Raw genomic sequence first — 57,671 nt, 5'->3', positions numbered from 1 at the left:
CGATACATCAAACGAATTAACCAAAGAACGCCCACTGAAAACGGCTACCATTACTTTCTTGAATAAGAACACGCAGGAATCACTGGTGGAAAACGGTGATTTCTCTACAACTGATTTATCATTCTTTACTTTCACTGGTATTGAGACAGCTATTAACCAAGGCGCACTAGATATTCTTATTAACCAGCCTTTTGGTTCCACTGTAAAAGGCACAATTACCACTGGTTTAATGGACGTTGCCAGCAGAAGTGCGAATGATATAATTAAATTATCGTTTGACGGTAGGTTGCAGGCTATAGATTACGATGGAACCAATGTAACAAGACCAATAACCAACGTAACGTTTGAGTTGAGGGTGTTTAAAAACGGGGTTGAGTTCTGGTACACTACTCTAATGATGCAATTGGGTACATGGGTTAATTATACCTATGATATACCCTATACTGAGGGTGGTGACTATCATGTTACTTTGACAAATAGAACGGCATCCCCTACCCCTTTCTACTCTATTGAATTCAGGATGGATAATCTATCTTTTATACCTGTTTTCGGCTCTTCTGGTGGCGTTGGTGACGCTGGTGACGTAATTACCTATGATGAACAATTCAGTGCAACCAACACCCCTTCAACGGCAATTGATTTAGATGAATCTTTAGAGGTTATGGTTGGTGACGGATTGCAGAAAAATGACATCTCAAACCTGTACGTTGGGAATGAATTAACGGCACGTTGGAACACCTTTAACAGGACAGAGAATCTACGTCTTCAGCAGTTAGTACCAGTGAATCTATTGAGACTGAAGCAGGGGTATAGGAACAGGTTGAGACTTACGGTAATTGCCAATAATTTCTTGGTTTTTGATTATAATACTCAGATTTTATTTGATGGTAAGAGGTATAAAATAACAGATTATTCTGTCACCTATTCTACAATCCATTTTACATACTCTTTAACTCTATTAGAGTTATTTACTGAAGATGTATTTTGGGATTTGACAGGGTACAACCTTACGTCTGTAAACGGTGAAAAAGCAGCATCTGAGATTGCAGTTACTGAGACTGACCCAACGGTGGGCGGTCACATTAAGAACATCACTATTGAAGATATCAATAAATGGAATGACAGGATTAAAACTGATTATGAATTGCCAGAGGCATCTGATACGGTGTTGGGTGGTGTTAAAGTCGGGGAAAATCTAAGTATTACAGATGGGGTTTTGAGTGTTGACCCTGAATTGGTCAGTGCTGTGAATACTGCTACAGACGTATCATATAATAACCAAATTGTAATTGGCGAAATAGTTACAACAGTGAATAATACGGCTATCCTTGCCTCTAATTTAGAGATTGACATGGGTAATGTTATTACTGAAGTAACTGTGTTAGGTAACCAAATTTCAGGTATTGACAACCGTGTAAATGAGTTGAATGTTTATATTGACAGTGTAGCCAGTAATTCAGATGTAATTAGTACTGAATTATCAGAAGTAGTTAACACAGTAGACGGTATATCCAACAGTATATCAGATACCGTTACAACTGTCAATAATTTAAATTACACTGTTGATTCTCTAGTAAGCAATGTTGATATTATTTCTACTGATATAACAGAAATAGTTAATACAGTAGATGGTATTGGAAATGACCTATCTGACATTAATACTAATGTAAACAATTTGGCTTTTACTGTTGATGTTATAGCCCAAGATGTTGCAGATTTAAAAGCTAATGGCGGTGGTGGTACTGGTGGTAGTGACTATGTATTGCCGAAAGCTACCAACCTGACATTGGGCGGTGTTGTGGTGGGTAATAACCTAACAATTGATTCTAATGGTATTGTTAATGTTCCCTTGGCAACTGCCAATACTAACGGATTAATGCAGGATAATGATAAATTTAAACTAGACCGTTTCCAGTTTCCTAACGAAGTATTCTCAGATTTAAAGATTGACGGTAAATCACTGGATTTTCTTGCAAACGGAATTAAAAGAGTAGAACCAGACCCCGTGGCAATCGGGAGAGGGTACAACATCATTACTGGAAATGATTCGGTTTGGTCTATCTCATGGGCGCATTTATCTAATGATATTGGCAGTTTGCAAACAGGTTTAAATAGCTTGGTTAATACTGTTGATGGTATAGCGAATGATGTAGCGGATTTAAAGGCTAATAGTGGTACTGGTGGTGGTGGAACTGTCTCTAATAAGTATTCATTTGCTGACATAGGAACTAACTTTATTTCACAGCTATACGCACAGGGTACAAGTATTTCAATCCTGTCAATTAACGGGCAAAGTATTGCATCAGGCTCCCTTAGCACTACTAACACCTTTGCGGCTGGTGCCAATGCTGAAGTGGTATTGGGTAAATATGTGAAGGTGACAGCGAACAATAATGGGATATTTGGTGTGGCACTAAATCCCGCCAACGTTTACACGTACCGTCAGAATTTTAAAGGCTTGTTCCGTTTTGCTCTGACACAGGCATTGTCTAACAGTTTCGTCAATATTGGGTTCTCAAATAACCAAAATATTTTGAACACAGGTTATACCACTGGTGACATACTTTTCAGGTGCCAACACCCCAACAGTACAGGATGGACGTTTCTTGCTGGTGACGAGACAGGAACAAAAGAGACAGCAGTACTAGACCAAAACGGTGTGCCTATGGTTGTTAACCACAGTTTGGCCTACACTGCCTACATCTGGTACAATGCAGATGAATCTACGGTGACAGGTGAATTGCAGTGCTTTGACATGTTCGGAAACGTGACGAAATCACAGCCAATTACCCACAGCATAAAGACTTGGAACAATTCAATGGCATATTCTGATGCATTGGCTAAATATATGACACAGTACCCATTGATGAAATTAAGGGCCACTGACGGTACATTGCCAAGCATCTCAGTAAAGCAGATAATAACAAGTATTGATTTACCTAATTGATAATATCGTTAATTAACTAAAGTATTGTATGAAATCTTTAATAGATTGGGTAAAACCTTCATTGTCTGGTGAGGACAATAAATTAAGTATAAGGAGACTATTGGCACTGGTTATAGGGTTAGTCTATAACTATTGCCTAGTCCACTATGTAGTTAATAATAATGGCGAAATGTATGTATTTTTCGCTATCCTGACGTGCGCTGTTGTATTCATGATGCTGTTGAATATCATTTACCCTTCCCATATTATCAAGGCAATCAAGGAATTTAAAAATAAGAACAAAGAAACAGATGAAAGTGTATAAATGGAAATTGAATTGATTTTAAAGATAATAGGTTATGCATTCGCCCTAGTGGGAATATATGTAACATTAAATAACAAGATTTCTAAATTAGAGTTACTTGCACAAACAGACAAAGAAGACATTGAGCGTTTAAATACAATTGTAAGTTCACAGGTTAAGACAATATCAGTGCTAGAACCACAGGTAAACACCAATACCCAAAATATAGCCAAAATTGATAATTTAATTCAAAACGAATTGAAGGAAATAAAGGATATGTTGATTCAACTTAGAATAGAAAATGCAATAGCAAAAGCAAAGGAGAAAACAAATGATTAAATACCTAACACTTTTCCTTGCAATCCTCTTCTTTACATCATGTAAATCAGTAAAAACAAATACAGACACTATAGAGAAGACTGAAACCACTATTCAATACAAGCCATTTGAGGTATCAACACCACCTTCCAGCCTTAAAGACACCGTAACTATCAGTAAAATTACAAGTGCTCCCAAAGGCTCTGTAATAGCCCAAAAAACCAAGGGCAAATTATCTTACAAGCTTGTAAAGAAGTCAGAAAATGAAGTTGAATTGGATGTTGTGCATGCTGGTGTTGATACTGTTGTTTATGTTCCAGAAGTAACTACTATTGTCAATAAAGAATCTGTAAAGACTATAAGCGAGAAACCATCAAAATTTAAATCATTGGTTGATAGTACCTCTTATTTCATTACAGGGGTTGTGATTCTGTTATTCGGTCTTTTCTTCTGGTTTAGAAGATAATAATTGCCACGTTAATCTAATAGATGATTAATGAAACAATTAAAAATGAATATCAGATAACATACTCTGGCAAATGGCTGTCAATAAATCAAGCTTACAACTCCAACAGGTTTTCTAGAGGTAAGGTTAAAAACGATTTTAAAGCTATCTACAAGCCTTTATTATTAGAACTAGGGATTACCTCACAAATACAAAAATATTGCCTTGAGGTAAGGTATTGGAGCAAATTAGATAGTCTTAATGTTTCGGCAGGATTAAAGATTTTTGAAGATTCGGCAGTTGAATTAGGATTAATAATCAATGATGACAAAAGGTTTGGCAAAGGTATTACCATCATTCCAGACAGCACTTTAAAGCACAACACTTATATAGTAAAAATAATAGAATTGAATTAAGTAAAGATTACATTGAAAGTAAATATAACTAGAACTAAATACCAACACCGTCAGACATTAGGAGAGCTTGTAGTACTGAATGATAAAGGCCAAAAGGTGTTCAACTGCAAAACCTTGGAGCTACCAGACTTGAACAACAAACGAAAGGTTTCCTGCATTCCTAAAGGCACCTACACAGTAGTAAAAAGGAAGTCCCCCAAATATGGAAGCCACTTCCATATAACGAACGTGCCCAACAGAGACATGATATTAATTCACCTAGGCAACTACTTTACAGACATCTTAGGCTGCGTTCTGGTGGGCAAGGCTCTTACAGATTTGAACAAAGACGGTTACCATGATGTGACTAGCAGCAAAGATACAATGAAGAGCCTGTTGGGTCTACTCCCTGATGAATTTGAATTGAAAGTTGAATAAAAAAAAGGGTATGGCAAATAACCACACCCTTCCCTTAGTATATTTGAAAAATTTTAATCTAAAACTGCACCAGTTTTCATTTCACCAAAATTCAGACTGTTGAAAATAAACCCGAGTTCCTTTTCATCCTCCTTTAAATCTGGATGGACATAAACATTATTCCTACCTGATTTTATAAAAACATGATGGGACTTCCAGAAGTATTCTAGTAAACCCTGAACATTATCACTCAAATCGGACTTCAAGTTGATAAAATGAATTTCCTTACCCCCAATAATTTCTGTTATTTTCCAATAATCGAATACTTTGTACCACATACATTATTTAATTAATAGTTTCTAAATTTATTTAAGTTCGCTTAGCAGTGTCTTAACTTATTCAAGCCAATCTCTTTATCTCAGGTATTTCCCCTAGAATATAACTTTGATATATATTATTCATCTGTTATTGCTTGTATGGAAACTGAACTCCATAAAAATTAGTTCAAAAGCACAAAAAAAATTTAGATTCAAAAATGGTCAGCCAGAGAGGACTTGCCAATAAGACACCATGAATATATTATTGGGGCTGTTGCCTGTGAATTTAAAATTAAAATAAATTATTTTTCAATTTTTAAAGCAACAGTTAAAGTATATGGTTTTTTCTCCAAATCTATAAAAGAAATTAATTTATTGGCAGTATTAACCCATTTTAAATTTCCATCTTTTTTCCAAGAAGCATTAAATGTTTTAATAAAGTCAACAACTTCTTCATCCGTTATTTCTAAAGTGGCACTTACGCAAATAGAATTTCCTTTATGAAGCACAATACTTAGTTCATTTGTCGTTAAACTTTTCATTGAATAAGTATACAGTTCAAAATATTCACTTGCAGTTCTATTTACAGTTTCTAGTTTCAACCCTTTTTTAGCCAAATCCTCTTTAACAGCATCACCACTACTCCCCACGTAATGGTAAGGAAATTGGCCGTATGAAAGAATGGGAACAAAAAGTAACAAGCATATAATTAGCAAATTTTTCATTATTGTTTTTTTTAATTTTATTGAATAGTTAGTTGATAAGCTAAATATAGGCAAGTTTCAATAATTTCCAAAAAGGCTTTAAGTGTTACATTTTTGTATAGATAAATTAGCCTGACAACTTCTAGCTATACAAATCTTAAAATTAAAATTTAGTTTGCGGTTTTCTGTATCTTTAAAAAACGGAAAACAGATGAATAGATTTAGTAGAATCCTGCAAGGGGTAAAATTGAAGCTCCTACCCTTTACTCCACCAATAGCGATTTTATCCCTTGGTTTGCTTTGTATCTTCCATTATGTATTGCCAAATCTTGATTTTGAGGCTGGCACAACCACTTCAATCACTATCCTTGTATCTACCCTAGGTTTTCTGTTTGCAGTGTTTCAAGTGGTGTTAAACATCATTATTCAAGGTATTAGGAACAAAGCATCATTAAGGCATACTGAGTACAAAGAGATGTTAAATCTTCTGAACACCATTTCAGATGAAATCAATAAAGGCTTGAATGATGACGAACTCATGACCAAATCCAAGATTTTTGATTTCGGGGATGTATTGAAGATGAAGCAGAATCTATTTAGGAACTTTATAGTAAATAATAACACCTACCTGTTTAAAGGGATTCAGGAAAATAAGGTAGTTAAGGATATGAATAACAGGTTTAGTGAAATTCTTATCCATATTGCAATGTACCACAGTAAAGTCAAGGCAATTGAAAACAGCCATAAGCACAAGGATTCACCAAACAGTGCCCAAATGGAGATTTTTAAAGAATATCTAGACTTTCACAATAGGGGCAGGGAATTGTTTGTCATCTATAATGATTTGAAGCACCCAATGCTCAGAGAGATGCAACGATACTTATTGTAGAAATTTTTTCTATAAATTTTTGTGTATAACATTTTATGGTATTTTGCCAGTTCGTGTATAACAAATGTTACACATTCTTTACTAAAACCCTCTCCATTTGATTTAAACGCATGTTTTACATTCAATCTGGTTTTCCGTGGTGGATTACCACAACCCAGCCAAAGGCTTAATCAAGTAGAGTGAAAATGAAAAGGAATTTGGTTGTAATGCTTGCTTTCATTTCTTCTCTGACCATTTATTCATGCGATAGCAAAGAAGAAAGTAGGGCGAAGTCTGTAGAAAAATCAACTTTAAATTCTAGCAAGTTGGAGGATGGAGAAAGTAAGGAAAGTGCAGTAACCGAAGGACCTATAAAGGCCAGCAAACAGGCTAATAGAGAAACAGACACCAAATACAGAGGGATGAAGTGGGTAACTGAGAATACTATTTCTCCTATAGACCCAAAATGCTTTGACTCCCTGGAATTCTTAAAGGAAGGGCAAATTTATGTCTATGACTGTGAAATGGACTGGCACTTTCTAGGTGATTACTATGTAAAGAATGACACTATTAAAATTGAGATAGTTGAGGCGCAATTTGAGGTGGAGAATACTGATGGTTATCAGCCTTCGTCCATTTGGTCTTTAAAAGAGAAAGATAAAAAACTAGCTGTAGTTTCCATTAGGTTAATGAGAAACTCAAAATGGGAAGAGATTGCCACAGAAGAGCTAAAGAAAAAACTCAATTTTAAGCAGGTAAAATAACTTTGGCTTTACTTTGCGAACAGAATTTTACGTTTTCAGGCTCTAAACCTGAAACAACGCCCAAACTGAATATCTATGTGGACCTGTACCACCTGCGGCCAGCAGTTTCTCAGAAACAATCAAAGCCATTCCTGCCTTGACAAAACCGAGGCCGATTTTCTGCGGGGCAAATCTGAGGTGACGGTGGGCTTGTACCAGCATTTTCTGGCGCAGTACCGCACCATTGGCGATTTCAAGATTCATCCGTCCAAGAGCATGATTTCGCTGGCCAAAAACACGCGCTTCTGCTCGGTGCACCAGTTAGGCCGAAATTTTCTGGATGTTTGTATTCCCTTGCCCAAAGTCTTTCCTGACACGCTTTGTTTTCACAAAATTGGCCACATTGACAAACAGGTGAACCATTACGTGCGGTTTTATGACAAAGAAGACCTGAACGAGGAAGTACTGCACTACATGAAAATGGCCTATGACCTGGACGCTGCCAAAGCCGAAAAGCAATCCACCCAACCTTCATAATCTTAACGGCAAAGGACGATAATTTCCGTTTTTGGCTTCGTTTCCAAAAATGAGCCCGAAATCGGAAAAACCGTCGTTAACAGTTGCAGGTAAAATCACGGGGCGTGAACCGGTTAGACGCCACCTCGCCCACCTTTACCAGTTGGTCAAACGGAATCTCCTGGCCAGAAGCCAGTTCCAAGAAGAAGCCGCCTTCCCGCGCTTCCACGTTTTTGATCAAGGTGGTGACGGTCAGAAATTCATGGATGTCACTCTGGTACTGCACTTTCACAAACTTTCGCTTCTCTACTGCTTCCTGCACGGCGGCCATTAACTGCGTGTCCATACTTTCTGATTTTTGTTTTCGGTTAGTAGCTATACGCCAATCTGTGGCAGTTGTCCATTTATAAACCTTGGTGTGAATTTAGCTTCTTCTCTAAACAAATTAGTATACTTTCCGTTTTCGGGCTCAATTCTGGAAATAAGCCCGAAAACGGAGCCCGAAGGATAATGCGTATCTTTGCCGGAGTTGGCTGTTCGCTTGCCTGGTGCTTGAGAACCTGCCCGAAAATCGCGCGCCATGAATAGATTTCTGAATAGAAAAACGTCTTCGGAACTGCTGCTAAGCCTCCAGCAAAATGGCGTGCCTACTGACTATGATTTTGAGCGGCACAGGCTGCTGGTGCAAGACGCCAGCGGCCAGGAACTGGCGCAGTTCCGGTTGCCCATCACGGTGCCGGTGCCACCTATAGCAACTGCAGAAAAGGTGCGGTACGTGATTCTGTTGGTGCAGAGCGGCAGTTGCGCGGTAGGCTATTTTGAAGACGGCAAAAACCTGGACCACAAAGTGATACGGGCGTACATGGTGCGTAAAAAGCAAGGCAAGAGCCAGATCAAACACCTCAAAACCAAGGGCAAGTCCAGGGCCGGGTCACGGGTGCGGCTGGAGGAAACCCTGGAATTCTTTGAGGCCATCAACACGCGGTTACAGGTGTATTTCAAACAGCACCAAGTAGACCGCGTGGCCATCAGTTGCTCCAAAATTCTGGTGCCGTACTTGTTTGGGTCACAGGTGGCCACGCCCTTTGACCAGCATGACCCGCGTCTGCTTAAAATACCCATGCACGTACACACGCCCATCTATGAAATTCTGCTGGAGGTGAACCGGTTCCTGCTCAAAGGTGAACTCATCTATGAACCGCAGCACCATGCCTTTCTGGCTTCACTCCTTCCCTTCTTACAAACTGAAAACTCTCATGACTCAGAAGGGCATATCTCCAGCTTACCCAATTAATAATATTTTTTATAAATATCGTTTCAACAACTTATGTCAACTTGATTTTTCAGAGGAATTTGTTGTATTTGGCTCTTGAACCTAGTTAAACTCTCTCTACCATGCGTTGCTTCCATTAAGTTGCCTTTATAGGTGTTCGCCATACTTTCCCCCTGATTTTTTTTACCCTTAGGCATTCCTTCCTTACACGTATCTGGCATTAACCCATGGAGCAACTACTTGTCCCTCCGGCAGAGGAGGCACTTAAAGAGGCAGTAGAATTTGAGCGTTTTTCAAGGCTTTCGCCTGATCTCCATTGCGTTTTCAATGGGCATGGCACCTTGCTCCACATCAACCACACCTGCACGGCCGTTTTAGGGTTCGCGCCCCAGGAACTGGTGGGCAAATCTTACGCAGAATTCCTTTTCCTGCCCGAAGTATCAGCAATTACCCAACCCTGGAAAAACCGCGCCAGGGCCGGTCAGCAGCAGACCACTACCCACACTTTCCGGAGAAAAGATGGCCGCGCCGTTACGCTTGCCTGCACCACCCAGTGGGTGAGTGACGAAGGCGTTTGGTACGCGGTGGCCCGGGTGGCCGCCCCTGCCGTAGCGCTGGCGGAGCTTCCCCCTACGCCCCGTAAAAGCGCAGACGACGGGCACCGCTACAAGTCCTTGTTTGACCACCACCCAGACGCCGCTTTCTCCCTGGACATTGACGGCTATATTAAAGCGGTGAACGCGGCCGGCTGCGCTTTGCTGCAGTTGCAGGAAGCGCAGGTGGTGCAGCAACACTTCACCATGTTTATCCATGAAAAGCAGTTGGACCAGTGCCTTAATATGTTCTGGAGCAGTATTTCAGGCAAGGCGGCGCACGTGGAAACCATTTTCATCAGCCTCAAAGAACTTAAGGTAGACATCAGCCTCACGGTGATTCCCATTCACCAGAATGACCAGATTGTGGGCGTGTATGCCTTAGTCCGGAACATAAGCCAGGCCAAGCGGGCCGAACGGGAATTGCAAAAACTCTCAGCGGTGGCTAGCAAGATCAAGAACCCCATTCTGGTCACTGACCGGCGCGGGCGCATTGAATGGGTGAACGCCGCGTTTACCACAGACACCGGGTACCGCCTGGACGAAATCAAAGGCCTGAAACCTACCCAGGTGCTCACTGGCCCAGACACGCGCATGGACGCCTACCGGGACATGGCCGAAAAGGTGACCAAAAACAAAGGGTTGGTGCGGGAGGAATTTCTAAAATACAACAAAGACGGCTCTGTTGCCTGGCTGCACCTGGAACTTACCCCTATTCTAGATGAAAAAGGGAACCTGAACCGGGTGGTCACCATTGCCACTGACATCACCGATATTAAAAAATCACAGCAGGAACGCATCAGGCTCACTGATGTGCTGTTGCGCCAGAACAAAGACCTGCAGCAGTTTGGGTACATTGTGTCACACAACCTAAGAGCCCCGGTAGCCAACATTATGGGTTTGGTTGATCTGTTGGCGGTGCACCGGCAAGAACCCGCCTTTGTAGACAAGATCATAGACAACCTGAAAGGCGCCTCGCACCACCTGGACAGCGTGATACGGGACCTCAACCACATCCTCACCCTGCGTTCAGACCTGGTGGAAACCAAGGAGAAAATCAATCTGCAGGAACTCACCAATGACATTCTCAACAGCGTACGGCAGCAACTGGAAGGCTCCAAAGCCTTGGTAGAACTGGACTTTGTGCCGGAGAGCTACCTGACCTCGGTGCGAAGCTACATCACCAGCATTCTGCAGAATTTGATCACCAACGCCATTAAGTACCGGTCGCCGGAGCGGCAACTGAAACTGTCTTTGCGCACGTATTACCAGAAGAAAGGCGGCCTTTGCCTGGAGGTGCAGGACAACGGCCTGGGCATTAACCTGCACAAAGAGAAAAACAACGTGTTCAAACTCTACAAACGCTTCCACTTCCACACTGAGGGCAAAGGCCTTGGGCTACATTTAGTAAAAACCCAGATTGAGGCATTGGGCGGCAAAATCTCAGTCAATAGCACCGTGGGCGAAGGCACCACTTTCACCGTGCATTTCAAAAAGTGACTACATCGGTAATAAACCTTTCCAGATTGGTTTTAGCAGTAAAATGCAACTTAGGTCCATCATTCCCGTTTTAGATAGCTGTTCCTTAACCTAATTCTACAACACAGCTATGAAAAACTTGAAATACCTGGCAGCCTTGGCGGTAGCCGCCCTGCTGCAGACCACTACCGTTCAGGCAGAAACCACCACTACGCAAGACACCACCCAGACCACCACCAACAAACAGCGCGCTAAAACCGGTACCAAGCAAGTGGGCCATGGCGCGAAGTCTGTAGGCAAAGGCACTAAGAACCTGGCCGTAAGCGGCGCCAAAGCCACCGGCAAAGGCGTTAAGAAAGTAGGCAAAGGCGCTAAGAAAGCCGGTAAAGCCGTGAAGAACACCACCAAGAAAGGCGTGAATAAAGTAGACGAGAAAATTGACTAAGTTATTTTGAGCATAAAAAAAGCCACACCTATAAGTGTGGCTTTTTTTATGCTCGGCTGTTTTGGTGCTCATTTCCAGAAACGAGCCCGAAAACGCAGTTACACCGCCACTTCTAACTTATAGCCGCGCCCGTGCACCGTGGTGATTTTCACGGTGCTGTCGGCTTGCAGGTATTTGCGGAGGCGGGAGATGAACACGTCCAGGCTGCGGCCCACAAAATAGCCATCGTCTTGCCAAAGGCGCTGCAGAATCTCCTCGCGCTTCAAGAGCTGGTGGGCGTTCTGCGCGAAGAGCCGCATCAGTTCGGCTTCGCGGTGGGTGAGTGTGTACGTCTGGCCCGCCACGTGCAATTGCAGGTTGTTGAATTCCAGCCAAGAAGTCCCGAAGGCATGCATGTCTGCCATTTTTGCATTCTCTGCCGCCGTAGTTTCTGGCTGTGGCTGGGTTCGGCGCAAAATGGCTTTCACGCGGTACACCAGTTCCTCCAACCCGAAAGGTTTGGTCAGATAATCATCGCAGCCCAATTCAAAGCCTTGCAACCTGTCGGCTTTCAGGGCTTTTGCTGTGAGGAACATGAACGGCGTCTGCAGGCTTTGGTCGCGCAACTGCTGGGCCAGCGTGAACCCGTCCAGCTTGGGCAGCATCACATCCAGCACGCAGAGGTCAAATCTTTGCTCAGCCAAGGCCTGCAGACCGTCTTCCCCGTCCGGGCAGAGCGTAACCAAAAAACCTGCGCTTTCCAAACTGTCTTGCAGCAGGAAACCCAAACTGGGATCGTCTTCCACTACCAGAATGTGTGCCATCACTTCCGCTGCGTTTTAGGGTTCATTTTCAAAATAGGGGCGAAAAACGGAAAAGAAAGCAAGGCGTGTGGAGGCAAGGCGGCTCTAGATCTCTACCATTCATTCCCCAACAATCATCAATGATCAATCAACAATTAAATAGGCAAAACCAACCTGAAACACGTTCCTTCCTGCTCCGCACTCTCTACCGTCACCTGCCCATGGTGGGCATCCATGATGGCTTTCACGTAGCTCAACCCCAGCCCGAAGCCTTTCACGTCATGCACATTGCCGGTGGGCACGCGGTAGAATTTATCGAACAGAAACTTCTGAAACTCCTTCTTGATGCCGACGCCGCGGTCTTTAATGCTGATTAAGACGCCCTGTTCCACGTCACGGGTGCTCACTTCAATGTCCGGGGCCTGGGGCGAATATTTCTCGGCATTGTCCAATAGGCTGTAGAGCGCATTGGCCACATGCAGGCTGTCGGCGTGAACCAGCGGCTGGGTGGCTTGCAAGTCTAGTCTAAGGTGCCCGACGCGCTGCTGCAGCCGGGGAGCCAGGTTGTCAGAAGTCTGTTGCAGGAGCGCGTGCAGGTCTACGGTTTCCTTTTTGAGCACCAGCTCGCGGCTTTCCATGGTGGCCATCTGCAGCACACGCTCCACCTGCGCACGCAGGCGTTCGTTCTCAGAATAAATCAGTTCGTGGTAGCGGGTGAGGCGTTCGGCGGGCAGGGTTTCGGCGCGTTTGCGCAGCACCTCGCTGGCCAGCCCAATGTTGGTGATAGGCGTCTGCAGTTCATGGGTGAGGTTGTTGATGAAATCAGTTTTGAGTTCAGCCAAGCGCTTTTCGCGCAGAATCTGCACCATGGTATACGCGAAGAACAGCACCACCACCAGCAAAGCGCCGCTGCTGTACCACCAGAATTCCATTTCCTTTAGAATAAACGAGGTCTTGGTAGGGAACACCACCGCCAAATTATACATCGGCGCAGAACCTTCCTTTTCATGTTTAATCACCGGCGATTCCTCTTGCGCAGCCGCCATCTGCCGGGTGGCCGGCACAAACCGCCCGAACATCAAGGTATCATCCAGACCATTGTACAACCCGAATTCATACGGTTCCTTCAGCTGCCGCTGAGCCAGTTGCTGCTGTAATAACTCAGCGGCCTGCGCCGGGTCTATCGGGGCGTTCAGCTCGGCAATGAAGTAGTTGGATGCCAGTTGCTGAATAGGTTTGGCCGTGGCGGGCGACTGTCCGTTCTGGGTCAGCAATTGGTCGGCCACATTGGTGAGCGCCACCTGCACGCTGTGGTTGAACGCCCGCTCCTGTGCACTGTAGGCCTTGGAAAGCCACACGCCCTGCGTACCTAGCAACGCCACCAGCGACAGGCTAGCCAGCACCAGAATGATTTGGATTTTCTTCCTGCTCATGGCTTAAAAGTACAGAATTTCCGGAGGCCTTCTATGTTATTAACATCTCATTAACATCTTTTTACAAACCGTTAACCTAGGTGCGTGAAGGAACAAGGTATGTTTGCAAGAGCCCCACCCCAACCCCTCCCCAACGGAGAGGGACTTTCTGGACAATACGTTTTCGGGCTCATTTTCAGAAATGAAGCCAAAAACGGAAAACGTGTGAAGCCATGAAAACTAACTCAAATAGTCACGCAATCCGTCCCCCTTTGAAGGGGGTAGGGGGATGACAAAGACGCCTCAAATAAGAAGAACGAAGCCTATGAAACGAAATCTCCCGCAAGTTTAGCGGCAGCGTAACTTGTGGGAATACACTTGGTCAGTTTATCAACTGACGTGAGTTTATAAACTCACAACTTGGAACACCACAAGTTACGCTGCCGCTAAACTTGCGGGAGAGAAATGATATAAATCCGCGCCATAGAAAAAACCTCAGCAAGAGTTATCATCCCCCTACCCCCTTCAAAGGGGGACGAAATGCGAGCTATCCAAATATTAAAAGCAAACCTATGACCACATCCACTAAAACCACGCCAGCAACAGCTTCAAAAACCACCTTTCTATTCAACAAACGCCAGTTCACTCCGCTGTTCATAGGCATGGGCTTGGTGGCGCTCGGTTTCCTCCTAATGGCCACCGATAGTCATCCGCAGGGCTACGGTTTTCAAGGGCTCACGCTGGCGCCGCTGTTGGTGATAACTGGCCTGGCCATTCCGTTTTGGGGCATTTTCAGGAAAAACAGCCCGAAAACGCATCAGCCGGAAAGCCCCTCTCCGCTGGGGAGGGGTTGGGGTGGGGCTTTCAACCTCCTCACCGGCTGGCTGGTGGCCTTGCTGGCGTTGGCGGTGTACGTGGTCACGCTGGAGCCCAGCACCAGTTTCTGGGATACCGGCGAGTTCATTGCGGCGGCCTACAAACTGCAGGTGCCGCACCCGCCGGGAGCCCCGCTGTTCCTGCTGATTGGGCGGCTGTTCACGCTGTTGAGTTTCGGTGAGGTGACCCAGGTGGCGTGGTGCATGAACCTGCTGTCGGCTATTTGCAGCGCGGGCACGGTGTTGTTTCTGTTCTGGAGCATTACACTTTTGGGACTACGTCTTATACCAATTTCGGCCGAAGGGCCTACAACTGCCCAACGCATTTTGCTCTTGGCCAGCGGTGCGGTGGGGGCGCTGGCGTTTGCGTTCACCGACTCGTTCTGGTTTAGCGCGGTAGAGGCCGAGGTGTACGGCATGTCGTCGTTTTTTACGGCCATTGTGGTGTGGGCGGCGCTCAAATGGCAAGCCGATACGCAGTTCCATAAACCGGAAGCTGACCGGTGGTTGCTCTTTCTGGCGTATCTGGTGGGACTGTCCATTGGCGTGCATTTGCTCAATCTGGTAGCCCTTCCGGCTTTGGCGCTGCTGATTTACTTCCAGAAATATACCCCAACTAAAATCGGGATTGTGGCGGCCTTGGCGGTGGGCGGCGCGCTGGTGCTGGCCGTGATGGAAGGCGTGATTCCGGGCTTGCCCAGTATGGCGGGTGCGTTTGAGGTGTTCTTTGTCAATAACATGGGGGTACCCTACGGGGGCGGTGCGGTTATCTTTCTGTTGCTGTTGGTTGCTGGAGTTGTCTTCGGACTGCGTTGGGCGAAGATACATCAGAAAGCCTTGCTGCATAGTTCATTGGTGGCGTTTATTCTAGTGTTGCTGGGCTATTCGTCTTACTTAATGGTGCCTATCCGGAGCGGCTACAATCCGCCTATTGACGAAAACAACCCCGAGAACATTCTGTCTTTTGTGAGTTACCTCAAGCGCGAGCAGTACGGGTCGAGGCCGCTGGTGTACGGGCCGCAGTTCAACGCGGAGGCGCAAACCTATGAAAACACCGGCAAGGTATTCGCGCCGAAAGACGGGAAATATGTGGTGGTAGACCAGAAGTTTGAGAGTGTATATGACGACAAGGACAAAAACCTGCTGCCGCGCCTGTACTCTGACCAGCCGGTGCACCTGCGGGCCTACCAACATTGGGTAGACGTACGGCCAGGGCAGAAACCAACCTTCGGCCAAAACCTGAGTTTCCTGTGGAACTACCAGCTGGGGCACATGTACTGGCGGTACTTCGGGTGGAATTTTATTGGCCGTGAGAGCGATGTCATGCATGCCGGCGTGCTGTGGCCCTGGGAAGGAGAGCAGGAAGTGCCGGAGCCAATGGCCAGCAGCCCCTACCGCAACCAATTTTTCATGCTGCCGTTTCTGCTGGGCGTTTTCGGGCTCTATTTTCAATTCAGGCGCAAAACCACAGACGCGCGGGTGGTGCTCCTGCTGTTTTTCTTCACCGGCGTGGCCATTGTGCTGTACCTCAACCAGCCGCCCTTGGAACCCCGGGAGCGCGACTATACCTTTGCGGGCTCTTACTACGCGTTCAGCATCTGGATAGGCCTGGGCGTGTTGGCATTGGCCGAAGGAGTTCGAAAACTGGTAAAATCTGCCATTACGGCGGCAGTGTTGGCTATTGTTCTGGCGCTTTCCGTACCAATCATCCTCATCGCTGAAGGCTGGGATGATCATGATCGTTCTGACAGGTACCACGCCTTGGAAGCTGCCAAAAACCTATTGAGCAGTGTGGCGTCCAATGCCATTCTGTTCACCAACGGCGACAATGACACGTTCCCGCTGTGGTATGCGCAGGAAGTGGAAGGTTTCAGGACCGATGTGCGGGTGCTAGTCATGACCTACCTCAACACCGATTGGTACGCCGAGCAGGCCATGCGCCCGCAGAACGCCTCGGCCCCGCTGCCTACCACCTTAGATTTGCCGCACTACGCTTTCAGCAAGAACAATTACCTGCCTTTTGTACCCAACCCCAGCGTGCAAGACAGCGGCATGGACCTGAACCAATACCTGAATCTGCTCCAACAAAACCACCCCGCCCTGCGAGTACAAACTCAAGACGGAAGAACCCTGAATGTGCTGCCCACTAAAAAATTAAGCCTGCGAATAGACAAGAATGCGGTTTTACAAGCTGGTTATGTATCACCAGAAAGGGAAAACCAAATACCAGCCGCCATAACCTGGGAACTGAAAACCGAGGCGCTGGAAAAAAAGCACCTGTTCATGCTGGACTTGCTTGCCTCCAACAACTGGCAACGGCCCATCTATTTCTCGGGTACTGGCGCAGAAACCGCTGAGCTGGGTTTGACTCCTTTTTTACAACTGGAAGGCCAGGCCCTGCGCGTGGTTCCGGCCCGTAACCCAGACCCGCAAGCTGAATTTTATGTAGACCGCGCCCGTACACACGAAAGCCTGATGAAGAATTTCCGGTTTACCGGTTTAGATAAAAGCGACCACCCGTATGAAGAGAATTTCGTGACGCAGGTGGTGCCGGGCTACCGACGGAATTTCGCGGAATTGGCGACGGCGCACCTGCAGGCCGGTGATGTGGCGCGGGCGCAGCACGTCTTGAAAACCTGCCTACAGAAAATCCCTGACCATGGTGCACCGCATAATTTCGAGAGCGTGAGTTTAGTGCTGCCTTTGGCGCAATCGGGATTTAAGCAAAAAGCAGGGGAACTGGCAGGTTTACTGGCCCGACGGTTTGAAGCGCAGCTTAATTATTACCGAACCCAACCTGCCTATTTTGACCGCGAAAAGCAATTGAATCTGTTCGGGCTGCAGAATCTGGTGCAGTCGGCCCACGCCAGCGGTTTGTCCAAGGCCAAGCAGTACGAGGAAATGTTTATGCGGGAGTACAATCTGTTGAGGCAATGAAACGATGGACTTTTAAGGATTCAGAAATAAAAAGACTAGTCCCCTTCCCTTTTTGTCATCTTGGAAAGATCTTGTGGGCAAGCTAGAAAAGCCAGTGGTAAACTCTAATTCAGTTTGCCACCAAGATCCTTTCAGGATGACAAAGTAACATGGCGCGGATTTACTTCAGTGACTTTCAAATTTTGGTTAGTCACGGAAGTAAATCCGCGCCATAGTTTACTTCTAAAGGCCTCTACTTCTATTGATGGGAGTTTTTAGTGGGAGTTATCAGCTTTTCGTCAAAATAAAGCTTCATATACCTTAAACAAATCAATACGGAATCTCCAGCGCCTGAAAAAGCCGTTCCTCTAGGTCGGCCAAGGTACTGAACCCGCGGGAAATCAAGCGCGGACCAAGCGGGTGCTCCAGGTACACACTGGGCAGGGTAGTCACGCCCAGTTGCTCTACCCGGCTGAACTCCTGGCGGGTTTGCTGATAAATTTCATCGGTCTCAAATACGGCCAGAAACAGGTTCTCAGAAACCCCGAAGGGCCGTACCACGTCCACCAGCACTTCGGGCCGACTGATGTCGCGGCGGTCTGCGTAGAAGGCAGAGTGAATGGCGCGCAGCACCTCCAGGGTAAGGCTAGGCCGCAAGTGCCTGACCGTCAAAATCGCCCGGCAGGCGGGCTCCGTGTCATACAGAATTTCCTGCTGCAGAAAAAAAGAATAGTCAAATGGCAGGTGTGATTTTTCCTGCACCCGGTGCCAACTGATGGCCAGCTTATCTTTCTCTTCCACGGTTAGCGGCGCCTGCGGATACGGCCGCAATCCACCCACCAGCACCTTCACCTGCAGCCTGCCAAACCACAGCGCGCGCAAACGGCGCATGACGGGCGTAAACCCATAGCACCAGGCGCACATGGGGTCTGTGACATACAAGAGCGAGGGAGTGGCAGGAAGCTGGGTCATAGGCGTATTAGGTTGGTGTACCTTCATCTACGAGGAACCACTCCCTTTTGGGTTCAGCATAAATACGTAAACCAACCGCGTGAATTACTGTTTTCGGGCTCATTTCTGAAAACGAGCCCGAAAACGGAAACTCAAACTTCCATTATTTAAACAAGCTGTACCGCAGCCCCAAAAACGTTCTGATGCCTTGTAAGGAACTGTAGTTGTAACTGGGGTCAAAGGTGTACCCGTTCGGGTTGGTGACAGGGTCATTGGCGGTTTTGTCAAACGGGTCAAAGGCGCGCATGATTGGGTCTTTGGGCACGAAGTCCAGCAGGTTTTTCACACCGCCAAACACTTCTATGCCATTCCCGAATTTCTTGGTCAGCTGCACATTCATGATGCTGAACCACGGTGAGTACTCCGGCCGGTAATCATTGGGCAGGATAGGCAAGCGCATAGGGCCGGTGAAGGTACCAGTGAAATCAATCACAAACTGCCCCGGAAACGTGTAGCCCACCAGGAAATTCCCCGACCATTCCGGTGCGTGCAACTGCTGCTTTTTCACTAATGGTCCCTCTCCTTCTGCTGCTTCTTTCTGGTACACCTGCATGTAGGTCACGCCTGCCTGCACCTTCAACGGAATATAAAAAGACAGCTCACTGTTCACAGAAACACCTCTGGAAATGGCGTGGCCGCGCAGGTTGCGGTAGATGATCTTGTCTGGGTCCGTGTCGAAGTCGCCGATGATCTTGTTGCTGAAATAGGAGTAAAACCCGGTTACATCTACCGTTACTAAGAACGGTTCCAGCGGTGCTTGCCACACGTAGTTCAGGTTGCTGTTAAGGGATTGTTCCGGATTCAGTTCTTCAGGCACTTCCACCTCGCGGGCACCGGTGAGGGCGGCATGGTCTTCGGTGAACAGGCTCACCACGCGGTAACCCGTCCCGAAGCTTCCCCTGAACGTATGCTGCGGGCTCGGCGACCATTTCAACGCCACCCTGGGCGACTGGATGTGCCCGTGCCGTTTGTCATAGTCATAGCGGTAGCCTAGTAGGAGTTTGTGTTTCTTCGTGAGGCTCCATTCATCCTGCACAAACAGCCCAGGCAAGGGCGTAGTAGCGGGCTGATTCTCCCCTTGCGTATTGGCCGTACCAACCGTGTTGTCATCATAATGCGTGTACCTAAAAGAGCTGCCTACCAACAAATTGTGACTCAACCCTATCTGCTTGTCCCAGTACACTTGCCCGAAGGCCACGTACTGGTCCGCGTGAAACGGCATGGTACCGTAGAAAGAATTCTGTTTGTGCCCGTTAAGTGAGAGCTGCGCCATAATTTTCTCCCGAACCGGCAACTGGTACATGCCAATCAGTTCCCAGCGTTTGGTGTAGATGCTTTCACCGTACACCTGGTCTGAGCCGCGGTCTGCTTTCGTCCAATTGGTCTGTCCGCCCCAGCGGTCTTCGTAGACATAGCGTGCCGCCATACTAGCCTGCCGGTTCTCCTCCCGCTCAAAATCCCATTTATTGAACACCGAGATGCGTTGCTGCAGGGTGAGGTCTGTAAAGCCGTCTTCGTTTTTGTCTACCTTGTTCTGGAAGTGGAAGTAATTGATGCCCAGTAACCCGTGCGCCTTGCCTGCTTTCACTTTCAACCCTACGTCTGTACTCAGTTCCTGCCAAGACGTGGCGAAGACTTCGGCACTGACTTTGGGAGCTTTCAGGGCGCTCTTGGTAATCACGTTGATAATGCCGCCCATGGCCTCTGACCCGTACAAAGAGGCCGCCGGGCCTTTCACCACTTCCAGCCGTTCTACCAAACTGTTCGGGATTCCGTTGAGACCGTACACGGTGGCTAAGCTGCTGACAATGGGCATGCCGTCAATCAGAATCAGCGTGTAGGCGCCTTCCATTCCGTTGATGTGAATGTCGCCGGTGTTGCACACGTTGCAGTTGAGCTGGGGCTGCACGCCGTTAATCATGACCACCGCCTCAAACAAAGTAGGCGTCGGGTTTTTCTTGAAATAGCTGGGCGTGTAGACTTCCACGGGCACCGCACTTTCCAGACGGCTGATTTCCTTCATGGTGCCAGTGACCACCACTTCACTTAACGCGCCCTGCGTTGGTCTTAAGGAGATGGCATAGCTGGTTTTTCCCGCTTGAATGGAAACTGTGTCATTTCGGTAGCCCAGGAAAGAGACCACCAGCTTTTGGTTTTGAGCAGACCCTGGAACAGACAGCTTGAACCTTCCTTTTTCATCGGTCATGGTGCCATTGGTAGTTTCCAGCAGGCGTACTGTGCAGAAACCCAGCGGCTCCAGCGTCTGCCCATCTTTCACCGTGCCGGAAATGGAAAGGCTCTGGGCTAAAAGTTGAAAGGGTAATAGTATGACAAAGAGAAGCAGTATTTTTCTATTCATAAATAATAAAGCAAGTCACAATAAATATTTAGACAAACCTAAACATTTATTACGATTGATTTATACTTATGTTTAGAGAAGGTTTATAGTGAATGAATTTCAGGGACCCAATTAATCTTAACATGCTCTAGTTGTGGCATAAAGCTAGAGTAGGAACCCACCCCTAACCCCTCCGAGGAGGGGAATTTCTGGTATTGGCATTAATGGAATCAAGGGTCTCTCAATATGTATTTTGCCGAAAAAATCTAATTCAAAAGAAGTAGCACTTAAATTCATGGAAGAACCTCACCAACAGTATGAACTATTCCCCTCCTCGGAGGGGTTAGGGGTGGGTAAAAAGACGCCCGCCCATGCGCCGAACCATCATTCCCTACAAGCCCTATCTAAAAGAACTGGCTAAAAAACTCAGACAGAACAGTACGTTAGCTGAGATTCTTCTTTGGGATGTACTGAAAAATAAAGGAGTGCTCGGCCTTGACTTCGACCGGCAGAAACCCTTGGACAGTTACATTGTGGATTTCTATTGCAAGGAGTTACAATTGGCCATTGAGATTGACGGCGACAGTCATGACTACACTTTTGAAGAAGATGAACTTCGGCAACAACGGTTGGAGAGTCTGGGCGTGCGCTTACTCCGGTTTACTGATGAAGAAGTAAAGCAAGACATGGGCAATGTGCTGCGTACAATTGAGATTTGGGTGGAAGAGAAGAGGGAACAAAAAAAGCCTTTATGACCTCCTGTTGTAAGAACCCACCCCTACCCCTCCGAGGAGGGGAGTATCGGGAATGCGTGGAGGTAAAGTGGAAACATGAAAGTTGGCTTTTGGTTTTACTCCAATTAAGAACTTCACTCTTGCGGAAAATAGTACCAATACAATTAAGTCAATCAATTAGGGAAGTTCACTTCAACCTATTTCCAGATCAAACCTTCTTAATCAACCATTCCTAACCAACCTCACCTAAAAGCAAAATACCACCAACACCCTTTCCCCAATACCCCATAAAAACGAAGCAACTCCCCTCCTCGGAGGGGTAGGGGTGGGTTCCTACGCATTGCCCCAAAACAAAAAAATCCCGTTTTCGGCCTCATTTCACAAAACGAGGCCAAAAACGGGATTCCAAAAAGCCCCTCTCCGTTGGGGAGGGGTTGGGGTGGGGCTACTTCTTCTTAGGCTTCTTCTTTTTCTTGGGGGCGTTCTCAAATTCCTCTACTTCTTTCAAAAGCGCTTTCAAATCTGGCTTTACCTCGGCAGAGAAGTCAATGGTGGCGGAGTAGTCGTTTTTCTCAATGTCCAGCACTTTGATGGGTTTGCCCAGGTACTCTTCAATCACGTCTAAGATGGGTTTTTCCTCTGGGCTGCAGAACGACACAGATTTGCCTTTGTGGGTGCCGCGGCCGGTGCGGCCTACGCGGTGCACGTAGTTTTCGGGGACGTCTGGCAGGTCATAGTTCACCACGTACTCCACCAGCGGGATGTCAATGCCACGCGAACTCACGTCGGTGGCAATCAGGACGGTCACGTCGCCTTTCCGGAAGCGGTTGAGGGCGGCCAGGCGGTCTACCTGTTCTTTGTCGCCGTGCAGGGTTTCGGTTTTGATGCCCACGCGTTCCATGGCCAGGTGCACGCGCTCGGCTCTGACCTTGGTACGCACGAAGACCAGTATCTTCTTGCCTTCGTTCTCTTTGATGACGCGCTCCAGAAAGAAGCGTTTGTCATCCATGCCGATGTAGGCCACCGAGTGGTCCACGTTCTTAGATACGGGGTCTTTGGGCGAAATCTGGATTCTGATGGGTTTGGTCACCAGCGAGTACGCCAGGTCTTTGATGTATTCATTGATGGTGGCCGAGAAAAACAGCGTCTGCCGCTTGCGGGGCAAATGGCGCAGCACGTCTCTAATGTCTTTGATAAAGCCCAGGTCCAGCATGTGGTCGGCTTCGTCTAGCACCAGTATCTCTACGCGCTCCAGCCTGATGTGGCCTTGGCTCACCAGGTCAAACATACGGCCGGGCGTGGCCACCAGCACATCAATGCCGTCTTCCAGTTTAGAAATTTGCGGCGCCTGCTCCACCCCGCCAAACACGGTCATGGTTTCTACGCGGGTGTGTTTGCCCAGCGTGTGGAAGACTTCGGTGATTTGGATGGCGAGCTCACGGGTGGGCACCATGACCAGACACTTAATGCCGTCTTGCCGCGCGTACTGCTTGCGTTCATGCAGCATGTGCAGCACGGGTATGGCGAAGGCCGCCGTCTTGCCCGTTCCCGTCTGGGCGATGGCCAGCACGTCTTCGCCCCGCAGAATGGGCGGTATGGCCTTGAACTGAATGTCTGTGGGTTTCTTGAAGCCCAGTTTGTCCAGGGCTTTCTTAATGGCGGGGTTGATGGAGTAATCGTCGAATTTCATGGGCGCACGGGTGTCGGTGGAGGGAACCGAGGTTCAAAGCGTTTCGCCTTGTACGGCGTACCGGCAGAAACTTCTACAAAGGTGCGATTTCTTTCTGGGATATGCAGGGGGATGTGGTGGTTTGGGAAGTGGTAATGCGTTTTTGGGCTGGTTTTTGGAAATGAGGTGGAAAATAGAGTGGAACATTATATATTGAACATTGAAAATAATATTTAATATTAAAAGTGTATAACGATTTATTGTGTTAAGAAAATTTTAAAAGTTGAGAATTGAAAAAAGCAAAAATTTATATTGATGAATTTGGGAATACTCACTTAGACTTATCAAAAGGTGGGACATTCAGCCATTTTGTTTACACTTCTGTTATAATTTCAGAGGACAATGAAGAAAAGGCACGGTTACTTCGAACCGAAGTTTGCAAGAAATTCAAATTAGGGCCTGACATAAAATCAAACAATCTTGGGGATAAAAAATATTTCTACAAACGTTTAGATATTCTTAAATATCTAGTTGAAAATTTAGACTTTACAATTGACGTACTTGTAATTGACAAGAAACATATTGATCGTGAAGATGGAGGGCTTAGATTCAAGAAAGTGTTTTATAAATACTTTCAAAAAATTTTTATAACAAAATACAATCAACTTTATGATTCTTATGATATAATTCCTGATAAAGTAGGTGAAGAATTCGCGAGTGAACTTGAATTATTTGTTCGAAACCAAGCAGTTTTCCTCGACTTATTCAATCAAGATAGAACATATAAAATCTCTGATGATATAAAAGGTGAAAAACTTATACAGTTAGCAGATATTATATCTGGCTCAATAGGAAAAATATACTGTACAAGTCATGCGAGCGAAAGAATGGAGGATATATTTAATATTATACATTCAAGATTATCAGTACAACATTTTCCTTATAAATCAAATTACGAAATTAAAACTTCAGAAAAGGATAGAGAAAAAGATGTACTAATAAGAAGGTTAAGTCAGGACATAATTGAAAAATACGTAAAGTCTACTGAAGGCAAAACTGAAAGTTTAGGTCTTAACTTAGTAGAATATTTAGCGATTCAAAATAGAATGGATCCTAGGCGCTTAGTACCCAGTTATGAAATATTAACCTATTTACGTCATTTCAACCCTAATTTAACAGACGACAAATTAAGATCGACTATTCGGGATTTGAGATACAAGGGACTTTTTATAATTAGCCATAAAGGTCAGCCAGGTTACAAACTAGCCAGCAGCTATGATGATATTATAGAACATTTTAATCATTTTATGAGATATGTTCTTCCTATGTTAGAAAAACTTAAAGCCATAAATGAGAAAATGACTAATTCATCATTTAATGAACTAAACCCTTTAGAAAAAGATGCAAGATTCCAATTGGTTAAAAACTTAATAGGACAAATTAAGAGCAACTAACTTCTTGTCTCAATTTATTATCAACTTTGGCCACTTGATTTATTTAACCTCTTTCTACCATTGCAAGAAAAACACTAATAAACAATAAAGAATAATGAGAAAAACAGTTTTTATTTCATCTACATACTTAGATCTTAAAGAAGAAAGAAAAAAAGTTTGGGACAGCCTTGAAAAGTTTGATGTCGCTGTTAAAGGAATGGAGCAATTTGGGGCGAGAAAAACAACTCCTTTAGAAACTTGTTTGGCAGAAGTTGAGCAGTCAGACATATATGTAGGAATTATTGGGATGAGGTATGGAAGCGAAGAACCTAATTCAGAAAAATCTTATTCTCAATTGGAATATGAAAAAGCAATCGAACGAAATTTAGAAATACTAATCTATCTAATAGACGAAGAAAATTCAACAGTAAAGCCTAGTCTTATTCAATTCGACAAAATTCCTAAGCTGAATAACTTCAAAGCAATACTAAAAGAAAAACATACAATTGATACATTCTCAAATCCACAAGATTTAGTTTCTAAACTCCAAAGACAATTTTCGGAATATCTTACGCCGAAAAAAGAAGCAATCATTGAGAATGAATATGATAATACAAAAAAAATTCTTGATTTATTTTTTTTGGCTCCTGCAATCTACTCGGGCAGGGAAATTAAACTAAAGGTTAAATTTACCGGAAAACCAAAACCAGTTTCTAAAGCTATTTGTCAGAATTTTAATTTTGAGTTTGGAAAGACTATCGTAAATCAGATATCCGTGCTTTTCCCGGTTTTTGAATTCAAAAACTTTAAATACATATTTATTGAATTTAGGCATTTAGAGGATTTCATAGCTTTAGACAAAGAAATAGAATATGAAATTTTCGCAAATATTTTATTTAAAGATGAAAAAGTCACCTCACTTACAACAGATTTTAGAGACAGGATTGAGAGAGTATATGATGAAAATTATTACGGAGTTCAAGATGAATACTATGATCAAGAACCACCAGAACCATATTATGACATTTTGAGAATTGGTGACGGACAAATTGCCTTAACTCTTAAAGATATTAAAGAGCAAGAAACTGCAAGCTATAAACATTAATCAAAAAATGGTTTAACTGTTATATTTATCATCAAAGGTTATGCTTGATTGAGACAATTATATATTCCTAATTACTACATTTAGATAACTTCAAACCATTACTAATTTATCGCCATCCAAAATGAAACCCCTCCTTCTCACCCTCTTCCTCCTCACAACCACCACCTTCGGCTTTAGTCAAGGGTTGACCAACGCGCAGATAGACGAGTTGGCGCAGCGCACCATGCAGGCGTTCAACGTGCCGGGCCTAGCGGTGGGCGTAGTGAAAGACGGGAAAGTGGTGCACGCCAAAGGCTACGGGGTACGGAGTTTGAACAGCTGGGAGAAAACAGATGAACACACGCGCTTCGGGATAGCCTCTAACACCAAGGCGTTCACGGCCACGGCGCTGGGGCTGCTGGTAGATGCGGGCAAACTGACCTGGGATGACAAGGTGCAGGACTATATTCCGGAGTTCAAGCTGTACAACCCGTACGTGAGCGAGGAATTCACCATCAGGGATTTGCTCACTCACCGCAGCGGGCTGGGGCTGGGCGCCGGTGATTTAATGCTCTGGCCAGACTCCTCAGATTTCACGCTCAAAGACATTATCCATAACCTGCGCTACCTCAAACCCACGTCGTCTTTCAGAACCAAGTATGACTATGACAACAACCTCTACCTGGTAGCCGGCGAAGTGGTGGCCCGCGTCTCTGGCAAAAGCTGGGAAGCCTTTGTGGAAGAACGCATTCTGCACCCCGTGGGCATGACCAATTCGGGCGCCACCTACTACCGCCTCAAAGACAAAACCAACGTGATTGACGGCCACGCAGCGGTGGAAGGCACCGTGAAAGTAGTGGCCCGCCACCAATCTACCGTAGACGCCGCCGCCGGAAGCATTTACAGCAGCGTAGCAGATTTAAACAAATGGGTGCAGGTTCTCCTGAACCAGGGCCAACTGCCCAACGGCCAGCAATTGATGTCCAAAGCCGTGCACCAGGAACTCTGGACACCCCAGACCTTAATGCCGGTGCGCAGCCCGGGGCCGTACAACACGCATTTTGCGGCCTACGGCTTGGGCTTCAGTATCTCAGACGTAAAAGGCTACAAGCAACTCAACCACACCGGCGGGCTGGAAGGCATGGTCACCCAAATCACTATGATTCCGGAATTGAACCTGGGTATTGTGGTCTTGACCAACCAGCAGGAAGGCGGCGCGTTCAGGGCCATTGCCGACCAAATCAAAGACAGCTACTTCCAGATGACCGGCACCGACCGCGTGACCCAATACGCCCAAGCCCGCCAACAAGCCCTTGCCAACGCCGGAAACGTGACCAGCGCCATCTGGAAAGACATTGCCACCGCGCAGAAGCAGCAGAAAAAGAACCCAGACTACAGCGCTTATATAGGCACCTACCGTGACCCTTGGCTGGGCGAGGTGACTATTTCCCTCAAAAACGGCGGGCTCTGGTTTGATTCCAAGCGGTCGCCCAAGCTCACCGGCCAACTCTTCGCCTACAGAGGCACCACCTACGTAGTCAAATGGAAAGACCGCAGCCTAGACGCTGACGCCTTCGTGAATTTTTCCCTGGACACCCAAGGCCGCGCCGCCGGCATGACTATGAACGCCATCTCGCCGCTCACAGATTTCAGCTATGATTTCCAGGATTTGAATTTTACCAGAACTGCTCCTAATTAGGAATTGAGAATTAGGAATTAGGAATGATGAAGACGAAGCAGCCCGCGTTCCGTTTTTGGCTTCGTTTTGGGAAATGAGCCTGAAAACGGAAAATTGTTGTTGTTGGTTGTTGATTGCTTTTTGGAATAGCGCAAATTCACCGTGGATTCTCCCCTTGAGGGGAGCGTAGAGGGGTGTTTACACAGGAGAGCATTTATTCTTGTTCTCTTCAATCCAATGGAAAATTTCGTCTAGCACATACCCAATTCTTCGCTTTACATCAATATCTTCAAACCTGAGAATTCTCACACCATACGCTTTCAATTCCTCCTCCCGGTGGGAATCGTAATCCACTTTTTCATCATGGCTGTCACCGTCCACTTCAATGGCTAATTGCAATTCGTGGCTGTAGAAATCTACGATGTAGGTGAGCATTGGTACCTGTCGGTGAAATTGGAATCCCAGTTTTCTGTCCTTGATTTCCTGCCAAAGTAAAACCTCAGACAAGGTGCTGTTCTTGCGCATGTGTTTCGCTTTTTCTTTGAGGTCTTGCCGGTATGGAATGATTTTGTTGGGCATGAATGATTATACGAAATGCGTATTTGCAGGTGTAAACACCCCTCTGCGCTCCCCTCAAGGGGAGAATCTGCGTTTAGTAAGCTTTATCCTAAGAAGCAATCAGCTACTATCCATTAACAATTAGGCCCGTTTTCGGGCTCATTTTCAGAAATGAAGCCGAAAACGGAAAGATAACTTCGCTTTCTATTCTACGCCGTGGCCAATTCCAGCAGCACATCATAATAAGGCCGGTTTACCATTTTTGATTTGAGCCAGGCGTAGAAACTCATGGAAGGCAGGTCTTCCTGTTGGTTGGCTTCAAAGTCAAGGCTTTCCTCTACCTGTTGCAGAAACGCTTTTTTGGAGGCCACATCTGGTTGCAGGAAAAGTTGCTCCAGGAGCAGCAGGAACATGAAGGCGTTTTTGTAGAGCGGCTGTTCCAGCACATCGGCGTAGTGGCGCTTGATCCCTTTGATCTGTTCCAGGGCCAGATCTGGGTTCCCGAACTCGTATTGAATAATCAACTCCCCCAGCTTTTTTTTGAGCACCCACTCGCGGCCCATCAGTTTTTCGCACCACCGGTCTGAGCGGTTAATGTAGACCAGCGTGTTGTTGGCTTTCTGGAATTGGCCGCTGGCGAAGTACAGGAAACTGAGGCCCAACCTGGCCGTGAGCATATCACGGGGCTGCAACAGGTTGATCTTCGTTTTCAGCAAATCCTCTAAAGCCAGAATGGCCTGGGGCAGGTTTTTTAGAAAGGCTTCGTTGGCAGATTTTAAAAAAATGTATTTGGTATAGAAGGCGGCAAAATACGGCTTGGCCTCGTGCTGCAGGGCCTGGTGGAGGTCCTCTAAATACTGGTTTGACTTTTGGAATTTTCGGGTGCGGTACAATACGTGCGCGATCATGTACAGCAGGCTCACCTTGTAAAACTGCTGTGCCTTGGAGAACCCGTGCGTGGCCATGGCGTGTTGGTACTGCCCTAGAATATAGGTCTCAAACGAATAGAAATCTTTGGTGGCCAACACCGCGCTGCGCGTGATCTGCATGAGTTTGTACAACAAAGAAGGCCGTCGGCTGACCGCGTTGGTGAGGCCGTAGAGGTGCAGCACTTCTAGCATGGTGGCCTCAAACTGCAGAAACCTTCCCTCCTTTTTGGCCTGTTCTAACCGCTGGTAAATGAGGCTGCTGGCTATGTTGGCACGTTCGTCCTCGTCGGCGTTCTGTTTGTTGGCTTTCCATTTCAGAATGATAGCATTCAGGTCATCGGCGGCGGGGCGGTTGGCGTTTTCTATCTGCAGGTTATAGACGGCGTTCAGGAGTTCGCACTGTTCGTTCTGTTGGGCAATTTTCTCGGCTTTGCGCAGCATGTTCCAGGCCAGGCGGTCGGCTTGGGCGTCAAAAAGGTACTGGGCCAGAGAGAGCAGGCCCATGACGGTAGAGCTGGCGGTGGGGTCCTCGGCCATGCGTTTAAGCATGATGAACTCGGTGAGGTGCTGCATGAGCCGCTTGCGCAGGGCGTAATAGGCGGTGTTGTTGGGATCCTCAGGGTACAGTTTTTGGATGAGCTCCTGCGGCGGGTATTTTTTCTTCTGCAGCAGCAGCTTGAACAGCTCCACATCTTTGCGGTTCTTCTTCTTTTTAAGTCGCTGCATGAACTGCACAAATTCCCGCGCATCTTCTTCTGAAAGCGTTTCAATGGTAGTCTTCAGGTCATCCATATGGCAGAAAGGCGTTGGCGTTATTAATGATTAGGTAACAGGATTTTTGCAGAGACATACGTTGCGGTTGGCAGGCATTCTTGTTCCAGGGAGGCAAGACGCAAGGTATTGCGTCTCTACAATAACCTACCCCAAGTTTAGCAGTACTGTAAGCCATTTTCCTCCTCTAAAGATAACCAAAATCTCAAATCCAAAAGTAATAATTCACAAATACACATCATTCATTATCAGACATTTATAGCATAAAATTCCAAATCAAAAAGTCTGATAACTTACAAACAAAGCTGCGAAGGGCTAGGCACGCGACCTACATTTGGTTACTTCTCACTGGAATTAACCTTTCAAGCCATGAAAAAACAATTACTCACCCTGTGTTTCAGTTTGTTGGCCTTGGGCACGTTTGCGCAGGACATCATCATCAAGAAAACCGGCGAAGAAATATCGGCCAAGGTTCTGGAGATTACCCCGGAGGTGATCAAGTATAAACGCTTTGACTACCCAGACGGGCCCACTATTTTCCTGCTGAAGCAAGAGGTTTTCATGGTTAAGTATGCCAACGGGCAAAAGGAAATTATCACGCCCGCGGCTACCGCCACGCCCTCTCCTACTACTACCGGCAATGCTACTTCAAACCCCTATGAAACCGAAACCAACCAGAACATTAAGCTGGGCGGCCCGCGTATTGGCTTCACGTTTATCACGGGTGACTTGGCATCAGAGTTAAAAGAGGAACACAGCATCTCGCCGTTTCTCACGCAGTTTGGCTGGCAGTTTGAGACGCGGGTGTTCACCACCTCCAGCGGTTTCTCTGGCCTGGCCGAGGTGATTCCGTTGGTGGCCGGCATGGAACAGGGCAAGTTTCTGCCCAGCGTGAGTGCGTTGTTCGGGTTTAGGGCGCCCAAGGGGTTTGAGCTGGGCCTGGGGCCAAATTTGTCTATGACCGGGTCGGCGCTGGTAGTGGCGGTGGGCACCAATTTTCAGTCAGAGGGCATCAACTTTCCGGTGAACCTGGCGGTGGTGCCCAACAAAGACGGCATGCGGTTCAGTCTGCTGTTCGGGTTTAATTCACGCACAAACTAGTTGGCGGCCATGAAAACGTTTATAGGTTGCCTTTTGCTGGTATTGGGGAGTTTGCTGGCCCAGGGCCAGGATGTTATCTTGAAAAACAACGGCGATGAACTGAAGGTCAAAGTTCTGGAAATCAACCTGAGTTACATCTTGTACAAACTGCCGGCAAATGGCTCAGACAGTGTGTTCCAGATCGGGAAAGCGGAAGTGTTCATGGTTTCTTATGCCAACGGGCAGAAAGACGTAATGTCCGCTTCAAATCCGGTAGCGGAAAGCCCGGCGCCAAGGTCTCCGGCAGAATTCACGTGGCTGGGCAGGCAAGACGCCCGGCGCTATTACAGTGGCAACAAGGCGCTGTGGGGCAGCATGGCCGCCTCCACCATCGGTTTTCTGCCGGTGCCCATTGTGGTGGCGGTGATGAAACCTAAAATGTCCCACGAGGCCGTTTCAGATGTGGTCTTGCTCGCCAACCCGGCGTATGTACGCGCCTACCAGAAACAGGCCCACCGCACCAAAGTGGGCCAAACGGCCTTAGGCACCGCGCTGGGGTTGGTCTGTTATGGATTGCTCATCAACGCTGCCGGCCCGCACTAGCGTTTTGGGGCTCATTTCCGGAAATGAGCCCCAAAACAGGAAAATAGCCCCAGAAATAGTATCTTAATCCTAAATTTAAAATGCGTCTATGAAAACCGGGAATGTGCGGGCCGTCTGGCTTTTGTGTCTGTTGTGTATGATGGCCTTGATGCCGGCCTGCCAGCTAAGCCGATTTGTGTTTTACAACTTCGCTGATATCACTGACCACAAGATTTTCCCGGCGCGCCCGCTCACGGCCAGCCCCACGCCGTTCAGGTTTCAAACCACAGCTTCGCCCAAAGCACCCAAGAAAATCGTCCCCCCCGACGGCCCGGAAATGGATATAGACGCGTTTTTGGCCCAGAACAAAACCGTGGCGTTCCTGATCATCAAGAATGACACCCTTCAGTATGAAAAATACTTTAACGGCTATGAACAGAGCAGCGTGGTGGCCTCCTTTTCCATGGCCAAATCAGTAACGTCTATGCTCATTGGGTGCGCGCTGGAAGACGGTTTCATCAAATCTATTGACGAACCGATGACCAATTACCTGCCCGAGCTCAAGAAAAACGGACTGGAGAAGGTCACCATCAAACACCTGTTGCAGATGACCGCCGGCATTAACTTCAATGAAAGTTACGTGAACCCGTTTGGGGACGCGGCCAGCTTTTACTACGGTAGGCATTTGCGCAAATACATTAGGGAAATGAAACCCAAATCAGCGCCAGGCCAGGAGTTTGACTACGTTTCGGGGAGTACGCAGCTGCTGGGCGCGGTGCTGGAACAGGCCCTGCCCAACAAAAACGTGACGCAGTATTTACAGCAGAAAATCTGGGCCCCGCTGCAGATGGAATATGACGCCAGCTGGAGCTTAGATAAAAAGCATGAGGGCCTGGAGAAAACCTTCTGCTGCCTGAACGCCCGCGCCCGCGACTTCGCCAAACTGGGAAGACTTTACCTCAAGCAAGGCAACTGGCAAGGAAAACAGGTGGTGCCCCAGGCATGGGTCAAAGAGTCCACCAAAGTAGACACCTCCAACGGCAGCGCCTGGCACTACCAATACCAGTGGTGGCTCCCCAGCAAGTCTGGCGATTACATGATGCAGGGCATTCTGGGGCAGTTTGTGTACGTGAACCCCGCCAAAGACCTGATCATAGTGCGCCTGGGCGAAGACCACGGTAACGCCAATTGGCCCCACATTTTCATGACCATTGCCGCCTCTTACTAGCGTTTTGGGGCTCATTTCTGGAAATGAGCCCCAAAACACAGGAGTTTTCAAAGTTGAATTTCGACTGATAAAAATTACATAGGCGCACCAATCACCGAGAGCACGCCGTTGGCCAGGCAGTCTTTCCAGTAGGTGAGAAAAGAGCGTTCGCGGCGGCGCTGCACCGAGATGGTGCCTTTGCGGGGCGCTTTGCCATCGTCTTCGCTCTCAGATTTTAACACAATTTTATTGGCGATAAACGATTTTATCTTCTTCCCGAAGGACTGCTTTTTCTCCTTGCCCTTGGAAAGCAGGTCAATCTGGAACTCATCATACTGCAGTTGCATGACGCCGCTGGCCGTGTTGCGGGTGAGATTCACGTTGAAATAGCCGCGCTGCAACACGCCGCTTTTCACGCGCACCAGCATGCTGGGTTCCACCATGGGGTTCAGAATAGCCGGATAGCCTTTGCCAATACTGCCTTCCAATGAATGCGAGGCCGCGGGGTCCAGCAGGGGCATTTTGACGGTGGCCTGCATGGCCGCTTTGCCCATAATCAGGCCGCTGGCTTTTAGAATGGCTGGTTTGCTGCGCGAGATGTAGTTTTTGTCATTGGTGAAATTGGTGAGCGTGAGGTCAATGTTGGAGCCGGTCACGTAGCCGGGCCGCTGGGCTTTCTCCGCCAATTCCTCGTAGCGCACAAACAGATTCTCTACCCGCACTTTTCTGATGTTCAGCCCAAACGGCAACTGCCGCACTACGTCATGCGGAAGCTTTCCTTCGCCTTTGGCCGGTAAGATTTTAGCGTTTTTGTAGGCTTGCACCTTGGGCTTCTGCACCACTACCGCCGCCATGGCCACGTTCCCGTTTTTGTAATACGCATGGAAGTTCACCTTGCTCAAGGTCACAGCCGGTACCTGCACCTGAAACCGCGTGGCCGCCTCACCCGCCAACCTGGACATCTGGGCCGCACTCCGCAAGGGCACCAACCTAAGATTGGCCAGGCTTATGTTTTGATCTTTGGTATTGGCTTGGATAGCCCCAGTTTTGATTTGGTAATTTCCCTCTGGCGTTACATAAGACCCAGATTTCACCGAAAAATCAATCTCTTTGCTGTAAAAAGCCCGGCTGGCATCTTGGAACGAGGCGCTGTCCAACTGAAGGTCGGTGACGGTAGTCTGCACTCCTGCTAAGGTAAGGTCTGGTTGTTTACTGCTGGCGGTTTGATGCCATTTGAAGGTGCCGTTGGTGACGGAAATCTCCTGTAAGCGCAAGGCACGGAGCTGCTGACCCACCGTTTCATGCAACGGCTGGGAAGTGGTGTCTTTTTTCATGGACCGCAATTCCAGCCTGGGGTCTTTAAGCGAAATGTGGCTGGCCCCAAGGTCGCCGCCAAACAGCAGTTTATAAAACGGAATTCCCTTGACCTGCACCTGCATAACGTGCAGCGTGGCCAGCTTAGAAGAAGCGTTTTTTGGGTTTTCCTTCTGCAGTTTTTCCCACACTTCCGGCTTGGGCAAAAGCTGCACGGAGTCTAAGGTAGCGGTCCCCGCCAGCAAGGAAAGATTCAGTTGACCCACTTGCAACGCATAAACGCCTTTTGATTGGGTATCCACTTGCTCCACCAGTTTTTTCTGGGCCCAGGGATTCAGGTTCTTCGCCAACAGCCAAATGGCCAGCGCCAGAAACACCACCACCCCGCCTGCCACCAGCAGGATTTTTCTGTACTTACGCGTTCTGGTTAGGTTGGCCATACGTTAAAATTCTCCTCTTCTACGGGTTAGGGTAGAGAATGATAACCTACATAACCAACTTTGCCCTGGGTTGTTCAAACCGCTCTGTTAGAAAACCACCTGTAATAAAAAACGCCGCCCAACCCCATCACGCTTGTCAAAGATCTCCGTTTTGGGGCTCATTTCCAGAAATGAGCCCCAAAACAAAAGGCCAGCAAATGCTGGCCTTTTGTTCTTATTAGAAATCTAGTGGTTTAGCTTTTTTTGTCTTGGCTTCTCTCGCCCATTTTCTTAGGGAAGCCTTTTTTCTTGCCTCTGTGCTCTCCGTTGCCTTTTGTCTGGCGGTCGGCTTCATACTGGGCGTACTGCTGCGGAGTCAAAATGCTTCTCAATTCCTGGTTGTACTGGTCATGCTTGGCTTTCATGGCCTGACGCTGCGCCTGGCTGATTTGCTCGCCTTGGCCACGCTGTCCGCGGGTCATGGGTCTTTCGCTTTGCTGGCGCAGGTACAAGGCCTGCAACTTGGCTTGCTGATCAGCCGAGAGGTTGTACTTCTTGGTCAGCATCTCCGTCCTCTTGGCGGCTCTTTCTGCCGGGCTTTTCATCTGACGGTCGCCTTTTACCTGGCCGGCCCGCTCTGTTCTGTGCTGTCTGTCTTTTTTAGGGGCTGTCTGGGCGAACGAAGTTCCTGCTACCATTACTCCTAACGCGATCATTGCTGCTAACTTTTTCATCTGCTTTCTTTATTTGAGGGTTACTTTTCCAGACTAAATTTCTTAAACCCGAGGGGTTTCATCTTCTTAGTTGTTTCCCCTTATTCAAACTGCGTGCCAAAGTCAGAATCAGGAGCTTTTTATTTCAAGCAACCATCCCAACCAATAGATTTTCAGCGCTTTACGATTCACCCCCTGGGTATCAACTTATTTACTTCTGAGATTTCCTTTCAGCACCTGATTAAAATAACACTCAGACATCTTCTTTTTTAAGTCGGATTTCTAATCACTGAAATATAAACACCCTGAGAGTTGCATACTTTCCTGCTATCACTCTAACAAGACTGAACTGAGGAACCGTTTTCGGGCTCGTTTACCAGAATGAGCCCGAAAACGGAAAATCCAATTCCTCCTTCATTGTGTATTTTCCTGTCCAATTCCTGGTCCAGACTCCCTGAGCTGGTTTAAAAACAAAAAGGGAGAGGCTACCTCTTCAGCCTAAATAAAAGAAGTCATCCTTACTTGGTTTCATAATTGGCAACGGGCGGAGAGTTTTATTTTTTTCGCAGTAAAAAAGGCATTTCACGCCATCGTTGGCATTAATTTCATGTTTCTGACCCTTCCCTTTTTGAATTTCGAAATTTATTCCCCAATTTAATGCAATCGATTGCGCATACTGCTATCTTATTCCCCTTAAACGGTTACCCCATATGAAAAACCTTTACTGTTCTGTTTTCGCCTTATTCATGCTGCTTTCGGCTTCGCCTATTGAAGCAAATGCCCAGCAACTCGCATTTCCAGGCGCTGAGGGTTTCGGCAAATATGCCTCCGGTGGCCGTGGCGGCAAGGTAGTGGAAGTCTCCAACCTGAATGACTCCGGCCCCGGCAGCTTTCGGCAGGCCTTTCTGGAGTTCCCCGGTGAGCCCATCACCATTGTGTTCAAAGTGGGTGGCGTGATTAGGCTGGAGTCCCAGATAAAAGTAAACCGCTCCCACATCACCATTGCGGGCCAGACCGCCCCCGGCGACGGCATTGTGCTCACCGGCCATTCGTTTATCATCAACGGCGCGCGGGCGGTCAGCCAGGGCGGTAACCACGGCAACATCATCATCCGGTACCTGCGGTCACGGCCAGGGTACGTGGGGCCCACCGGCGTGTACGGTTTTGACATGGAGAACTGCCAGAACGTGATGGTGGACCATTGCTCGTTCAGTTGGGCCAATGAAGAGAACGCCGCCATGTATGACACCAAGAACACCACCGTGCAGTGGTCAATTGTGAGCGAAGGTTTGTACAATGCGGGCCATGCCAAGGGGGTGCGGTCTTACGGCGGCGTGTGGGGCGGGCAGTACGCCTCTTACCATCACAATCTTATTGCGCACAACGTGAGCCGTACCATCAGGTTCAACGGAGCCCGCGCCCATGACACCATTGCCCTTATTGATTACCGCAACAACGTGATTTACAACTGGGGCAGCACCAGTGCCGCGTATGGCGGGGAAGTGGAAATTACCAACGGCAAATCACAGGTGAACATGGTGAACAACTACTACAAAAAAGGACCCGCCACGTCCAGCACGCTGCGGTTTTTTCAGGCGAGTTACAACGCAGACATCGCCAAAGGTATTGGGGAATGGTACGTGGCCGGCAACGTGATGGAAGGCAACGCCACCCTCAACGCCGACAACTGGGCCGGGGTGGATGTAAGCAAAATTCCGACCGCAGACCGCGCCAAGATGAAAGCACTGACCCCGTTTGCCGTGACGGCGGCCTTGCCGGAGCAATCGGCGGAAGACGCATACCAGGCGGTTTTGGCCGGCGCTGGGGCCATTATTCCGGCACGTGACGCCGTAGACGCCCGCGTGGTGGAGGAAACCCGCACGGGTACGGCCACAGGCATGGGCTCGTATGCCAAGGCTGGCATCATTGACGCGCCCTCGGCGGTAGGCGGCCTGCCTACCTACGCCGCAGCCACCGCGCCAGCAGACACTGACCATGACGGCATGCCCGATGCCTGGGAAATAAGCAAGGGCCTCAACCCCAACGACCCCGAAGACCGCAACGCAGACCTGGACAACGACGGCTACACCAACCTGGAGATGTATTTGAACCAGGCCGCCACTTTGCTGTCTTCGCGTACTGAGCGCTCCCATTCCATGAAGGTGTACCCCGTACCAACCAATTCCCATCTGGTGCTGGACCTGGGCTTGCCGGCCAAACCGCAGGCAGTAGTTACCGTGGTGGATCTCACCGGCAAAGAAGTGTTCCGTAAAACTGTTTCGCCAGCTTTTGAAACTGGCTATGAAGTGAACGTGGCCTCGCTTAAAAAAGGAATCTACCTGGTGCGCGTAACCATGGGAGACAAAATCCTGACCCACCGCCTAGTGAAGGAATAATTGAACGCCTGGGCCATATAGCCCGATAGATAGCGCTTAAAACGCCTGCCGCGTCAAGAAATCTTGAGGTGGCAGGCGTTTCTATTTGCGCCAGAAAAAACAGCCACTTCTCTGAAGGCCAACCACTTGCCTCCTTTGTACAAACCAAAAACTATGTATGCCTGGCTTAAAACAAAGCAGAAAAGAACCTTGTTGGTTTTATAAAGGTTAGAGAGAGTACGGGTTCTTCGGCCTTTGGCCAAACAGGGTTCCTTCTCAGAAGCATGCATTTCCCAGAAACGCACCAGAGAACCCGCCCAGATTTTAAAAGCCCAGATGGACAATACCTTCGGATTACCTATCATACCAGCCAATGAACAAGACCGCCTGGCCAAACTCAGAAGCTATGACATTCTAGATACTTACCAGGAAGAAGGCCCTTTCAAGCACATTGCGGCCATGGCCTCGCGCATGTTCAACGTGCCTATTGCTTTGATCAACCTGGTGGAGAAAGACTACGTTGTGACCAGGCAAGCCGTGGGCATGGAGCCGGGCACCCAGGTTCCCAGAGGCACCAGCCTGTGCTCGCTGGCCATTTTGCGGGACCATTCCACGGTTTTTGAGAATGCCCTGGAGGAACCTTGCCTGTTGTCTAACCCTTTGGTCACCGGTGATTTCAACTTGCGGTTTTACGCTGCCGCTCCGCTCACTACCGCCGACGGCTATAACATTGGCGCCCTCTGCCTGGTAGACAAAGAGCCCCGCACCTTCACTGAAGTTGACCAGAAAATACTGGAGAACCTGGCCTCAGTGGTCATGGATGAAATTCAACGCGGCAACCAATCTTGATTTATGCGTTGGCAAAAGGCAGGCAGTGACAACCTGACAAAAACGAAAAGCCTCTTTGCGCGATGCAAAGAGGCTTTTCGTTTAAAAGAAAGTGATCCCGCTGGGGTCACGATTTCCGTACTTTAAAAGGTTTTTACTGCAAAAAAGCTATTTAATGGCTGTTTTAATGCACATTTGCGGTACGAAACCTTACGGTACGAAATTTAAGATGGATAATTAACATGGCTACATGCAAAGCATTTTTAAAGGATAAGAATAAGAACAACGAGTATAAAGTTTGGGTAAAGTACACCCACCAATCAGCATGGAAACCATTTAGCACAGGGATTACTATTTTACCTGAGCATTTTGACAAGGAAGACGGCAGAGTCCTTGAGTCACACCCGAATCATACCCCATTCAACGCAATTATACATGCGCTATCCTCTCACCTCTTGTCTCTGGCTAAAACGTTAGAATCAAAATTCACGAAACCGTCACCCGACAACGTAAGGCTATTGTATGACGAGAACCCTTTCATACATAATAAGCGCACCCTCAAACAACAGGAAGAAAAGAGAAAGGAAACTGAGAGCAAAGGAAAAAAGACAGTCAAAAGTAGGTATAGGAACTTAAAACCCATCAAAGACATGTCCCTGAAAGAGTTCCTAAGAACTGACATAGACTCTCAATGGCATAAGAAGTTGATGCAAAAGCATGGAGAGCCGACAGTCATCCAAGACATACATGGTAACGACCACATAGTAACTCAAATCTATGCCTTGGATTACATCAGGATTCTCACGCCCCAATTCAAGTCCAATGACACTCGAATGGCCTATTTGGATTTTAAGCGGTATGCAGATATTTTCATAGAAGAGTCAACCGACATATCGGAAAGCACAAGAAAGCAAAGGAGAAGCTGGTTAAACACCATTCTTGAGTTTTCCCTTCAGACAGATATAGCACTCACGTGGGATAATTTCAATCAGGACTTCTACAAAAGCTACGGCAGGTGGTTGATGTACGGAAAACGTGATGGTATAAATGAAAATGACTTGTACAACAACAGCTTTGGAAGCCATGTCAAGCGGCTAACTACCTTCCTTGGTTGGTGCGAGAAGGAATGCGATATAACTGTAAATGAGCGTTACAAGGATTACAAAGTCTTAAGTGAGGAAAAGGAAATCATTTCCCTAGACCCTCAAGAGATAAACATGCTTTGGGAGTATCAGATGCCAGAAGTAAAAGGTCTGGAAAATAAGCCTTGGAGGTTAGTACAGGACATTGCAGTTTTTGGCACGCTTACGGGATTGAGGATAAGTGACATCAAACGCAGCAGATTCAACCTCGACATATTAAAGAGAGACAAAGCGTTAGAAGCTAAAACGCTGAAAAACAAGGGAAATTACTACATACCACTACAGCTAGACTCAAGAATAGAACTTATACTAAAGAAGTATGAGTACAACTTAAATATCATACAGGAGCAGGAGTTTAATAAACTTATCAAGGTCGTGCTTAAACACATGAACCAACACCATGATATACATCAGACACCAATCACCTTCTATAGATATAAATTCAGAGAAGAGTTTAAGTTTGAAAGACTGAAACATGACCTGTACAGTAGTCACTCCAACAGGCGGTCAGCAGTCACCAACTGGCATTTTGAGTTAGGGCTTTCCGAACAAGAAATCCTTGTCATACTGGGTAGCAAGAGCATCACAGAACTCAAGAAATATATATCTAAAAACCCTTTCAAGGTTAAAGAAAGCGTTCTCAGAAAAGTAAGAGAACATCAAGACAGCACTAACACCAACCTTTAACTAAACAAAAAAGGGAAGTTAGCATTAATTAAGATGCTACCTTCCCTTTATTATTTATAACCTTTTTAAAGCAAATCCAACACTATCCACAGCAACTACTACCTTCTTGGATTGGTGGACATGGAACGGTGGCGTAACTACAAAAGACGCAACAGTCTCCAAGCTTAGGCTTCAATACTTCCTTACAGTGGTCACATTGGTAAAAATACTGACAGGCATCCGTAGGCATCTGCTCTTCTTTTTGATGTCCACAATTAGGACATGTAATCTTCGATACAAGTATAACTGTTGACATCTACTTTTTATTGATTGCAGTCACTTTATATCCAGTAGCTTTTACCGCATTTTCTATCTGTTTTACATCTGTTATGGTCTTATCAAACCAAACAGTTGTATTGCCATTTGCATAAGAGGTTTCCACTTTCTGAATACCTTTCAGTTTATTTACCTCACCGTTAACGTGTCCTTCACAGGCACTACAAGTCATGCCAGTTATCTTTAACTCAACAGCCTGAACACTTCCTTTCTTAGCACCAACCTGTTGTACTGGCGCTTGGGAATAGAAAACATGGGCATAAGATGGGAAAGCCAGCATAGCAACGGCAAACATGGTAATGATAGACAGGAATAATTTGGTTTGCATAAATTTAGGTTTTGAGGTTAAATCACAATCACAATCAGGTTTTACAGCTGGGTTAAGATTTTTGTACCAAGCAAACCCTAATACAAGTATGGTTAAGCCAATCAAGAAAGGTCTTAATGGCTCAAGCCATGAAAAAGAGGCGGCAACACCACTAGTTCCAGCTACCAAAGCAAGCAGTGGCGTAATACAACACATTGAAGCCGCTAACGCTGCAAGCAAACCAGTTCCCAACCAAACCTTCCCTTCTGACGCATCCTGACTTCTTAAAGAGACTCGTTTTTGTTTCATAAAACCTTATCAACTTTTGTTTGGGTGATAAATGCTAAATGCGGATGCAGGTGCAATTCTGCTTCAGGCGCAAGGGAGTAGTACACTGTTTGGGCTACCTTTTTAGTGTTAACGAGGTTGCCTTCCTTTAACTTCCGCAGGTGTTGTGACACAGCTGGAACGGTCATTGCCAGAATATCACTTATATCGCATGGACACAGTTCACCTTCTTCTTTTAGAAGAAAAAGTATTTTAAAGCGAACTTCATTCCCTGCTAGGTTCAAGGTGTTTGCAACATGGTGCAATGAGTCGGCCAAGTCCTCTAATTTTCTTTTACAGGAATTTATTTGGCTCTCGTCAGCATACACTCTTATACACGAAGAACTACTAGTTTGCTTCATTTGTCAGATGCGACTTTAATTATGTCAGGCACAAAGGTAAGAACAAATTTATTATTTAAGAAAAAACTTAAATACTCTTTTTGTATATCTTATTTTCACTATATTTGTTACATAACTACAACGAGCGTAGAGATTTTGTAACATGAGAGATTTAAAGGATATAGTTGTCTACTACAGAGTATCAACCAAGAGACAAGGTGAAAGCGGTCTAGGCTTAGAGGCACAACGTACTTACGTTAAACACTTTTACTCTCAAGAACCAATCAAAGAATTTGTTGAAACGGTAAGTGGCAAAGAGATAACCAACAGACCAATGCTGTTAGAAGCTATCAAATTATGTAAGCAACGCAATGCTACCTTGGTGGTTGCGAAAGTAGACCGTTTATCTAGAACAACAGAACAAGCCTTACAAATCTATGCGGAACTGGAAGAGCGCTTGGAGAGCTGTGACATGCCTAACCTTGATAAATTTTCCTTGACCTTGTTCATGGCGATAGCCGACAGAGAACGTCAACTTATAAGCTTACGCACCAAAGCAGCCCTTGACGAAAAGAGAAAAATACACGGTGAATGGAGAAAACCATCTGAAGCCTTCAGGAGTGGCAAGGCATCACCAGCAGGAATCGTAGCAATAAAGGGAAAAGCAAAATCAAACCTTAACAACAGAAAAGCCCAAGCATTGGTAAAATCATTACGGGACTTCCAAAACCTTACTTGGAGAGAAATTGCAGATGAACTAAATAAAGGAGCTTTTAAGACTAGCAAGGGTGGCACCTTCCAAGCTACTCAAGCAATGAGATTATACAAGAGTGCCCAGTAAAAGAACTTATTTAATCTTTCTTAATATAGTATTTTTTATATACTCTAAAACGCAATACTTGAGTACCTTCACGTACTTTAATCCCTCTTTACTTAGCAAGATTTGCACTTTTATTCTATAAAAGTCACTGCAGAACGTTTACAGACGGCAAATCATAGGGTGTTTGAACTCACCAGCCCGAAAGAGACCCACTCCGCCACGGTTATAAAAACCCTCTCCCAGCCCTCTTCCTGCATTATCTTGTAAATACACCGACAACTAATGTATCCCGCCACTTGCTGAAAACCCATTTCAAAAAAACTAACGCCCTACTACACATACATAATTTTTATAATTTTTCCAGTTTTGTTATAGGATTTTTTTAATTCGCTTTTTATTTAGATTTTCTAAAACATATGATTGGCCTGTTACCCCACAAAAGGTCTATAGGCATGTACCCTTTTATAATTATAGGAACAAAGGGGCCATTTTTGTTCCATAGTATAACAACCTTATGAGTTTAAACTAAGATGCTCATAAGGAATTAAAATTTTAAACATGAAACCCGTTAACTCTTATGACAAGATAACTCTTGGTCTAAACAAAGCACTTGACTTCAATCACCAGTATGACTGCAAAAAAACCTACAGCAACACTGGCGAATTGCTTCAGCTGTCACATCAACAGGTAGGAATGAGCATCACCATAGACTACCAGAGAAGCTTCACTAGAATCACGCTCTCAAGCAAATTCTTAAAAGCAAAAGCATTAGGACTTATTACCTTGGACACATTTTCAGATATGTACAGGGAAGTATCAAAGGTTGTAAGCATATCATCTGCTGAGTTGGAAGAGAGCATATTCCAAAAGGGAGAGGTGACACAGGATGTAACTGTGGACAGCCCTTCAGATGCTATAGGATACCTATACACGCTTGCTAAAAAGCAAATGGCCTATAAGATTCCAAAGAGGTGCTACAAGCATGGTGGTAAGGAATGCTCATTTTACATGAAGAAGAATAACCTTAGCAGGAAGTACATAGATTACCTATCAATATATGATAAAGAGGTAGAACAACTTAACCCCGAGATAAAGGCAAACCAAGCGTACCTAAACTCATTATCTTCTGAAGACCGACACAGATTCCAGCAAGCATTAAAAGGGAAGGTTAGGTTTGAGGTGAAATTTAATAGTGCTCACATGGTGCGCCACCATCTAAAACTAACTAAGGATGTGAGACCTACCTTTAAAGCAGTCTTAGATTCTGAAGTGCCAGTAGTGGCTAATATGGTTCAGAAGGTTTTCAAGGACACCGAACCGAACCACCAAGAGCAGTATAAACCTAAAAACATGAACCAGTTGTCCTATTACCTTGCTCTAAAGGAGAATAAGTTTGACTTAAACCAAACAAGAGAGTACCTAAGAACTCAGTTTGGTGACGTAAAGTTGAGCAGAATAATGAAGAAGGTTGCTGAGGTATTGGTAAGCGCCACCTTGATACCTAATGAAACGTGCTCAACGGCCTACCAGACGATTTTAAAACTGCTCACCCATCAGTAAACGCCTCTAGTACCCAAAGTGTCTTAGAACGCTTAAAAAGCCAAACCCCAAACCAACTCATACAAGCATCCATGAAATGGTTTGATAATGGGACGGTACGGTAAAAACGGGAACGTACCGTAAAAAGTGTTAAAAAGGGAATATTACGGTACGAAGAATTGCGGTACGAAGAAATTCATACCAAAAATAAAAGCCTGTAAATCAATGACTTACAGGCTAAGAGATAATTTAAAAAGTGATTCCGCTGGGATTCGAACCCAGGACCCATACATTAAAAGTGTATTGCTCTACCAGCTGAGCTACAGAATCTTTTACTACCTTTGCTTAGAAGGGCGTTACCCTCAATTGCGATGCAAAAGTAAAATCCCTTTCTGTAAATGCCAAACATTTTCCGCAAATTATACTGGCTTTTTTGTGCGGCCCTGCTCTGCCTGGCGCAACCGGTTCTGGCTCAAGCTCCTGCAAAAAACCTGCAACACGCCGATTCTCTCTACGCCCAGCGTCAATACACCCAAGCCTTTGCCGTTTACGAGCGGTTACTGACCAAAAACGAAGTCTACACGCCCCAGATGCTCCTCAAAATGGCCTACATTCAGGAAGGCCTGCAGCAGTACACCCAGTCTATGTATTACCTGCAGCTGTACTACAGCAAGAACCCCAGCCGGTCGGTACTCCGGAAGATGGAGGAAGTGGGCCAGCAGCAGCAACTCTCCGGGTATGCCTACACCGACTGGGATTTCTTCAAGACACAGTTCTACAAGTACTACGCCACGCTGCTGGAACTCTTGTTGCTGGCGGCGGCGGTGTTCCTTACGTTCCTGCTTATGGGCTGGTACAGGAAAAGGCCTGTGGCGCGCAGTTGGCAATGGGGCTTTCTAGGCTACCTGGCCTTTGTGTTTTACTTCGCCAACTTTCTTTCATTGGGGCAGCAAGGCATTATTACCACCGCCCATGTGCCCATTATGGCGGCGCCCTCTGCCGGGGCCGGACTGGTGGCTACGGCCAGCCTGGGGCACAAGGTGGCCATTCTGGGCGAGGAAGACATCTGGTACCGCATAGAGTGGCAAGACCAAACCGCCTATATCCGGAAGTTTAACCTGCTGCTGCTTCCCCAACCGCTGAGCCAGGAACTGCTGTAAGAATCTTCTTTTACTTGTTTCGTACCAAAGGCGCAGGGCTGCGCAACTGAAGGGATTTCGGCTTCTTCAGTTTCAGGTAAAATGCCAGTTTTGCTGAGGATAAATTGAAGGGGGAGCTGTCTTCCTTAATCTTCATTGGACATCGTTGATATTCTAACTAAGCAGACGAATGAACGATACTTTTTGTCCTCTCGGAAAGATCTAGGTGCGGGGAAAGGAAAGGTTATTTTTGTCTCACACTCCCACTCTTAATTTGAGAACCAATCCCAAGATTTCCAGAGGAAGGCGTTTTGGGGCTCATTTCTGGAAATGAGCCCTAAAACGGAAAGGCTATTTGAAAGGGGAATCTGGTTCTTTCTTCATGTGGTTGAAGACTAGCTTGTCAGTGAGGGCGGGCAGCCACTTGCTCAGGAAGACGGTGAGTTTGCCTTGGCCGGTCATTACCAGCTCCCTTTTGCGCCGCAAGGTGCCTTCCAGAATCTTCTCAGCCACTTCCTCGGCGGTCATCATCTTGCCTTCATCGCGCGGCGATTCGCCCTGCTGCTGCCCGTTGGCGGCCAGAGCGGTGTTTCTGATGTTGGAAGCCGTGAACCCAGGACAGGCCACCATCACGTGCAGGCCCTGGTGAAGCGTTTCGGTGCGCAAGGCGCCCAGGAAACCCTGCATGGCAAACTTAGACGCCGAATACCCCGTGCGCCCCGGCAAGCCCTGGAAACCGGCAATAGAAGACACGCCAATGACTGAGCCCTTGGTTGACAAAAGATGTGGCAAGGCATATTTGGTACAATACACGGTTCCCCAGAAGTTGATGTCCATGAGTTGCCGAATCACGCCCAAGTCCACATCCTGGAACAAGGCCCGCATGCTGATGCCGGCGTTGTTGACCAGCACGTCTATCCGTCCAAAGCTGGCCACCGTTTGCGCAATAAGTTGCTGGCAGTCTGTTTCCACGCTCACGTCACCGGGCACGGCCAGATAGGTGACCCTGCCTGTTGCCAGTTCCTGGCCGGTCTCCTGCAGTTTCTGCGCGTTTCTGGCGGAGATGACCACCGTGGCCCCCGCCTTCCCGTAGGCCAGCGCACAGGCCCGCCCAATGCCCGAGGAACCGCCCGTGACAATGACCACTTTGCCTTTCATGTTCTCTTTCATAGTTACTACCGTTCAGGCTGCAAAACTACAAGAACTTTCAGGATTGTCAGATTGTGGAAAAGCAAAAGACTAGTTCCGTTTTCGGCTCCGTTTCTGGAAATGAGCCCGAAAACGGAATCAGCTTTTGGTAGCTGGCGGTTTTTTATTCCTTTCGGCCGAAATCAAATTTACCTGCATAAGTTAGCCCTGCACAAAAAAAGAAGGCTCCCAGATCTGCATCTGGGAGCCTTCTATAAAATTGGTTGGCCGGGGCCGCTGAATTTAGTTTTTCACCAATCTGGTTTGGAAGCTCTCGCCGTTGGCTTCAATTTTCACCAAGTACACACCGGCGGCGGCATTGTTGAATTTAGAAGACAGTTGCTCGTTCAAGGCTTTCTCAGTGCCGGTGGCGCTCAACAAAACAGTTCCGCTCACGGTGTACACCGTCATGGCCACTTTGCCAGAAGACAAGTTGGCTGGTAACTGCAACTTGAAGGTTCCGTTGGCCGGGTTAGGATAGATGTTCAGGTTACCCGCTTTGAAATCTTTGATGCTGGTAGTAGTACCTGGCGTTACCGAAGCAAATGTAGTTCCTACTCTTATTTCATCAATCTCAACTTTTGGGGTTCCGGAGGAAGAGGCGGACATAAAACCGTTTCTCAATCCAATTGACTGGAATCTGGTAGCAGAGTTGGTACCACTAGAGTTAGACACACCGTTGGTTGGCTCTGTCGCGCCAAGAGTTGGGTTCACCCAAAGTGTTGCCATATCATTTCCATCCTTAATCTCAAATTTCACCACTACCAGCACAGAAGTACCAAAAGTAAGATCTAAAGGAAAATCTGTTTGGGTAGGAGTACCTCCAGAAATATTCTGAATAGCCAACCGATAACCAGTTCCTGATTTTTTAGCATGCAATCTACCGAACAGGTTAGTGTTGGCGGCACCTGCGTCATTACCAAAGTGCATAAAGTAATCAGGCGTATCACCTAATTGGGTGTCATCAAGAACTTTGATAATGGCTGAATAATAAGCAGTGGTAGTACCGGCCGGAATAGTCCCGGAAATATCAGCGTTCACATCTCTACTAGTGGCAGCTGCGGCTGGCAACAAAATTCTATTGCCTGTAGAAGCAGTTAAGCCTGGATAAGACAAGCTACCTTCTAAAATTGCGATTGGGCCAGAGCCACTATGGGTTACCCACCCGTTACCACCTTCTACTGCCGGATCTCCAATAGCGCCTGTTCTTGCAAAACCCTCATAAAAAACAGGGGTAGTGGTCCCTTGGGCCATTGCGCTTGAACATTCTAATGTAAATCCTGCAGCCAATAAGAAACTCAGCTTTTGTAGATTTTTAATCATAATAATTAAGTTAGGATGGTTTGTAATGCAAATGGTGGCACCAGCTAGCCGTTCGCTTATTGCAAGGGCAGACGTCTAAATGGTGAAGCAAATGTAAGGATAAGGCGTAAACTCTGTGTTATGTAATAATTATTTTTTTCAGCTGGCTGCCTTGCCTGCACGAGGGCATTCAGTTTCCGTTTTTGGCCTTGTTTCTGAAAATGAGCCCGAAAACGGAAAACCTGAAGCATGTAATAAGGGCACAAAAAAAGCCCTTCGGGGTAAAACGAAGGGCTTTCTTTTAGCATTTTCAGAATAGACTAGTTTTTCACCACTCTGGTCTGGTAGCTGTTGCCGTTGCTTTCAAGGCGCACAATGTACACCCCGTTGGCGGCGGCGCTCAGTTTGGTGGCCAGTTCCTGGTTGAGTTTCTGCTCAGAGCCGGCGGTTTTCAGGAGCACTTTCCCTTCCAGGCTGTAGACGGTCAGGCCTACCTCGCCGTTGGCCAGGCTGGCGGGCAGCTGCAGTTTCACGCTTCCGGAGGTAGGGTTTGGGTACAAGCCAATATTAGCAGTGGCGAAGTCTTTCACGCTGGTGGTAGTTCCTGGAGTTACCGCATCAAATGATGGGCCTACCCTCACTTCGTCAATTTCCAGGTTTCCGGTTCCCTGGCCATTGGTGTTGTTCTGCCGAAAGGCTATTCCCCCTAAAGTTGTGGTAGCCACGCCGGCAGTTGCCGTGTACGTTGGCGCCGGTTCCTGCGCCGCTCCTAGCGTGGGATTCACCCATATGCTGGAGGAGTTGTTCCCCAGGTCATGCTTGAACACAATAAGCACAGTTTGACCAATGGTATAGTTGGTGGGGTTGGTGCCGTACATCTCAGTACCGGAGACTGGGGTAGGAACGCCGTCAAGGGTATTGTTCAGGATACCCACGTTAAAGGTGTTGGGCGCGCTGCCCGCTCTCACGTAGATTCTTGCCTGGTAAGGCGTTACCCCCAGAGACCGCACAAAGTGCATAAAGTAATTCCCAATGGTTTCATTTCCCCGCAAAGAGGCGCCGTCCACTACATTCAACAGGAACGAACCATACAGTTCACCTGTGGTCACCGGGGTGGCGAACATCTTGTTGATGTACTCATTGTTGGTGGCCTTTAAGGCTACTTTGTTGCCGGTAGAAGCGGCCAAACCGGGATAGGTCAGGCTGCCGGCCTCTAGCATGGTTTGCCCGGAAGTACCTATGTTGGCGTATTCCCAACCGTTGTGGCCAGACACGGTGCCGGTTCCAGAGAATGCGTCATGGAACTCCTGGGCAGAAACAGAAATGCTGCCCACGCCCAAAAAGGCGACCAGCGATAAACTTAATTTTTGTAAAGGTTTCATCATACAGTTTTGTTTGGTGTTGGTGTTTAGGGGTGGTTTTATGCAGAAGCTGCCTTTTTCTGCTTGAATTCAGCAGCTGCCCGGTTGACAAATATAGAATTCTTCGCCAAAAGAACCCTTTTTGATAGTAAAAAAGTAACGAAAGTAGGTTTTTGCCTCGTTCCGGTGTCACTTGTCATCAGCCAAATCAAGAAAAAAAACAGCCTCTGAAAAGTGGTTTTAACCACTGCGGAAATTTATTTAAAAATAATTTTCAAACTACTGAAATACAAATATTTACACTCCTTAAATCATTGCTTAAAATGCAACTAACTACCTTGGTCAGGTGTTTTTAAAACATGAAGAAGGTAACAGAGGATCAAGTGATTCCGCTCTTCCCGGAGGAGCAAAAGACGCAGGACTCGGCATGGCAGAAATCTATTCCGGCCCAGGTGTTCCTGAACTATTTTTTCGCGATTAACTACCATATAAACCACAGTGCCGAAGAGTCTGGCCTCAACCACCAGGTCTTCTTACGGTCCCATACCGCCGACTTGTCTGAACAGGATTTGAAGGCGCTGGCCAAGACCTTGCTCAATTCCTGGAGCACCGAATACGCCTTGCGTGCCACCGCTGAGTTGGGCGATGAAACCTACCTGCGCAATGCCCTGCACTGGACATTCCCGCAGGCGTACTACTCAGTGTTTGCCGGTTTGCAGGCGTTTCTGTACACGCTGGGCATCAAGACTAGCCATGAAGCCGTTTTGCGCCGCGAGGCGGGCCGTTTGGTGGTGAAGAATGCGTACCCACGGGCCATCGGGTTTTATGCGGCGGGCGCGTACAATGACTTCAGCATTCACCGGTTGCCGTTGGCGGGCTACAAGGCGGGTTTGCAGATTGCCGGCAAAGAGATTGAGGCACAGGCACAGATTGGGCAGTTCTTGCGCACCACGCGTAAAATGAAGGCCACCACCATACGGGCGCAGGTGCAGAGCAATCCGGCCACGGCCATCAAGAGCAGCAAAACCGGCGAGGTACTGAACAAATGGTCGGCGCAGCACTGGCAGCAGATTACCTGGCGCATGGGCTACACCACGCTGTTTGATCTGCTGGGCCGCTTGCGCATTTCGGCGTCACAGAAAGAGATTGACCGTTTTGTGGAGGCCGAGATTGATTTCAAGCTGTTCCATGAAAGTTTGCTTTCTATTGTGAGTTACCTCAACGGGATTCATGAAAGCTACATCGCCAAGGCCATGGGGCTAGAGAAATACCAGCAATTGGTAAGTGAACTGCCCCAGCATTTACAGAACAGCTTTGTGCAGGCGCGCCTGAAAGAACAGATTGAACCGCTTTTCTCAGAAGGCACTACCACTATGCAACTGGCCGTGGCCGCTTAATACTATGCAAAGAAGCACCTCCTGGGCGGTGATTCTTTTTTAAATCCGTTTTCGGGCTCATTTCCAGAAATGAGCCCGAAAACGGATTTTTTATTTTCAGGCACTTCCGAAGGCTTTGATTTGCTCCCGCTGTTTGGAGTCTTCCGGAAGGTGACTCCGAACTAACCATGATTCAGCAGGAACTGCGTTCCGGACCGGTGGCAAGAACAGTTCTACAGGACAATGGAACGCCTTTGCTCCGCTCAAACAGGGAGTCAGAGACTCCCATTCCACTATAAGTCTGGAGTCACCCTACGGAAGACTCCAGACAGCGAAGGTTTGAGCGGTGCTTCTTTTTTTACATCCGTTTTCGGGCTCATTTCTGGAAATGAGGCCGAAAACGGATTTTTTATTTTCAGGCACTTCCGAAAGCTTTGATTTGCACGCCCTGCGCCCCGGCTTCGGTGAGGGCCTGTTGCGCGCAGTGCCTGATTTGGTTTAGTTTCAGTTCATGCCCTTCAAACAAAGCCAGCACTTCCGGGGCCACGGCGCCAGGGTCGGCGGCGGCCTGCATCTGGCCGGCCTGTTCAATGGTAAAACAGAGCGCCTTTATTTTTTCTCCCTTGAACTTGACCTGCGAGGCGTTGAATTTGATGAGGTTCTGCTTCAGGTAATCGCGCACAAAATCGCCTTCATCAATGTCTGTGTCGGCTAATCTTATGACTTCCTCGTAACTGCGTTTGTGCAGGAATTCCTGCAAAGTTGGCTGCAGCGCCTTTCGTACCTGCGGGTCACTGATTTGGTGGGCATACACCAGAATATTGAAAATCCAGCGCAAGGTGCCGTCATTTTCTTCAAACGTAAGCGTCAATTCACATTTCATACTTGGGGGGAAATTGATGTTGCTGTCTTAAACGATGAAACCTTATGAAAGATTAAAAAGACGGGCTTTGGAAATGACCTTCTCTTCTGCTCTGCGTTTTTGGCCCCGTTTCTGGAAATGAGCCCGAAAACAGAATCAGTTTTCGTATTCAATCCATGAATAGGCCCCGGCTTTAGCCGGGGTAAACAGCGAAGGTATAAATTGGCTTTAGCCAAATACATTGATTGGCTAAAGCCGAAATCGTTTACATAAAGTACCCTGGCTAAAGCCAGGGCCTATTTAAATCGGTTTTAAGATATATTTGGTAGCCCTTTATTCTAGCGTTTTGAATGGGCTAGCAGAAGATATATAAAAACCATTTCTACATTCCAACTCTCCCCTCTCCGTGGGAGAGGGGCCGGGGGTGAGGTCCCTCCGTTTTTGCCTTCATTTCCCAAAACGAGCCCCGAAACGTAGCTCCAGAAAAGCCCCTCTCCGTTGGGGAGGGGTTGGGGTGGGGCCTCATTTTTGCATTTCGGCCCAGAACCACGCTATGTCTGCGAATTATTTCCGAAATTCGCGGTTTGATTTTTAGAATCCACTGAACCACACGTTTCCATGCATTTAAGCGAACAGGAACTACGCCGCCGCCATGAGCGCGAAGAGCTCCAGAAAATGGGCATCAACCCCTACCCTTCTGAACTTTTTGACGTGACCGCCACGGCCTTAGACATAAAAGAAAACTACAGCCCAGACGCCAACAATTACCAGGAAGTAAGCCTGGCCGGCCGCCTGATGAGCCGCCGCGTGATGGGCAAAGCCTCGTTTGCGGAGCTCATGGACAGCTCCGGCCGCATCCAGATCTATGTGAGCCGCGATGACATCGCCCCGGGCGAAAACAAGGACCTTTACAACACCGTGTTCAAGAAAATGCTGGACATTGGCGACTTCATTGGCGTGAAAGGCTACGTGTTCAAAACCCAGGTTGGCGAAACCTCGGTACACGTGACAGAACTGACCTTGCTGGCCAAATCCCTGAAACCGCTGCCTATTGTAAAGCGCGAAGTAGACGAAAACGGCGTGGAGCACGTGTATGACGCGTTCACCGACCCAGAATTGCGCTACCGTCAGCGGTACGTGGACTTGGTGGTGAACCCGCACGTGAAAGAGGCCTTTATCAAGCGTACCAAGCTGGTGAACACCATGCGCGAGTATCTAAACGAACGTGGTTATTTAGAGGTGGAAACGCCTATTTTGCAGCCTTTGTACGGCGGAGCCGCAGCGCGTCCGTTCAAGACGCACCACAACACGCTGGACATGACCTTGTACCTGCGCATCGCCAATGAGTTGTACCTCAAGCGGTTAATTGTAGGTGGTTTTGACGGGGTGTACGAGTTCTCCAAAGACTTCAGGAACGAAGGCATGAGCCGCTTCCACAACCCGGAGTTCACCCAAGTGGAGCTGTACGTAGCCTACAAAGACTACTACTGGATGATGGACTTGGTAGAGGAGATGGTGGAGAAAGTAGCCTTGGCATTGCACGGAACTACGGAAGTGCAGGTAGGCGAAAACATCATCAACTTCGCGCGGCCTTGGAAGCGTTTCACCATGTTTGAGGCCATTCAGCATTTTACCGGCATTGACATCTCTGAGATGGACGAAGCCCAACTGCGTGAAACCGCCGCCAGCCTCAATATCAAGCTTGACCCCAACATTGGCAAAGGCAAGATCATTGACGAGATCTTCGGGGAGAAGTGTGAGGCGCAGCTGATTCAGCCTACGTTTATCACTGACTACCCTGTAGAAATGAGCCCGCTGGCCAAGAAACACCGCAGCAAAGAAGGTTTGGTGGAGCGCTTTGAAGCCATCTGCAACGGCAAGGAAATCTGCAACGCCTTCTCTGAGCTCAACGACCCCATTGACCAGCGCGCCCGCTTTGAAGAACAGCTGGAACTAGGCAAACGCGGCGACACCGAGGCCATGGTGCTAGACGAAGATTTCCTGCGTGCCCTGGAATACGGCATGCCGCCAACCGCCGGTTTGGGCATTGGCATTGACCGCCTGAGCATGATCATGACCAACTCGCACTCCATTCAAGACGTGCTGTTCTTCCCACAGATGAAACCAGAGAACAACTCTTAATGTGCTGATGATTTAATGTGCTGATGTGCTAATTTGCCTTCGGCGAAATAGCACAAACGAAAGGCCGCTCTTTAACTAACTAGAGCGGCCTTTTCTGTTTTCGGGCTCATTTCTGGAAATGAGCACAAAAACAAAAATGTTTTCGCACTTTGCATACCCTTTATAGGGGGACGGAATGTGTAAACATCAGATTTCAGATGGTACAACTTAAACAGCAACTCGTTTTTGGCTCCGTTTTCAGAATTGAGCTCTAAAACGGAAATGGTATAAAAGCAGAAAGGCTTCCCCGTCTGGGAAGCCTTTCTTAATATTGGTTAATTGACTTGCGTTAAACTTTTGATGTGGCTTTCGCCGGTGTGGTATTAAATCCTTGCTGTATCCCTTTCGTTTTTTGAATCCGTCAGTTTCACCAACAAGTTTTGATTTAACGTTACAAACATCTATTTAATGCCGTTCATTTAACCAACTGTTATACCTTCTTTAACGAGGCTGCCACACAGAGGTTACAGAACCGCGAAAGAATTTCAGAAAAATTTAGGCAGTGGCGTTGGTTCCGCCGCCAGATCCTTTAGAGTCACCGCCAGAAGCTTTCTTGCGTCCGCCACGGCTGGCGTCAGAGTCTGCATTTTGGTCACCGCCAGCAGTATTGCCAGTGGCGCCTACGTTTCCGCCGGACTCATTGCCAGATAAGTGAGAAGTAGCCGTGGTGGTAGAGCCTGAGGAGGTTACGTTAGACCCGCCGTTGCCTGAGTCGCTGCCTGTACCGCCTTTGCGGCCCAACATGGCGCCTGCGCTGGTGCTCAAGGCCTGCAACTGCTCCATGCCCGCCTGTAATTTAGATTCAAGGTCAGCACCTAGTTTAGAGGCACTTTTCTTGAGGGTACCGCGCGTGGCTTCACCTGCTTCCGGGGCCATCAAGATTCCTGCAATCACCCCGGCACTGGCGCCTGCCAGCAAAGCCAGAATGATCTTTCCGCTATTGTCTTTCATGAGTTTTACGTTTTAGTTGAAATGGGTTCTTCCTGTTTAAAAGGAACAACGCCGTTTTGGCGTCATTGCTTCTAAACGGTATTTATACTATTTGGTTTTGCCAGCCGGCAGTTACCTAGCAGCATACCAGGCAGTGGTTTAGCCGCGGTTTCCGTCTGCGGTAACGCCGGTAGAGGCGTCTGCGCCCACAGACATGGTAGAGGTGCTGTCAGCGCCCAGGCCATTGAGCATGCTGGCGATGCCGCTGAATTTCTCCAGGTACGTGGCCACCTGCCCGTTGAAGCCTTCTGCCACCTGACCGGCAATTTTCAAAAGGCCTTCACGTGACTCTTTCCCGGCACTGGGGGCCATTAATAAACCGGCAATTACACCTGCGGCGGCACCAGCAGCGGCAGCGATCAAAACTTTGGAGTTGTCGTTCATGGTTATGATAAATAAGGGTTTGTTAACAAGTTGTTCGGCGTTCTATTTTGAAACGACCGAAGGCCAGAAATATACCTTCACAAATATATATTCTAATCTATATTTAAGCAGTACGGAATACACAAGGAAGGGGTTAATGTTTTTTCCATCTTTACAGCAACATTCCCATTGGGCCACTAGCACAGCCTTCTACCACTTTCGCCGTATATAGGCAAACAGCTATCTTATCTATGAAAAAACTTTTGACATTTCTTCCCCTGGCCGCCCTGGCGCTTGCCATAGGCTGCAAGCCCACTCAGGAGACCGCCGCCGCCTGCATTGACCTTGCCAAAATTGACAATGAGCGCGCCTGCACCATGCAGTATGACCCTGTCTGCGGTTGCGATGGCAAGACTTACGGCAACGCCTGTTCCGCCCAAACCAAAGGCCTGCTGTCTTACACCAAAGGCGCCTGCCCAGACTCCACCAACGCCAACTAAGCCATGTCTGAGAAACGATATTTCCTGCAGAATGCCCCGTTCAGGGTGCCCACCACAGACGGAAAGCTGATTGAAGAGCACTTCGGGCTGGCCAGCACCAAAACACAGGCCTTGAGCGTGGCCCACATGGTGGCACCGCCGCATTGGTCAGAGCCGCACCAAACCCCCGAGTTTGACGAGGTAACCATTGTGCTCCGCGGCAAAAAACAGATTGAAATTGACGGCGAAACCCTGGTACTCTCTGCCGGACAGACTTTGCTCATCAAAGCCGGTGCCCGCATTCAATACGCCAACCCCTTTGACGAGGAAGTGGAATACTGGTCCATCTGCGTACCGGCCTTCGACATCAACACTGTGAACCGTGAAGACGACTAATTAATGTGCTAATTGGGAAATTTGAGGATGTGGAAATGGTTTTCGCTTAGGCGATGATGCGTTTTCGGCCTTGTTTTCAGAAATGAGCCCGAAAACAGAGAAGCCACTGACAAATTCATCGGCTTCTCTGTTTTATAAAAATGATGGCAAGAGTTCTTATCCTTACTTTCTCAAATTGAATATCAGCACATCAGCACATTAGGAACGAGTCCATTACGTCAAAGCCAGTAACTCCTTCGCGCTTTGGTAGGCGTTTTCTGAGGGGTTGGCGCCGGCAATCATCTGGGCTATTTCCTGCACGCGTTCCTGGTGCGTGAGCTGCCTGATCCGGCTGACGGTGCGCTCGGCGCGGTCTTCTTTGTAGACGAAATAATGCGTATCGCCCTGCGCGGCCATTTGGGGTAAGTGCGAAATACAGATCAGTTGGTGCTTTTTGGCCATTTGTTGCATCATGCGCCCCACCTTCACGGCAATCTCTCCGGAAATACCGGTGTCAATTTCGTCAAAGATAATAGTAGGCAGCGCAGTTTTGTCGGCGAGCAAATATTTTACGCAGAGCATCAAACGCGAGAATTCACCGCCCGAAGCGGCTTTGCTCAAGGTCTGCGGCGCGGCGCCTTTGTTCGCGCTGAACAGAATATTTACCACGTCAATGCCGGTGGGGCTAGGTGCGGCGGTTTTGTGGTCAATGACCACGCGCGCGTTGGGCATGCCCAGTTCTGAGAGCAAGCTGTGCAGTTCCGTCTCAAACACGGGGAACACCTGTGTGCGTGATTGAGAAAGCTGAGTGGCAAAATCTTCTACTTCCTGCAACGCGGCGGCCAGGGCTTTTTTGTTTTTCTCTATGGCCATGTCCAGGTTCAGCACGCTGCCTACTTTCTGCTCCAGGTCTGCCTGAATGGCCAACAGTTCGTCAATGGTTTTGACCTGATGCTTACGTTGCAGCGTGTAAATCAAATCCAGGCGTTCCTGAAGTTGCTCGGCCCGTTGCGGGTCGGCCTCGGTTTTGCGCTCCGCGTCTTCCAGTTCGCCGGCAATGTCAGAGAGTTCAATGAAACAGCTGTCCAGGCGGGCCTTCAAGGTCTGAAAATTATCCCCGAACTCCGTGAGCTGGTTCACCAGGTGCCCGGCATCTTTCATGGCTGAGGCCGCGTTGTATTCGCTCTCAGAAAGGTATTGCAGGGCCTGGCTCAGCTTCAGCTTAATTTCCTCGGCGTGTTCCAGTTGCTTGAGTTCCTGTTCGTTGGTTTCCTGTTCCTCGGGCTGCAGGTTGGCTTCTGTCAATTCATTCAACAGAAACGTGTGGTAGTCCAGCTCTTTTTGCGATTGCGCCAGTTGGTTTTGCAGGTCCTGGTTTTCGCGGTCCAGCTTTTTATAAGTGCGGTACGAAGATTGGTAACGGGCTTTCAGGCTTTCGTTCTGCGCAAACAAATCCAGGATGTTCAGCTGGTAACCTTGATCGCCCAGAAGCAGCGTGTCATGCTGCGAGTGTACGTCCATTAAATGTTCGCCAATCTTACGCAGCGTGTCAAGGGTGACGGGCGTGTCATTGATGAACGCGCGCGATTTACCGCTGGGGCTGATTTCGCGGCGAAGTAAACTCACGGGCTCAAAGTCCAGGTCCTCTTCCTCAAAAAAGCCTTGCAACTGGTACTCAGAAATATTGAAGGAACCCTCAATTACGCACTTCTCGGCTTGGTTGAAGAGCAGTTTGGAGTCGGCGCGGTTGCCCAGCAGCAGGCCAATGGCCCCCAGCATGATGGACTTTCCGGCCCCGGTCTCACCCGTGATGATGTTGAGCAAAGGGCTTGGCTGAAGCTCCAGCTTCTCAATTAAGGCGTAATTTTTTATCTTAAGATCTACAAGCATACAGTAGATGAGCAGTGTTCTGGCGTTGAAAAATGGGACCGGTTTGCGTAAACAAAGATGCTAAATTATTTAGTCTATCACTAAGAAAAATAGCGTCAATGCAGGCAAATATCTTACATTAAACGAAAGGCGTCACCCCCCCGTGGTAGCCTTACCATACGGTTTAACTAGGCCGCAAGGATACAGATGTTTGCCAACTCATGCAACGCCGCCAAGCGCCATTCAATTCTACCTTT

Annotated in this window: 51 protein-coding genes and 1 tRNA gene (1 of these 52 only partly in view); 29 read left to right on the top strand and 23 right to left on the bottom strand. The window is 47.4% G+C overall.

Annotation, left to right across the window (positions count from 1 at the left end; translation table 11 throughout):
- The 5 genes from IMY23_RS00500 to IMY23_RS19880 form a co-directional block, all read left to right on the top strand.
- Positions 1–2,947 carry the 3' portion of a methyl-accepting chemotaxis protein gene (locus tag IMY23_RS00500; protein ID WP_192820167.1) on the top strand. The gene continues 791 nt to the left of window position 1, outside the view, so the window shows 2,947 of its 3,738 coding nt (coding positions 792–3,738); the start codon falls outside the window, past its left edge; it ends in the stop codon at positions 2,945–2,947.
- A 304-nt stretch (positions 2,948–3,251) separates the two neighbouring features.
- A complete protein-coding gene (locus tag IMY23_RS00495; RefSeq protein ID WP_192820166.1) occupies positions 3,252–3,569 on the top strand; it encodes a hypothetical protein in 318 nt (105 codons plus the stop codon).
- Positions 3,562–4,014, top strand: a complete 453-nt coding sequence (locus IMY23_RS00490; protein WP_192820165.1) for a hypothetical protein — start codon at positions 3,562–3,564, stop codon at positions 4,012–4,014. Before IMY23_RS00495 ends, IMY23_RS00490 begins: the two co-directional genes overlap by 8 nt.
- Before the next feature lie 23 nt (positions 4,015–4,037).
- Positions 4,038–4,409, top strand: coding sequence for a hypothetical protein (locus IMY23_RS00485; protein ID WP_192820164.1), 372 nt, complete (start codon positions 4,038–4,040; stop codon positions 4,407–4,409).
- A 12-nt stretch (positions 4,410–4,421) separates the two neighbouring features.
- Positions 4,422–4,826: a DUF5675 family protein gene (locus tag IMY23_RS19880; RefSeq protein WP_225986361.1), complete on the top strand. Its 405-nt coding sequence runs from the start codon at positions 4,422–4,424 to the stop codon at positions 4,824–4,826.
- A 53-nt stretch (positions 4,827–4,879) separates the two neighbouring features.
- Here IMY23_RS19880 and IMY23_RS00475 read toward each other — a convergent pair whose 3' ends face one another.
- Positions 4,880–5,143 (bottom strand): hypothetical protein, encoded by a 264-nt coding sequence (locus IMY23_RS00475; RefSeq protein WP_192820162.1) that lies wholly within the window; start codon positions 5,141–5,143, stop codon positions 4,880–4,882.
- 281 nt (positions 5,144–5,424) lie between these two features.
- Complete coding sequence (locus tag IMY23_RS00470; protein WP_192820161.1) at positions 5,425–5,847, bottom strand: hypothetical protein; 423 nt, start codon at positions 5,845–5,847, stop codon at positions 5,425–5,427.
- Between the two features lie 190 nt (positions 5,848–6,037).
- On the opposite strand from IMY23_RS00470, the gene IMY23_RS00465 reads away from it, so the two are divergent.
- The 3 genes from IMY23_RS00465 (at position 6,038) to IMY23_RS00455 (ending at position 7,974) form a co-directional block, all read left to right on the top strand.
- Positions 6,038–6,715 carry a hypothetical protein gene (locus tag IMY23_RS00465; protein ID WP_192820160.1) on the top strand — a complete coding sequence of 226 codons (678 nt, stop codon included), beginning with the start codon at positions 6,038–6,040 and terminating at the stop codon, positions 6,713–6,715.
- A 185-nt stretch (positions 6,716–6,900) separates the two neighbouring features.
- Positions 6,901–7,458 (top strand): hypothetical protein, encoded by a 558-nt coding sequence (locus IMY23_RS00460; protein ID WP_192820159.1) that lies wholly within the window; start codon positions 6,901–6,903, stop codon positions 7,456–7,458.
- A gap of 75 nt (positions 7,459–7,533) precedes the next feature.
- The gene (locus tag IMY23_RS00455; RefSeq protein WP_192820158.1) at positions 7,534–7,974 is read left to right on the top strand and encodes a DUF5655 domain-containing protein; all 441 of its coding nucleotides are present in this window, start codon (positions 7,534–7,536) and stop codon (positions 7,972–7,974) included.
- Positions 7,975–8,050: 76 nt separating this feature from the next.
- On the opposite strand, the gene IMY23_RS00450 is transcribed toward IMY23_RS00455, so the two are convergent.
- Positions 8,051–8,299, bottom strand: coding sequence for a hypothetical protein (locus tag IMY23_RS00450; protein ID WP_192820157.1), 249 nt, complete (start codon positions 8,297–8,299; stop codon positions 8,051–8,053).
- Positions 8,300–8,533: 234 nt separating this feature from the next.
- Here IMY23_RS00450 and IMY23_RS00445 point away from each other — a divergent pair, with 234 nt between their 5' ends.
- From IMY23_RS00445 to IMY23_RS00435, 3 genes are all read left to right on the top strand, one after another.
- Entirely contained in the window at positions 8,534–9,247 is a 714-nt protein-coding gene (locus IMY23_RS00445) for a hypothetical protein (protein WP_192820156.1), read from the top strand.
- Positions 9,248–9,453: 206 nt separating this feature from the next.
- Entirely contained in the window at positions 9,454–11,319 is a 1,866-nt protein-coding gene (locus IMY23_RS00440) for a PAS domain-containing sensor histidine kinase (protein ID WP_192820155.1), read from the top strand.
- A 109-nt stretch (positions 11,320–11,428) separates the two neighbouring features.
- On the top strand, positions 11,429–11,743 hold the full coding sequence (locus IMY23_RS00435; RefSeq protein ID WP_192820154.1) for a hypothetical protein: 315 nt from the start codon (positions 11,429–11,431) through the stop codon (positions 11,741–11,743).
- A gap of 98 nt (positions 11,744–11,841) precedes the next feature.
- On the opposite strand, the gene IMY23_RS00430 is transcribed toward IMY23_RS00435, so the two are convergent.
- Both IMY23_RS00430 and IMY23_RS00425 read right to left on the bottom strand, forming a co-directional pair.
- Positions 11,842–12,546, bottom strand: a complete 705-nt coding sequence (locus IMY23_RS00430; protein ID WP_192820153.1) for a response regulator transcription factor — start codon at positions 12,544–12,546, stop codon at positions 11,842–11,844.
- Between the two features lie 134 nt (positions 12,547–12,680).
- On the bottom strand, positions 12,681–13,958 hold the full coding sequence (locus IMY23_RS00425; protein WP_192820152.1) for a sensor histidine kinase KdpD: 1,278 nt from the start codon (positions 13,956–13,958) through the stop codon (positions 12,681–12,683).
- 551 nt (positions 13,959–14,509) lie between these two features.
- Between IMY23_RS00425 and IMY23_RS00420 the strand changes: the two genes are divergently transcribed.
- Positions 14,510–17,749 (top strand): DUF3098 domain-containing protein, encoded by a 3,240-nt coding sequence (locus IMY23_RS00420; RefSeq protein WP_225986360.1) that lies wholly within the window; start codon positions 14,510–14,512, stop codon positions 17,747–17,749.
- A gap of 309 nt (positions 17,750–18,058) precedes the next feature.
- On the opposite strand, the gene IMY23_RS00415 is transcribed toward IMY23_RS00420, so the two are convergent.
- The gene (locus tag IMY23_RS00415; RefSeq protein WP_192820151.1) at positions 18,059–18,700 is read right to left on the bottom strand and encodes a DsbA family protein; all 642 of its coding nucleotides are present in this window, start codon (positions 18,698–18,700) and stop codon (positions 18,059–18,061) included.
- Between the two features lie 142 nt (positions 18,701–18,842).
- Complete coding sequence (locus tag IMY23_RS00410; RefSeq protein WP_192820150.1) at positions 18,843–21,098, bottom strand: TonB-dependent receptor; 2,256 nt, start codon at positions 21,096–21,098, stop codon at positions 18,843–18,845.
- A 350-nt stretch (positions 21,099–21,448) separates the two neighbouring features.
- On the opposite strand from IMY23_RS00410, the gene IMY23_RS00405 reads away from it, so the two are divergent.
- Positions 21,449–21,832 (top strand): endonuclease domain-containing protein, encoded by a 384-nt coding sequence (locus tag IMY23_RS00405; protein ID WP_192820149.1) that lies wholly within the window; start codon positions 21,449–21,451, stop codon positions 21,830–21,832.
- A 424-nt stretch (positions 21,833–22,256) separates the two neighbouring features.
- On the opposite strand, the gene IMY23_RS00400 is transcribed toward IMY23_RS00405, so the two are convergent.
- Entirely contained in the window at positions 22,257–23,501 is a 1,245-nt protein-coding gene (locus IMY23_RS00400; protein ID WP_192820148.1) for a DEAD/DEAH box helicase, read from the bottom strand.
- Positions 23,502–23,770: 269 nt separating this feature from the next.
- Between IMY23_RS00400 and IMY23_RS00395 the strand changes: the two genes are divergently transcribed.
- The 3 genes from IMY23_RS00395 to IMY23_RS00385 all read left to right on the top strand — a co-directional run bounded on the left by IMY23_RS00395 (position 23,771) and on the right by IMY23_RS00385 (position 27,696).
- Positions 23,771–24,934 carry a DUF3800 domain-containing protein gene (locus IMY23_RS00395; protein WP_192820147.1) on the top strand — a complete coding sequence of 388 codons (1,164 nt, stop codon included), beginning with the start codon at positions 23,771–23,773 and terminating at the stop codon, positions 24,932–24,934.
- A 94-nt stretch (positions 24,935–25,028) separates the two neighbouring features.
- Positions 25,029–26,018 (top strand): DUF4062 domain-containing protein, encoded by a 990-nt coding sequence (locus IMY23_RS00390; RefSeq protein WP_192820146.1) that lies wholly within the window; start codon positions 25,029–25,031, stop codon positions 26,016–26,018.
- A 121-nt stretch (positions 26,019–26,139) separates the two neighbouring features.
- Positions 26,140–27,696 carry a serine hydrolase gene (locus IMY23_RS00385; RefSeq protein ID WP_192820145.1) on the top strand — a complete coding sequence of 519 codons (1,557 nt, stop codon included), beginning with the start codon at positions 26,140–26,142 and terminating at the stop codon, positions 27,694–27,696.
- 177 nt (positions 27,697–27,873) lie between these two features.
- On the opposite strand, the gene IMY23_RS00380 is transcribed toward IMY23_RS00385, so the two are convergent.
- Entirely contained in the window at positions 27,874–28,254 is a 381-nt protein-coding gene (locus tag IMY23_RS00380; RefSeq protein ID WP_192820144.1) for an endonuclease domain-containing protein, read from the bottom strand.
- 188 nt (positions 28,255–28,442) lie between these two features.
- Positions 28,443–29,954 carry a hypothetical protein gene (locus IMY23_RS00375; protein WP_192820143.1) on the bottom strand — a complete coding sequence of 504 codons (1,512 nt, stop codon included), beginning with the start codon at positions 29,952–29,954 and terminating at the stop codon, positions 28,443–28,445.
- A gap of 348 nt (positions 29,955–30,302) precedes the next feature.
- Here IMY23_RS00375 and IMY23_RS00370 point away from each other — a divergent pair, with 348 nt between their 5' ends.
- From IMY23_RS00370 to IMY23_RS00360, 3 genes are all read left to right on the top strand, one after another.
- Positions 30,303–31,034 carry a hypothetical protein gene (locus IMY23_RS00370; RefSeq protein WP_192820142.1) on the top strand — a complete coding sequence of 244 codons (732 nt, stop codon included), beginning with the start codon at positions 30,303–30,305 and terminating at the stop codon, positions 31,032–31,034.
- Positions 31,035–31,043: 9 nt separating this feature from the next.
- A complete protein-coding gene (locus IMY23_RS00365) occupies positions 31,044–31,616 on the top strand; it encodes a hypothetical protein (protein ID WP_192820141.1) in 573 nt (190 codons plus the stop codon).
- A gap of 88 nt (positions 31,617–31,704) precedes the next feature.
- Positions 31,705–32,823, top strand: coding sequence for a serine hydrolase (locus IMY23_RS00360; protein WP_192820140.1), 1,119 nt, complete (start codon positions 31,705–31,707; stop codon positions 32,821–32,823).
- A gap of 74 nt (positions 32,824–32,897) precedes the next feature.
- Here IMY23_RS00360 and IMY23_RS00355 read toward each other — a convergent pair whose 3' ends face one another.
- Together IMY23_RS00355 and IMY23_RS00350 are read right to left on the bottom strand one after the other, a co-directional pair.
- A complete protein-coding gene (locus IMY23_RS00355) occupies positions 32,898–34,556 on the bottom strand; it encodes a hypothetical protein (protein WP_192820139.1) in 1,659 nt (552 codons plus the stop codon).
- A gap of 233 nt (positions 34,557–34,789) precedes the next feature.
- A complete protein-coding gene (locus IMY23_RS00350; RefSeq protein ID WP_192820138.1) occupies positions 34,790–35,269 on the bottom strand; it encodes a DUF4890 domain-containing protein in 480 nt (159 codons plus the stop codon).
- A 689-nt stretch (positions 35,270–35,958) separates the two neighbouring features.
- On the opposite strand from IMY23_RS00350, the gene IMY23_RS00345 reads away from it, so the two are divergent.
- The 3 genes from IMY23_RS00345 to IMY23_RS00335 all read left to right on the top strand — a co-directional run bounded on the left by IMY23_RS00345 (position 35,959) and on the right by IMY23_RS00335 (position 40,280).
- Positions 35,959–37,644 carry a T9SS type A sorting domain-containing protein gene (locus IMY23_RS00345; RefSeq protein WP_192820137.1) on the top strand — a complete coding sequence of 562 codons (1,686 nt, stop codon included), beginning with the start codon at positions 35,959–35,961 and terminating at the stop codon, positions 37,642–37,644.
- 315 nt (positions 37,645–37,959) lie between these two features.
- Positions 37,960–38,472: a GAF domain-containing protein gene (locus IMY23_RS00340; protein ID WP_192820136.1), complete on the top strand. Its 513-nt coding sequence runs from the start codon at positions 37,960–37,962 to the stop codon at positions 38,470–38,472.
- A gap of 221 nt (positions 38,473–38,693) precedes the next feature.
- Entirely contained in the window at positions 38,694–40,280 is a 1,587-nt protein-coding gene (locus IMY23_RS00335; protein WP_192820135.1) for a hypothetical protein, read from the top strand.
- 82 nt (positions 40,281–40,362) lie between these two features.
- On the opposite strand, the gene IMY23_RS19875 is transcribed toward IMY23_RS00335, so the two are convergent.
- Genes IMY23_RS19875 through IMY23_RS00325 form a run of 3 tightly spaced genes read right to left on the bottom strand, consistent with a single transcriptional unit; the run spans position 40,363 to position 41,507 of the window.
- A complete protein-coding gene (locus tag IMY23_RS19875) occupies positions 40,363–40,575 on the bottom strand; it encodes a DpnI domain-containing protein (RefSeq protein WP_225986359.1) in 213 nt (70 codons plus the stop codon).
- Positions 40,576–41,211 (bottom strand): mercuric transport protein MerTP, encoded by a 636-nt coding sequence (gene merTP, locus IMY23_RS00330; protein WP_192820134.1) that lies wholly within the window; start codon positions 41,209–41,211, stop codon positions 40,576–40,578.
- On the bottom strand, positions 41,208–41,507 hold the full coding sequence (locus tag IMY23_RS00325; protein ID WP_225986358.1) for a metalloregulator ArsR/SmtB family transcription factor: 300 nt from the start codon (positions 41,505–41,507) through the stop codon (positions 41,208–41,210). Before IMY23_RS00325 ends, merTP begins: the two co-directional genes overlap by 4 nt.
- A gap of 226 nt (positions 41,508–41,733) precedes the next feature.
- Between IMY23_RS00325 and IMY23_RS00320 the strand changes: the two genes are divergently transcribed.
- Entirely contained in the window at positions 41,734–42,411 is a 678-nt protein-coding gene (locus tag IMY23_RS00320) for a recombinase family protein (RefSeq protein ID WP_192820132.1), read from the top strand.
- A 537-nt stretch (positions 42,412–42,948) separates the two neighbouring features.
- On the top strand, positions 42,949–43,950 hold the full coding sequence (locus tag IMY23_RS00315) for a hypothetical protein (protein ID WP_192820131.1): 1,002 nt from the start codon (positions 42,949–42,951) through the stop codon (positions 43,948–43,950).
- A 236-nt stretch (positions 43,951–44,186) separates the two neighbouring features.
- Here IMY23_RS00315 and IMY23_RS00310 read toward each other — a convergent pair.
- Positions 44,187–44,259 (bottom strand) — tRNA-Lys (locus IMY23_RS00310).
- A 68-nt stretch (positions 44,260–44,327) separates the two neighbouring features.
- Here IMY23_RS00310 and IMY23_RS00305 point away from each other — a divergent pair.
- Positions 44,328–45,089, top strand: coding sequence for an SH3 domain-containing protein (locus IMY23_RS00305; RefSeq protein WP_192820130.1), 762 nt, complete (start codon positions 44,328–44,330; stop codon positions 45,087–45,089).
- Between the two features lie 330 nt (positions 45,090–45,419).
- Here IMY23_RS00305 and IMY23_RS00300 read toward each other — a convergent pair whose 3' ends face one another.
- The 3 genes from IMY23_RS00300 to IMY23_RS00290 all read right to left on the bottom strand — a co-directional run bounded on the left by IMY23_RS00300 (position 45,420) and on the right by IMY23_RS00290 (position 48,943).
- The gene (locus IMY23_RS00300; protein ID WP_192823635.1) at positions 45,420–46,226 is read right to left on the bottom strand and encodes an SDR family oxidoreductase; all 807 of its coding nucleotides are present in this window, start codon (positions 46,224–46,226) and stop codon (positions 45,420–45,422) included.
- Positions 46,227–46,499: 273 nt separating this feature from the next.
- The gene (locus tag IMY23_RS00295) at positions 46,500–47,330 is read right to left on the bottom strand and encodes a T9SS type A sorting domain-containing protein (protein WP_192820129.1); all 831 of its coding nucleotides are present in this window, start codon (positions 47,328–47,330) and stop codon (positions 46,500–46,502) included.
- A 548-nt stretch (positions 47,331–47,878) separates the two neighbouring features.
- Entirely contained in the window at positions 47,879–48,943 is a 1,065-nt protein-coding gene (locus IMY23_RS00290) for a T9SS type A sorting domain-containing protein (RefSeq protein WP_192820128.1), read from the bottom strand.
- 335 nt (positions 48,944–49,278) lie between these two features.
- On the opposite strand from IMY23_RS00290, the gene IMY23_RS00285 reads away from it, so the two are divergent.
- Positions 49,279–50,316: a hypothetical protein gene (locus IMY23_RS00285; protein WP_192820127.1), complete on the top strand. Its 1,038-nt coding sequence runs from the start codon at positions 49,279–49,281 to the stop codon at positions 50,314–50,316.
- A gap of 394 nt (positions 50,317–50,710) precedes the next feature.
- Here the strand turns inward: IMY23_RS00285 and IMY23_RS00280 are convergent, their stop codons facing one another.
- Positions 50,711–51,178 carry a hypothetical protein gene (locus tag IMY23_RS00280; RefSeq protein WP_192820126.1) on the bottom strand — a complete coding sequence of 156 codons (468 nt, stop codon included), beginning with the start codon at positions 51,176–51,178 and terminating at the stop codon, positions 50,711–50,713.
- Between the two features lie 597 nt (positions 51,179–51,775).
- On the opposite strand from IMY23_RS00280, the gene lysS reads away from it, so the two are divergent.
- Positions 51,776–53,299, top strand: coding sequence for a lysine--tRNA ligase (gene lysS / locus IMY23_RS00275; RefSeq protein WP_192820125.1), 1,524 nt, complete (start codon positions 51,776–51,778; stop codon positions 53,297–53,299).
- A gap of 534 nt (positions 53,300–53,833) precedes the next feature.
- Here lysS and IMY23_RS00270 read toward each other — a convergent pair.
- Positions 53,834–54,289, bottom strand: a complete 456-nt coding sequence (locus tag IMY23_RS00270) for a YtxH domain-containing protein (protein ID WP_192820124.1) — start codon at positions 54,287–54,289, stop codon at positions 53,834–53,836.
- Positions 54,290–54,427: 138 nt separating this feature from the next.
- Positions 54,428–54,712, bottom strand: coding sequence for a YtxH domain-containing protein (locus IMY23_RS00265; protein WP_192820123.1), 285 nt, complete (start codon positions 54,710–54,712; stop codon positions 54,428–54,430).
- 230 nt (positions 54,713–54,942) lie between these two features.
- Here IMY23_RS00265 and IMY23_RS00260 point away from each other — a divergent pair, with 230 nt between their 5' ends.
- The gene (locus IMY23_RS00260; RefSeq protein ID WP_192820122.1) at positions 54,943–55,191 is read left to right on the top strand and encodes a Kazal-type serine protease inhibitor domain-containing protein; all 249 of its coding nucleotides are present in this window, start codon (positions 54,943–54,945) and stop codon (positions 55,189–55,191) included.
- A gap of 3 nt (positions 55,192–55,194) precedes the next feature.
- Positions 55,195–55,566: a cupin domain-containing protein gene (locus tag IMY23_RS00255; RefSeq protein ID WP_192820121.1), complete on the top strand. Its 372-nt coding sequence runs from the start codon at positions 55,195–55,197 to the stop codon at positions 55,564–55,566.
- Between the two features lie 213 nt (positions 55,567–55,779).
- Here the strand turns inward: IMY23_RS00255 and recN are convergent, their stop codons facing one another.
- The gene (recN, locus tag IMY23_RS00250) at positions 55,780–57,435 is read right to left on the bottom strand and encodes a DNA repair protein RecN (RefSeq protein ID WP_192820120.1); all 1,656 of its coding nucleotides are present in this window, start codon (positions 57,433–57,435) and stop codon (positions 55,780–55,782) included.
- Positions 57,436–57,671 lie beyond the last annotated feature (236 nt).

It is taken from the genome of Rufibacter sp. LB8 (assembly GCF_014876185.1).
Classification (GTDB): domain Bacteria; phylum Bacteroidota; class Bacteroidia; order Cytophagales; family Hymenobacteraceae; genus Nibribacter.
This window is presented reverse-complemented; position numbering and strand designations above follow the sequence as displayed.

Coding starts and splice junctions, on each gene's coding strand:
- IMY23_RS00345 (WP_192820137.1), top strand. CDS start 35,959: ATGAAAAACCTTTACTGTTCTGTTTTCGCCTTATTCATGCTGCTTTCG.
- IMY23_RS00270 (WP_192820124.1), bottom strand. CDS start 54,289: ATGAAAGACAATAGCGGAAAGATCATTCTGGCTTTGCTGGCAGGCGCC.
- IMY23_RS00430 (WP_192820153.1), bottom strand. CDS start 12,546: ATGGCACACATTCTGGTAGTGGAAGACGATCCCAGTTTGGGTTTCCTG.
- IMY23_RS00285 (WP_192820127.1), top strand. CDS start 49,279: ATGAAGAAGGTAACAGAGGATCAAGTGATTCCGCTCTTCCCGGAGGAG.
- IMY23_RS00335 (WP_192820135.1), top strand. CDS start 38,694: ATGGCTACATGCAAAGCATTTTTAAAGGATAAGAATAAGAACAACGAG.
- IMY23_RS00425 (WP_192820152.1), bottom strand. CDS start 13,958: ATGAGCAGGAAGAAAATCCAAATCATTCTGGTGCTGGCTAGCCTGTCG.
- IMY23_RS00355 (WP_192820139.1), bottom strand. CDS start 34,556: ATGGCCAACCTAACCAGAACGCGTAAGTACAGAAAAATCCTGCTGGTG.
- IMY23_RS00475 (WP_192820162.1), bottom strand. CDS start 5,143: ATGTGGTACAAAGTATTCGATTATTGGAAAATAACAGAAATTATTGGG.
- IMY23_RS00410 (WP_192820150.1), bottom strand. CDS start 21,098: ATGAATAGAAAAATACTGCTTCTCTTTGTCATACTATTACCCTTTCAA.
- lysS (WP_192820125.1), top strand. CDS start 51,776: ATGCATTTAAGCGAACAGGAACTACGCCGCCGCCATGAGCGCGAAGAG.
- IMY23_RS00290 (WP_192820128.1), bottom strand. CDS start 48,943: ATGATGAAACCTTTACAAAAATTAAGTTTATCGCTGGTCGCCTTTTTG.
- IMY23_RS00460 (WP_192820159.1), top strand. CDS start 6,901: ATGAAAAGGAATTTGGTTGTAATGCTTGCTTTCATTTCTTCTCTGACC.
- IMY23_RS00470 (WP_192820161.1), bottom strand. CDS start 5,847: ATGAAAAATTTGCTAATTATATGCTTGTTACTTTTTGTTCCCATTCTT.
- IMY23_RS00405 (WP_192820149.1), top strand. CDS start 21,449: ATGCGCCGAACCATCATTCCCTACAAGCCCTATCTAAAAGAACTGGCT.
- IMY23_RS00370 (WP_192820142.1), top strand. CDS start 30,303: ATGAAAAAACAATTACTCACCCTGTGTTTCAGTTTGTTGGCCTTGGGC.
- IMY23_RS00315 (WP_192820131.1), top strand. CDS start 42,949: ATGAAACCCGTTAACTCTTATGACAAGATAACTCTTGGTCTAAACAAA.
- recN (WP_192820120.1), bottom strand. CDS start 57,435: ATGCTTGTAGATCTTAAGATAAAAAATTACGCCTTAATTGAGAAGCTG.
- IMY23_RS00385 (WP_192820145.1), top strand. CDS start 26,140: ATGAAACCCCTCCTTCTCACCCTCTTCCTCCTCACAACCACCACCTTC.
- IMY23_RS00495 (WP_192820166.1), top strand. CDS start 3,252: ATGGAAATTGAATTGATTTTAAAGATAATAGGTTATGCATTCGCCCTA.
- IMY23_RS00320 (WP_192820132.1), top strand. CDS start 41,734: ATGAGAGATTTAAAGGATATAGTTGTCTACTACAGAGTATCAACCAAG.
- IMY23_RS00420 (WP_225986360.1), top strand. CDS start 14,510: ATGACCACATCCACTAAAACCACGCCAGCAACAGCTTCAAAAACCACC.
- IMY23_RS00455 (WP_192820158.1), top strand. CDS start 7,534: ATGTGGACCTGTACCACCTGCGGCCAGCAGTTTCTCAGAAACAATCAA.
- IMY23_RS00440 (WP_192820155.1), top strand. CDS start 9,454: ATGGAGCAACTACTTGTCCCTCCGGCAGAGGAGGCACTTAAAGAGGCA.
- IMY23_RS00340 (WP_192820136.1), top strand. CDS start 37,960: ATGGACAATACCTTCGGATTACCTATCATACCAGCCAATGAACAAGAC.
- IMY23_RS00380 (WP_192820144.1), bottom strand. CDS start 28,254: ATGCCCAACAAAATCATTCCATACCGGCAAGACCTCAAAGAAAAAGCG.
- IMY23_RS00305 (WP_192820130.1), top strand. CDS start 44,328: ATGCCAAACATTTTCCGCAAATTATACTGGCTTTTTTGTGCGGCCCTG.
- IMY23_RS00415 (WP_192820151.1), bottom strand. CDS start 18,700: ATGACCCAGCTTCCTGCCACTCCCTCGCTCTTGTATGTCACAGACCCC.
- IMY23_RS00260 (WP_192820122.1), top strand. CDS start 54,943: ATGAAAAAACTTTTGACATTTCTTCCCCTGGCCGCCCTGGCGCTTGCC.
- IMY23_RS00435 (WP_192820154.1), top strand. CDS start 11,429: ATGAAAAACTTGAAATACCTGGCAGCCTTGGCGGTAGCCGCCCTGCTG.
- IMY23_RS00375 (WP_192820143.1), bottom strand. CDS start 29,954: ATGGATGACCTGAAGACTACCATTGAAACGCTTTCAGAAGAAGATGCG.
- IMY23_RS00365 (WP_192820141.1), top strand. CDS start 31,044: ATGAAAACGTTTATAGGTTGCCTTTTGCTGGTATTGGGGAGTTTGCTG.
- merTP (WP_192820134.1), bottom strand. CDS start 41,211: ATGAAACAAAAACGAGTCTCTTTAAGAAGTCAGGATGCGTCAGAAGGG.
- IMY23_RS00485 (WP_192820164.1), top strand. CDS start 4,038: ATGATTAATGAAACAATTAAAAATGAATATCAGATAACATACTCTGGC.
- IMY23_RS00445 (WP_192820156.1), top strand. CDS start 8,534: ATGAATAGATTTCTGAATAGAAAAACGTCTTCGGAACTGCTGCTAAGC.
- IMY23_RS00400 (WP_192820148.1), bottom strand. CDS start 23,501: ATGAAATTCGACGATTACTCCATCAACCCCGCCATTAAGAAAGCCCTG.
- IMY23_RS00490 (WP_192820165.1), top strand. CDS start 3,562: ATGATTAAATACCTAACACTTTTCCTTGCAATCCTCTTCTTTACATCA.
- IMY23_RS00300 (WP_192823635.1), bottom strand. CDS start 46,226: ATGAAAGGCAAAGTGGTCATTGTCACGGGCGGTTCCTCGGGCATTGGG.
- IMY23_RS00350 (WP_192820138.1), bottom strand. CDS start 35,269: ATGAAAAAGTTAGCAGCAATGATCGCGTTAGGAGTAATGGTAGCAGGA.
- IMY23_RS00280 (WP_192820126.1), bottom strand. CDS start 51,178: ATGAAATGTGAATTGACGCTTACGTTTGAAGAAAATGACGGCACCTTG.
- IMY23_RS00390 (WP_192820146.1), top strand. CDS start 25,029: ATGAGAAAAACAGTTTTTATTTCATCTACATACTTAGATCTTAAAGAA.
- IMY23_RS00255 (WP_192820121.1), top strand. CDS start 55,195: ATGTCTGAGAAACGATATTTCCTGCAGAATGCCCCGTTCAGGGTGCCC.
- IMY23_RS00465 (WP_192820160.1), top strand. CDS start 6,038: ATGAATAGATTTAGTAGAATCCTGCAAGGGGTAAAATTGAAGCTCCTA.
- IMY23_RS00450 (WP_192820157.1), bottom strand. CDS start 8,299: ATGGACACGCAGTTAATGGCCGCCGTGCAGGAAGCAGTAGAGAAGCGA.
- IMY23_RS00360 (WP_192820140.1), top strand. CDS start 31,705: ATGAAAACCGGGAATGTGCGGGCCGTCTGGCTTTTGTGTCTGTTGTGT.
- IMY23_RS00265 (WP_192820123.1), bottom strand. CDS start 54,712: ATGAACGACAACTCCAAAGTTTTGATCGCTGCCGCTGCTGGTGCCGCC.
- IMY23_RS19875 (WP_225986359.1), bottom strand. CDS start 40,575: ATGTCAACAGTTATACTTGTATCGAAGATTACATGTCCTAATTGTGGA.